Here is a 57,671-nt window from a genome sequence, read left to right as displayed (position 1 = left end):
CAGCCACAAGTAGATGAAAATTTAGAATCTGAACGAAAAAGCTGATTTCCACATACTGCACAATAGTATATACCTAACCCTTTAAAATCATTATATTTACCCGTAAACGGAACTTCCGTGTCACCTAAACGTGCAACTTTGTATAATTCAGGATTTAAAATCTTTTTCCATTGAGCATTACTTACATTAATTTGTTGGGTATCTGTTCTTGAAAAATATGGATTAATCCTATTTTCAGCTGTTTCAGAACCGGATTTGATAGCATGTTTTTTACTTCCTGTACATCCTGTAAACAAAAGGCAGAAAATAATAGTTCCGATAAATAATTTTAAATTAGTAATCATACCTTTAAGATTTATAATTAAAATTTAATTTAGTTATAACAAAAACTGAGCTATTTTATTACAAAAAAGCTGATATGGTAATTACTGATAAAAAAAATTAATTAAAAAATTATTTGCTGATTAATGAAAGCCAGGATATTAAAAAAAATACATCATTATTTTCAGATTCTATAGAAAAGTTAACCAGTAACTTATTTTCTTTCATATAATGAGTAATAATTTCCAAACGTTTCAAATTTTTCATATATGCTTTGTAATCTGAAAATTCCTTTTGAGTTCTCATTTTGTCAAAATTAACTTTCATATAAAAGATCACGTCAGAACTTATTTTAGGGGCAAATACAGCATTATTTACTGTGCTTAAAACCAAATAATCAGGCTCACTTTGAGCTTCTATTTTAAACAAAGGAAAAAACTCCCTACTTATTTCACCATTTTTCAGCAAAATATTTTCATGTGTCAGATACGTTTTTAAACCATAGGCATCTGATTTAATTTTAACATTAAATCCCGGAACAAAATTAATTTTTTCTTTGATTACTTCTACTTTTTCAAAGTTATCGTCATACTCATAAGAAATTTGCTGTTCTTTCTGCTGTACAGGCTCTTTAATCTCAACCTGAACTTCATTTTTAAAATAAGGTAAAATACTATCTGTATTTAATCTATATTCCCCAATTTTAAAAGACTTATGGGAAGCATAAGAACTTATATCGGCATTTAGCCATAAAGAAACAAAATTATCTTTACTAAATACAGGTGCTTTAATTGGTTTTGAAACACTAAATTTATGAGAATTTATTTTAATTTCTCCTTTTATAGCTGAATCTTTCCAATGAATGCTTCCTTCACTGCTTAAATTATAAAAAACTATTTCACCTTTTTTATTTAGTATATTTTTGAAAGGACTTTCTTTAATTTTTACTGTATTTTTTTTTAAAATTAACTCTTTTAAGATATCCGAAACTTTTTCCTTTGTAGCTGAATATGCAAATACAACGGTATTCTTGTTATATAATAATTTCCACTTTCTATCTTTACTTGAATATAATGATGATAAATCCTTATCATTTTCTAAGTCCAGATGTGTAGTCACATATTTGTGAAATAATTTATAATCTTTTATGTTGAGAGATCCGAATATGGTGGTTTCTTTTTTTCCATCCACTGTAAAAAGAAAAATATCCGCCGGTATGTCGACTGTTCCTATTAGTGAATTTACATTAGTAAGAGAATCAGGTAAATACCTCTGATTACTGATAAATTTTTTCACTAATCGATAAGTATCCAGCTTGATCAGAGTTTTTGTCTCGTTATAAACTAAAATATTCTGTGATTGTTTTTTCTGATACCAAAAATATCCACATAAAAGAATAATTAGTGAAAAGAAGGCTGTGCATATCAGGTAAATAATTTTTTTCATTTTTACATATCGGTTAACATTTCCGACAATTTTAAAAAGTATTTCAATGAATTTTTATCTTCCTCAGTAGTGCTGAAATTATATTCTCCTACAACTGAATTTCCTTTTACCCCTTCATCTTTACCATTAATTTCGCCCATAGCTCCGAATAGGTTTCTCATTTTTATGAATTCCTCAATATTATCAAATCCGCTTTTAGGTAATTTTCCAACTAGCCTGTAGGGTTTAAAATTGAAATTAAATTTATTAGAAGTAAGATTTATTTTATCCTTTTTATCAAGATTTGCTTTGAATGTATTTGTTTTGATTTTTAACAATTCATCTTTTGATGATCCAACAAATACAATATTTTCATTCTCTTTTATAAACATATAAAATGACACCGGCTCTATATTGGTATGGTGTATATGATAGATACCATCTTCTACATTAACTGTACCTTTTTTAATACCGTAATTTAATATCGAGTAAATAATCCGCGGATTATCTGATGAAGCCATAAATAAGAAATCCGGCACATTATATGTTTTTACTTTTTCCACTTCAGTTGCATTATAGTCTTCATCATAGTCATACGTTTTATACGAGTGTTCTTTAGCAGTAAAACCCTTTAATAAAAAGAGAGCATCACCTTTAATAACTTCAGCAACAGATTTTTCATCTAAAAACAAAGAAAATAATTCAGCAAAAAGATTTATTTCATCTTTATTTTCTTTAAAGACTTCTCCATAAATACGAGCCATAAATTTAGGATATAATTCTAATAGTTTCTGAGTATTTATTGCCGAACTCATATAACCAACCACTTCGTCAGAATCAATATATTTATAAAATTTTTTGTTTAGTTTATGGTTATAAAGTTGCTTGTACATTTCTACATCTTTATCGTAAAGCTCAAAATTATATTTTAACCGTATAGCATTTTTATCCATGTTTAATGAGCCTGAAACATTTTTACTTAAAACATTTGTAAGCAATGATATGTTATAATAATAATACAGCTTTGAGTAAATGAATTTATTAGATTGAAGAAGACTCCAAGGTCTTGACATATTCACAAAGTAAGTTACAGCCGCATCCTTATCAATACTTTTTCTATATTCTTCATTTTCCATGATTGAAGGTTGTGCTTTAGTCCTTCTAAAAATAGATTCCCCATAAGAATACATCCAATTCTTTAATATTTCATTTTTGATACTATCTTGAGATGCCTGATATTTATCATAAGCCTTTTCATCATAATATTCCCTTTCTTCATAATTATCATATTCAACAGGCGAATCTTCAAAATCATCATCATCAGTTTGTTCATCATACTCAGAGTGAACAGCTATAGTATCTACATCAGAATAGCGATCATAATTATCAGAGGAAACTATTGCTGAGTCTGCTGCAACCGCTATATCTGAAAAATCTTCGTTATAATCATATTTTTTTAAAACAATTGAATCTTCCGGATAATAAAAATCGTAGCTTGATTTTTCTGTCAATCCATAACGTTTAGCAATAATCGTATCTTTTCTTAAATACTCATCATTTAATTCACCATAAACTAACAAAAGCTTTTTGGTATCCCAAATTAAATACTGACCTGATTCATAAAATTCTTTAGATCCATTATTGAGTTTTATTTTTTTATTTATATCTTCTTTTTGCTGTATTAGCCGGTCAAATTTTAAAGCATTATCCAATGAAACCAGATAACAGTTAAAGATAATACTATCATTAATTTGTTGATAAAAATACATATCTGCAGAAAAGTCGATACCTGTATCTCTTATATCTTTATCTTCTTTCTCTTTTTTAAAAAATTGGTTGAGAAGCACGCCTCCCATACGGGTTTTATTAAAATCTTCCAGACTAATGTGTTCTAAAAATTTATTTCCTTTGGCATGAATGACTATAGAAGCATCTCTAGGTATTTTATAAACTAATTCTTCCTGTGCTGAAAGAACCATGAAAAACGATAGAATTAATGTTGTAAATATAAATTTCATCAGGGTACTAATTGTATTTGGTTTGAAATATTGGCCGTATTATTTATCAGATGCAAAATGGATGTTTTCTGCATTACTGATTTTTTACTCTTTGAAAGAGTAGATTTTGTGTTTTTTATTTGCTGTACAGTATAAGGAAATCTGTAAATACTTGTATATGTTGCATTTTTAAAAATTTCCTTATCATCTTTTTTTAATTTATTAAAAGCTGTTTTTGCACTTGCATTATTATATTCGTATTTAAATATTTTTTTTGACGTCTGATAACTGTATGCAGGAACCTCATCTACTTTTAATTTGTATGCTGTAAAAATTTCTTTACTTGCCTTGTTAAGAATTGAAACGTGATCAAAATTAAAACTTACAGTTGCAATAAACTGAGTATAATCCGTATGATAAGTAACTTTACTGATACCTTTGATTTTTTTTAGTTTTGCTGATAAATCTTCTAAATTTTTTTGTATATCTTTCTTTTTAGGAATTTTATGTCCGTTTATGCTATCAAGAAGCATAATTGAAGAAACTTTATTTTTACTCTGGCTCAAATTAATGGTTAAGGACATTTTTCCACTTCCGTCAGGATTCATATCTACCTCCTCCAAAATTTCAAAACACGAAGTTAACAAAGAACAAGTACTTAAAATAAAAATCACTTTTAAATATCTAAATTGGCCTGAAAAGAATAAAATCATGATATTTAATAATTAGAATCAACAAATATATTGAAATTAAACGATCTAATACTAATAAACGCTTTTTTCTACAAGGCCTAAGAATAATAATAAGATTTTTACGATGTTTTTACAATAATAAAAAAACTACAACAACTTATCTTCCCACTCCTCAGGCTTAAATCCTACTAAAACAAAAGAATCTGTAACTAGCAAAGGTCTCTTCACCAACATTCCATTACTTGCCAGTAAAGAATATAGTTCTTCATCTTTCGCCTCTTTTACTTTATCCTTCAGATTTAGTTCTTTATATACTTTTCCTGAAGTATTAAAGAATTTCGATAAAGGATAATTACTTTTTTCCTTCCAGCTTTTTAATTCACTTTCCGAAGGATTTTGAATTGCAATATTTCTTTCTTCAAATTCCAAATTATGTTCATCTAACCATTTTAATGCTTTTTTACAAGTACTGCAATTTGGATAACAAACTATATGTATTTTTGACATTTGTTTTATTTTTAAATTCCGTTAAATATACATATTAAAAACAAAATATTTTCATTTTTTAAATTACTGATTATAAGCAAACAATCATTCGTAAAAGGGTTAAATTAGTAAAAAACTCATTATTATTAGTATCTTGCAAATGAATTTATAATTACATATTTGATGGCTAAAGAAAAGTTGGTTGCACCATTTTTAAAATGGGTGGGAGGAAAAAGGCAAATTATGCCCTCTATCATCAGCTTAATGCCTGAGAACATAGACGATTACCAATATATAGAACCATTTATCGGCGGAGGAGCCGTTTTATTTCACCTTCAGCCCAATCAAGCAATTCTTAATGACTCCAACACCGAACTAATCAACGTATATAAAGTGGTAAAAAATCATTTTACTTCTTTGATAAAAGATTTAGCAAAACATGAAAACACTTCTGAATACTTTTATTCCATACGAAACCTAGATCGTACGGAGGAATACAAAAATTTAACCGATGTCCAAAGAGCTTCCCGTTTTATTTATTTGAATAAAACTTGCTATAACGGATTGTATAGAGTAAACAATGCAGGTAAGTTCAATACTCCCTTTGGGAAATATAAAAATCCTACTATAATAAATGAATCCGTTCTGAAAGCAGTCAGCCAATTTTTAAATGAAAATGAAATTTTATTAAAAAATTCAGATTATGAAAGCATATTAAAATCAGCAAGTCCAAAATCATTTATTTATTTAGATCCTCCTTATCATCCAATATCTGAAAGCTCAAATTTTACAGGCTACGTTCAGGGAGGATGGAATAAAACCGATCAGATAAGACTTAAAGAAGCTTGTGACGAACTAAATTCAAGACATATCAAGTTTTTGCTTTCCAACTCTTCTTCAGAATTTATAAAGGATTTATATAAAGATTATTTCCAATTTACGGTTAAAGCCAGTCGCTCAATCAATTCCAAAGGTGAAAAAAGAGGAGAAATTGATGAAGTTTTAATAAGAAATTATGAATGAATCGAAAAACGAAAGTGCCTGGATAAAAATATTTGAAAAATATAAAATTCTGGAGAGACTTTCAGAAGAAAGCTGTATTGAAATTTCATCACTTGAGATTAATGAATTTCGTGAAGCTCGGTTGATGACTAAGTTCGATCATCGCTCACAATTACCTAAATTATTTAAAAACAACAACTTATCTATCTTACCCATATCCAGAGGCAATTATATTATAGGCACATTTGAAACATTTCATCCGTTTGCCAAAAATCAAAAAATAATTACTGAAAATATTAAGTTCCCTCCATTGCTGGAAAGTTTAAATTACGAAAATATCACCAGTGAAGCCGCTGCTATTAATTGTGCCTATATATCTGGAATTCTTCAAGATTTTACAGAAGATGATAAACTTATGCCTACCGTTAGTGGCAGAATGAGTTCTTCTTGTTTTGATTTTATTATTGATCACAGTGCAGGCAAACTTCCGGTTCATGTAGATAATTCCCAGCTTGAAATTGATGGCGGTTATGAAGGTAGAAATAACTTGTATTTACTGGAGGCTAAAAATTACTTATCCGACGATTTTTTAATACGTCAGCTATATTATCCTTTCAGATTATGGCAAAAAAAAATATCAAAATCTATTGTGCCTTTATTCTTGACTTATAGTAACGGTTTTTTTCACTTACGTGAGTATTTTTTTAATGAGACTGAGCATTACAATTCTCTGGAATTAATCAGGGAAAAAAAATACACTCTTAAAAATAAACAAATAGACAGGGAAACCATTATTCTAATTGCTGAACAAATATCTTTAATTGAAGAACCAGAAATTCCTTTTCCTCAGGCCGACAATTTTGAAAGAATTATTAATTTAGGTGAGCTGTTAAAAGTTCGTGAATTTCTGACAAAAGAAGAGATTACAGAAAATTATGATTTCGATCCCAGGCAGACAGACTATTATATAAATGCCGGAAAATATCTGGGAATTTTACAGTACACTCAGCGTAAGGGGCAAAATGGTTGTACCCTTACTGAAAAAGGGAATAATGTTTACTCGCTTTCTTTGTATAATCGACAATTAGAATTCAGCAAACTGATACTTCGTCATAAAATTTTTAACCAGACAATTAAAAACTACTTTAAACACAAAACTCTGGACAGAAATTTAGTGATACTGCTTATGAAGGATTGTTTGTTATTCAATATCCGTTCAGAAAATACGTACCATCGAAGAGCCTCTACAATTATCAACTGGACCCAATGGATTATTGCTCTGACCGAATCTTCTTCCCAAACTTATACATTATTTGACATGGAATAAACCATTTTTTATCGCACGACTGAAAAAATCATTTCATCCAGATAACTATCATTTTTATAAATAGCCTTCTTCAGAGTTGCTTCGTATTGAAATCCTGCTTTAACCAATACTTTCTGAGATTGTTCATTTATACTAAAAGGCTTTGCAAACACTCTGCTGATATCCCAGGTAGAAAAACTATAGTTTACCATCTCTTTTAAAACTTCCGGCATAATACCTTTTCCCCAGTATGATTCAGAAAGCCAATAGCCGATCTCAACACTTTTCCTGTATATATCAGGTTGAAGAGTTACTCCTACAGCCCCTACAGCTTTTCCATCTATGTGTATGGCAAACTCTTTAACCGGATTTTCATAGAGATTTAATGAAATAAACGTTTGTCCGTCTTTTTCTGTATACGGAAAAGGAAAGGAATCTCTTAAATAACGAAATATGTTATAATTGTTGGCATGTTTTACCAGACTCATAACATCCGACTCTTCCCATTTTTTCAATTCGAAGTTCATAAAATCATATATTTTAATTTTGATTGAAAATATTTGCTGACATTATAATATATGAACTCTTATTTCAACTTAATATAATCAGCCATATCATAACAAAAATAGAAAATAAAAAAATATAATGCATAAATAAGTATCAAAAACTATATTTGCCAACACAAAATAAATATATAATATCTAAAATCACAAATTAATGGAATTTTTAAACGGAATTAATGCTCTGACACTTGTATTTGTCTCAGTGCTGATTTTTGCCATAGCGTATCGTTTCTATGGTATATTTATAGCTAAAAAGGTTTTACGCCTGAATTCAAAAAATGTCACGCCTGCAATTGAATTTGCTGACGGTCATGACTATGTAGCCACCAACAAAAATGTTCTTTTTGGACATCATTTTGCAGCTATTGCCGCTGCAGGACCATTGGTAGGTCCTGTACTGGCTGCCCAGTTCGGTTATTTGCCCGGAGCTTTATGGATACTTATAGGCTGCGTATTGGGTGGAGGTGTACACGATATGGTAGTACTATTTGCTTCCGTTCGACACAAAGGACAGAGCTTGGCCACTATAGCTTCGAAAGAAATTGGTCCAGTTACAGGAACCATAGCCGGTTTTGCCATTTTATTTATCCTTATACTGACACTGGCAGGACTATCACTAGCTTGTATAAGTGCTATGCACGAAGCTTCATGGTCTTTATTTACAGTGATTATCACTATGCCCATTGCCGTTTTGATGGGCTTAATTATGAGATACAGAAAAGACAGCGTAACACTGGCCAGTATTGTCGGAGTTGTCTTATTAGTCACCGGCATCATCTCTGGGCACCACCTGATGCAGAATGAAACCTTAAATGACATGTTTCACTGGAATATTAAGACTATTTCCATAGCCATTCCTATTTATGGCTTTCTTGCATCTGTTTTACCCGTATGGCTGTTATTGGTTCCAAGAGACTATCTTTCCACTTATCTTAAAATCGGAACTATTTTGATGCTTGCTATTGGTATTATATTTGTTCACCCTACTATTGAAATGCCTGCAATCACTTCATTTGTGAACGGAGGAGGACCCGTGATCGGAGGACCGGTTTTACCCTTCATATTCATTGTTATTGCTTGTGGAGCTATCTCCGGATTTCATGCAATTATTGCAACAGGTACCACACCGAAAATGATTTCTGATGAAAAAGAAATATTATTTGTTGGTTATGGGGCAATGTTAGTAGAGGGCTTTGTTGCCCTGATGGCCTTAATTGCAGCCTGTACGTTGATGCCGGGAGATTATTTTGCTATCAATACACCAGTGGATGCTTACCAGAGCTTCCTGGCAGCACATCCGGATTTGCATAGTGTCGATCTTCAGTATTTTATAGACCATATTGGTATTGATCTTCACGGACGTACCGGTGGTGCGGTTTCCCTGGCAGTAGGTATGGCACATATTTTCAATAATATTCCTTATATGGATGAATTAATGGCTTACTGGTACAATTTTGCCATTATGTTTGAAGCTGTATTTATTCTTACTGCTATTGATGCCGGAACTCGTGTAGGACGGTTTTTCCTACAGGAAATGCTGGGAGGAGTAATTCCTAAATTTAACGATAAAAACTGGGTTCCTGGCATAATAATCAGCAGCATCCTGTTCACCTTTGCCTGGGGATATCTCGTGTACACAGGTAATGTGAGTAGCATCTGGCCTCTGTTCGGAATCAGCAACCAATTATTAGCCGCCTGCGGTCTCATTGTATGTACAACCATGCTGATTCGTATGAATCGAAAAAAATACGCTTTATGTTCTGCCATTCCGGGAGTCTTTATGGCTATTATCACTTTTTGGGCAGGATATATTCAAGTGGTGGATATATACCTTCCTAAAGAACAATACCTTCTTGCTTCCCTGGCTGTAATAGCTATGCTTTTAATGCTTTTTGTCTTTGTGGGAGCCTTTAGACGATGGGCGGAATTAATGAAAATTCATACAACAGTAGTTGACAAGTACGGAGATACCGTTAAAGAAATTGTTGAGCCCTGATTCAACTGAAAATAAATTTTGAAAAGGCAGGATCACCTGCCTTTTTTTATTTAAAATAACTTAATTTGCATCATTATAATCATTCAAATAATGAAATATATAATTTTCACACTTACACTGCTTTTCAGCTTGTTATGCCATTCGCAAACTTTCGACCTGATACCTCTGGGTATATACGGAGGTTTAGATGAAGACAATCTTTCCGCATATATAATCAGTGAAAAAGACAAAAATGAATTTTTATGTTTGGATGCCGGAACTATACGGACCGGAATAAAAAAAGCTATTGAAAAGCAATCTTTAGCTGGAAGTCCGGATAGCTTATTGAAAAATAATATTAAAGGTTATTTTATTTCCCATGGACATCTGGATCATGTTTCAGGAATGATTATTAATTCTCCGGACGATTCACCTAAAAACATTTATGCCCTTTCTCCGGTTATCGAAATTTTAAAAAAATATTATTTCACAGAGGGACCCTGGATCAATTTTGCCAATGAAGGTAATTTTCCCCAATTAAATAAATATTATTACCGGTCTTTTAACGCTTTTGATACATTTGCTATTGACAACACACAACTTACCGGACAAATTTTTGAATTAAGCCATGGAACTCCTTATAAAAGTTCTGCCCTTTTGGTGAAATCTGAAAATCAATATATTCTTTATTTAGGAGATACGGGAGCAGACCGGATAGAAAAGTCTACACAGTTGAAACTACTTTGGAAAACTATTGCTCCTTTAATCAATCAAGGTTCTTTGAAAGCCATACTTATTGAAGTATCTTTTCCTAATTCCCAGCCTGAAAATTTATTATTTGGTCATCTGACACCTGCCCTCCTTTATGAAGAACTCACTCATTTATCATCCTACTGCAAAAGCGGCAAACTTAAAAATCTACCCGTGATCATAACGCATCTAAAACCATCAGGTACGGCTATAGAAACTATAAAAAAAGAACTGATTACCCATAATGTTTTAGAAGTTTCGCTTATTTTTCCTGAACAAGGTAAAAAAATCTCTCTTTGAGGCTTAGTTTAATTTAGCTGATTAAAAAAAATATTCATAATCAATTATTTATAGATATAAAAAAGCATACAAAGAAAAAATCCTGTTTTTTTTTATTGTAAATCAAAAAAAAGTTGTAAAATTGCATCATAATTAAGCGGAAGTAGCTCAGTTGGTAGAGCGTCAGCCTTCCAAGCTGAATGTCGCGAGTTCGACCCTCGTCTTCCGCTCAAAAAAAGAGTATCTTTGTTAAGATACTCTTTTTTATTTTGATTATTAAACGTTTACTTTTCAGTGATTTTTTAATTTTTTCACCAATTTCTTTTCCGATAATTCCCATATACCTTTTTGTGTAAAAAAATAAATCTGTTTTCCGTCGCTTTCTGCGAAAAGAACTGGTTCTGAGTGAAGAGAAGACGGTGCTCCTAAAAATTCATTGGTTAATTGAAAAGCATTGGTATCGTGCCCGCTGAAAACCTCATCATTGTGACTATGTTCTTTTAATGAACCTGATGGTAAAAGCATGATACCCTGCTGAGTGATAAACAAATAAGACTGATCTTTTATTCCGACTATTTTATATAATTTATTTTCTTTGTTACCTACATAAGAAAAGGTTGGAATTTCTCCTAAGTAATTATCACTTTTCTTAAATGCTATATTATCGGGCATAACTATCCAAACATTGGAATCATTATCAGAATAGAGTGATTCTACAATATTATCCGGTAGCCCGTTACCACTATGTGCCTCTTCTGCATATCTTATAAAACCAGATTTTTTCAAAGAAAGATTGTACATACCCAGATTGGTTCCCACATATATGTTTCCATCGGGTGTTGCTGTTATACAATAATTGGTGATAACATCCAGCATTTTTTCAAAGACATGGGCCATATTTTGTCTGTAAACTCCCTTAAAAAGGCTGACCAACCATATTTCACCTTCTGCATCCAATGTAAGATCCACAATTTTATCTGAAATAAATTCTTCTTTTAACTTTGTCAGGGTATGTATATCAAACACCTGAGCTCCACTATCAGTACCTAACCATAAATGATCTTGTACAAGCAAAGCTTTATAAACCTTATCAGGGAATTTAATCAATGATTTTAATTCCCCTTTTTTGTCAATTTCGAAAATTTCACTTTCATATACTACATACTTTTTGCTTTTACCAAACAGAAAACTTGTTTGTACTTCTTGTGCTGATAAAGCAATCATTGCTGTGAAAATAAAAATTAAACTCAGAATCAGTTTTTTCATTATTTATAAAATTTTTACAAATGAAGTGTAAAAAAAAATAGTATAAAAACAGCAGCTTCGATTTAACCATAATATAAACATTTTGTAACCGTATCTTAACTGAACGATACCATTTCTTGATTTTTTGTTAACCAAAAATTAATATTAAAAACAGACTTTTGCCTCAACTATCAGATAAAATAATTAATGAAAAAAATTTTCTTATTTTTAACAGCTTCCTTAGGATGGACAGGAGTATATGCACAGAATGAACTCCCAAAACAAATGATTATGTTCATTGGTGACGGATTTGGAACTTCGGCCAAAGTAGCTGCAAGAATGTCTTTGGGACAAGGAACAGAAGGAAAAAGATTTACTAAAGATGCCGGATATCAGATTCTGGCTCTAGATAAATTAAAGTTTCAAGGTTCATTAACTACCCATAGCTTAAATTCATGGATTACCGATTCCGGACCGGGAGCTTCAGCATATTCCGCAGGAGAATCCGGAAAACTGGATAATGAAGCCATTTCTTATAATGTAGGCAAAGGAGAATCGGTGGAAACCATTTTGGAAAAGGCTAAAAAGGAAGGCTACGCAGTAGGGCTTATAACTACTACACGTATAACGCATGCCACACCGGCCACTTTTGGTTCGCATATTTGGTTTCGGGATCTTGAAGACTACATAGCCGCACAATTTATTTCTTCAACTAAACAACAATATGAAGAAATATTTAATAATCCGGCTTCCGTTATTGCTCCCTACGATCCTGCCAGAGACTGGACTTTACCGGATCCTAAAATAGGAGTTGAAATTGACGTATTATTAGGTGGAGGTGCAAGGCATTTCTTACCGAATAATTATGCAGAAGATGTTCTGGATTCTCAAGGAAATACAATTTCATATAATGGAAAAACTGTAACCATTAAAGGAAAACGTGCTGATAATGTAAATCTTGTAGAAATTGCCAAACAAAGGGGATTTGTACACGTAAACAGCCGAGATGCATTATTGAATATAGATATCTCTCAGTTTACACCAGATAACAACACTAAATTAATCGGTTTGTTTAATGCTTCGCATGACAATTATGAGCAGGACCGGCAGATGAATGCTCCATGGGAGCCTTCATTACCTGAAATGACCGAAATGGCTATTAAAATATTAAAAGCCAAAGGGGGGGAAAAAGGATTTTTTTTAATGGTTGAAGGTGGTAGAATTGATCACCTGGAACATGCAAACAGCGGAGGTATTACTGTAATTTCAGGAAATGGAAAGAACACCTATTCCGTAGACTCTGATCAGCCCGCATACGTAGGTGGTGGAGATGCTATTTACAGTGCCCTGCCTACCACCGAACGTCACACCAATGTTTACGGTTCCGATTACCTGATTAAGGAGGTTTTATCTTTGGATTACTCAGTCGCCCAAGCTCGAAAACTTCTGAAAGAAACCCATACACAAACATTAATATTTTCTGCTTCTGATCATGAATGTGGAGGAACAGCTATTGTGGGTCTACACGATGCAAATGACGCACAATCTAAAGGAACCTATGTAAGAACGTATGCTTTAGGACCCCGACAAAACGGGTCAAATGCATCTTCCAGCGGTTCTGCTACTGTTACTACTGTAGCTAATCCGGCCGGAGTGAAAAGAGGTGATGTAGATTTTGGAACAAATAACCCGAACGGATGGTACCCTAACTACTCTACTTATGTCTTTCAGGACAGAAGTGAAGAGCTGTGGCCGACAGTTGAAAATAACGGACGAAGAATCGTTGTTGCCTATGCCTCTAATCCTCTTACCAATGGAAATGGGGATGTTGCCGGCGGAACTCCGGGTAACCATACGCCCATGGATGTTTTTGTAGGCGCTGAAGACAACATAAATGGTAAATATGCGGGAAAAATTTCAGGAATCGGTCAGATAGATAACACCTTTTTAACTCACATCATGGAAGAATTTCTGCTTCAGGGAAAAACAGCCGGAACAGAGGACATAAAAACTAAATCCATAGGCTTTTTAACGGTATATCCTAATCCTTCTCATGGTAATGTAAACCTGGATATATCTTTAAAAAACGATTCATATATTTCCGTATCAATAAACGACTTATCTGGAAAACTGGTTAAACAATTCCGTAAAGATGAGCGTGCAAAAAAACATACGATAGATTTTGATACTTATCCTTTAACTCAAGGGGTATATGTAGTTTCGGTTGATACCAGCCACGGAAAATTATCTAAAAAATTAATTATTAATCAGTAATATAAATTAATATACATACACACAAAATGCCTGTAAACAGGCATTTTGTGCTTTATCTTACTGGTTTATTGCTTATTTCCTTCAGTTGATTTTTTCATTTTCTTTTTCGATATCTGCATACAAATAAGGTTTGGAATCCACATGATAGATATATTTACCATCATTAATTGCTCTTGATTTAAATTCTTCCGGTATTTTATATCCTAACACTTCTGCCATAATATAAATGGTGTTTGAACTATTAAGCAGCAAAGCTTCTTTATCGATATATTGAGGAATTATTTCATTAATCTTTTCAAACTCTCTGTTTATTGTTATATAGGGAATTTCAAACTGATGAGAGCCACGTCCTAAAAAACCATGTCCTTCGCCTATTCTTTCCCCATGATCAGGAAAATACATCATTAGATATTTTTTTTCTTTATCTGCAATTTGAAAAACTTCCCTCAGAACTCTATCCGTATGATGAATGGATCTATCATACAGCAGCTCAAAACCCCATTCACCATTAATTTTACTTTTATCAATTTCATCCGACTTGTCTCCATACCACATATGGCTTCCCATCAAATGTATAACAATAAACTGTTTCCTGCCCTGCGTAGATTTTTCCTTTAAAATATCTATCAGCTGCAAATCGTCTTTGGTTTTATTATCTCCGCGAACTTCAGTAAAGTAACTATCATCTGCACCGGAAGCTATAAAACCGATATAACTATCAAACATTCCTATTTTTGCCTGATTTGAAATCCAAACAGTTTCATATCCTGCATCTTTCGCCAGTTCTATAATATTTTTTTGATTGAAAAATGACTGACTCTGAAATGGGGTAGAAAAGCTTAGTATAATTTTTAAAGCTTCGCGGGTGATCGGAGACGGACTTACAGCGTTATAATATTTGAGGTTGTGACCTGCTGTGGACAAACTGTCTAAAAATGGTGTTGTTTGAACTGAATTACCGTAAAGTGAGTACCGGCTTCGCCAGGAACTTTCACCAATGACCATAAAAATTTTTTCCGGAGAATTTTCAGAATTTAAAAAAGTAATTTTTTCAGGCAACTTCCTGTCTATACTACTAAACTGTTTAAACCTTCTCATTTCATTTTTGTAAGCCACTATGGTTATCAGATCATTATAAACCACCGGTAAACATATTGAAGAAACCTTCTGAACTGTTAAAACAGGATTTTCTTTGTATTCCAAATTTAACCTTTCGGTCTGATTGATAATCATTAGCAGACTGAAAGGAACAAATACACCTAAATAAATACTTAGGAAAATAATTGATTTTTTCTTTGAAATACCTGATGTTTTTAATTCTTTACGAGACAGTAAGACGATAGCAATACAACCTGCAATTGCAAGTAACCCGGGCACTAAAGCCTGCCTCATAGCTCCCCAGGCTTCTTGTGTGTTAGTTTCAAATATAGAAGCCATTCCTCCCAAAGAGACCGGATTTTTAAAAATAATTGCAAAATAGGCATCTAAAGCTATAATCAATGATAATATCAGAGTAAAGAACAATGAATATCTGATTTTTGCTAACCAATTAATAAGAAGTACTAAACTTAAAACACCGGGAATGGAAAGCAAAAATGCATAATAGAGCCCCTGTTTAGCGTATAAGAAGCAGAGCAGTGTAAGAAAACCAATAAGAACTACAGTAAATTTATAGTTATAAAAGAACTTGAAAACTTTAATCATGAGCAGCGTTTAAAAACTGCAAATATACTTATAAATATACATTTTTTTATACGGATTTTTTTTTGAATTATAAAGATTTGATTCGCTGTAATAAATAGTATCCGTATAATTTCAATCTAAAGTTAATATTCTTTTTTTCAAATATTTACACACACATACAAGCATGCCAAAGAAGTTTAAAAAAGAACATCATGTTCTCAAAAAAATGCAGAAACCTATATATCAATAAAATATAAATAAAAAAAACATGCAAATATTTTCAAACTGAATTATAACGTTTTAAGGCAGTATTTTTGAAACTTATTATAAAAACAATAGAATAACATATCGTATAAAAACAAATTTTAAATAAATATTTAATTTATGAAAACAAAAGAAACAGAAGTTTTAATCATTGGTGCCGGATTTGCCGGATTGTCTGCTGCATTAAAATTAAAAGAAAACGGGATTTCCAGTCTGATACTGGAAGCCCGGAACCGTGTAGGCGGGAGAACAAAAACCAGATACCTGGAGAGCGGACTCCAGATAGATTTGGGAGGACAATGGATTGGTCCTACGCAGGATCGTATGTATGAACTGGTAAATAAATATCAGATTGATTTATTTCCTACTCAGCTATTCGGAGCAGCACAATACATGGTAAACGGTTTACCAATAGAAGATGTACCGGCTGAGGCCTATGCCATAATGAATGAAATAGATCGGTTGATTGAGTCGATTAACCTGGAAAATCCTATGTTGAGTCCTAACGCTGAGGAATATGATAAAATCACTTTTTTAGAATGGATTCGTTCTCATACCTCTGATGATGTAATTGTAGAATTTATCAATAGGATTATTACCGGAGCTTTATTGACTGTGGACTCCTGTGAAATATCTCTCTTACAGGGACTTTACTATGTTGCCAGCGGACAGGGGGTAAAAATACTGACTTCTGCTGAAGGCGGAGCGCAGCAGGATCGCCTGGTCGGAGGACCGCAGGAACTGGCCTCCCGAATGGCTGATGATCTGGGAAGAGAACATATATTTTTTAATGCAGAAGTAGTAAGAATTGATCATTGCGATACTTGTGTTACCGTTCATACTTCTGATCATCGTATATTTAAAGCTAAGAAAGTTATTATCTGCACCCCTCCGGTAGTTACCAATAGTTACATTCGTTTTTTCCCTCCGCTTCCGGTTAAAAAGCAACGAACTATACAAAATCAGCTTCCTGGCAGAGCGTTAAAGTATCACGCTGTTTATTCACGACCTTTCTGGCGGGATAAAGGACTTTCTGGGCAAACTCTAACTACCGATGGTTATATCACTGAAACCATAGACAATTCGGTTCCTGGGCATCCGGAGGGAATTATCACCTTTTTCGTTTATGGGTTTAGTACGGATATAGTGCAGGCAGATAAAGAGGTAAGAAAAGAAATTCTTTTGAAGGAGCTTGCTGTCATGTATGGTGACGAAGCTTTAGATGCTCTTGACCTGATAGAGTATAACTGGCAGGACAAAGCTTACACTCAAGGCTGTTTTGCCGCGCACTTTCCTACCGGTGGATTTATTCTTTATTCCGATCAGGTTCGTAAACCTGTAGGCAGCATTCACTGGGCAGGAACAGAAACAGCTACGGTATGGAACGGATATTTTGAAGGAGCTGTCAGATCCGGAGAAAGAGAAGCTTTGCTTATCACTGAGGCTCTGAAATCTGATACTCCAAGTATTTAAAATTGTACTACGCTTAAAAAAAACCAAAAAAAGTATAGTAAAAAAACAATTCTTTAAAATAGTGGGAAAACTTATAGTTCTAACCACCTATGTTTAATTAAAACTACCGCCCGGAAGACACATCTAATCACAGATTTTTTCTTCCGGGCTTTTGTTAGGATATATTAAATCTAGTCTGGGCTATTTCTCTACGAAATTATTTGAAAAATCTGTACAGGTACTTATTCTTCTTTTTTAATTACGTCTCTGGCTATTTCAATTTTATATTTTTTGCCTTTCATTTTCTCTCCTTTAATATTTTCCAGTAAAGAACGAACCGCTGATTTGCGTACTGCAGCAAAGGAAATAAAGTCTTTTACTTCAATAATTCCTAAATCATTTTTCCCTAGTTTTCCTTTTTGTAAAAAGAATCCTACTATATCTCCTTTATTAAGCTTATTTTTTTTACCTCCGCTAATATAAATAGTTTTGTATTCCGGATCTTTAGGCAAAGGACTACCACTTTTTAACGGAAGAACTTCTAAATGATCAGGAATATAATCAGCTAATGCATCTCCTTCAAAATGTATAATATAAGCCGTTCCTTCTGCCTGCATACGCGCAGTACGACCGTTACGATGAATAAACTCGCTTTCTTTTCCCGGCAAATGATAATGGATCACATGATTCATTTCCGGAATATCCAATCCACGAGCAGCTAAATCGGTAGTTACCAAATAATTTAAACTCCCGTTTCGGAATTGTATCAAAACCCGTTCCCGATCTTCCTGGTCCATTCCTCCGTGATAATACCCGGCCAATATTCCTTTGTTATTTAATAAATCGCTCACCCGCTCGGTTACTTCTCTGTGATTACAGAAAATCAATGCAGGTTCAGAGTCTAAGGAGCATAAAAGATCTGCCAATGTATTTATTTTATCTTTCTCCGGAGATATAACTTTCTTAAGAGAAAGAGCTTCACTCTTTTCCTCTTCCAGATAAGAGAGAAATACGGGAGATTCCATTCCTACAAAATCGGGAATTTCCACATCGGAGGTTGCAGAAAGAAGAATTCTCTTTTCCAGATTAGGCAGTTTTTCAATAATTGTATTCATTTCCTCCTGAAACCCTAGCTGAAGACATTTATCAAATTCATCCAGCACCAGAGTTTTAATAAAGGAAGTATCAAAAGATTTTCTTTCCAGATGATCCGTTAATCTACCAGGTGTTCCAATAAGCAAAGCCGGAGGACTACTTAAATTTTTCAATTCGGTATCCAAAGAATGACCGCCATAACACACATTAACCTTGAAAGAAGTACCCATCTTTTTCCAAACCTGCTCTATCTGCAAAGCTAATTCCCGCGAGGGAACTATGACTAATGTCTGTACTTTTGAAATATTTTCGTCCAACAATTGTAGAACAGGCAGTAAGAATGCTAAGGTTTTCCCTGAACCGGTAGGAGATAATAATACGACTTCGGAATCTTTTACTATGGCATCTTGCGCTGCCAGCTGCATAGGATTTAGACTTTCAATTCCGATATTGGATAATATATTTTTGTCAGGATTTTCTTCTTTCATACTACAAAGATACACTATTATATTATGGGTGTATACGGGTCTTTTATTTCACTTATTTTAAAGTAATAAGATTAGGGTAATTTATAAAAAGATCTTCTGTTTAAATATATACTACTTGCTTCCTTTATAAACGGAAAAACCATAATATTTCCAAATGACATCGATATCCTTAAATCCGGATTTTTCCAACATTGCAAGATGATTCATCAATGAGATGGGTCTATCTTCGGCATAATAATTAGGCAACCATTTTTCTTCGATTTCTCTTATATCCACAGAACGTTTCATATAGTTAACCCATTCCTCTATAAAAGTTTCCTGTAATTGTTCTGTTTGAGCTTTGACCACATCTCCATTAATAAAAATTCCATCTTTTTTTAAGGCTTTATAAATTTTATTGTAGAAAAGTTGTTTATCTGCATCTGTTTCTAAATGATGTAGAGCCAGAGAAGAGATAATTACATCATGCTGTTTATCGAAATTGAAATCGTTAAAGTCTGCATGTATACTTTGAGTGGTTATTCCTAATTTTTGTTGAGCTATCCTAATCATATTTTCTGCAATATCCACCATTGTAAATTTAGCTAAGGAATATTTTTCGCGAACGGCCAAACTAATGGTACCCGTGCCGCACCCCAGATCCATAACATCAATCTCTTTGTTAGAGCTAAATGGGATAGCAGCCACAATAGCATGAATCATTTCTTTATAATAAGGAATCAGTTTTATAATTATTTCATCATATTCTTGTGCTTCATTTTCAAAATGATTTTTAACTCTATTTCCCATATTTTATCTTATATTATTTTAACCCTATCAATAAACCACCTAATATACAAAATCTTTTTATAAGATAAAACATCTTATCGATTTGTTTAAATTTAGTTTATTAATAGAAAAAGCATTATTATTCTCCATTATTTATTCAAAAAAACACAACTATATTAGAAAATAGCTGTGTTTTTTTCAATTTATGTATGAATGCGAATAATGAGATTAAAACCTGTCTGATATTTTAAAATTCAAACTCTCCTATTAAAATACCTTCATTTCCTCTGTCAGGATTATTATTTTGAAAAGTAATCATTTTCTTAGTCTGTTTTCCTGAGCTATACATAAGGAATATTTCTACGGAAATGGTGGTAGGTCCGGTAATACTCATTTGTCTCTCAGCAAAAAAATTGGTTTGTATTTTATATTTGCCCGGAATTGCTTTTTTCAGCATAAATTGTTCGGGGCCAAATCCCTGAGTAACATCTTCACTGTTTCGTCCTCCAATTGCTGTAGAACGATGACCATAATAGCACTTTTCCCCATTAGGATCTGTTACCCATAAATCAATATCTGTCATATCTTTATTCCAATTCATGACTACACGTATATCTACCGGAATATCTACAAGGATTTTTGAGTCTATTTTTGAAAGATTTAATTCTTTAGGATATAGTGAAACCAGATTATTAATTTCCGGTACTATAATTTCTGTGATATCTCGGTCTCTGTTGGCTATTTCTACGGAATAGTCGTTAGTCAGCACTTTATATAAATGTTCTAATGCCTGCTGGTATTGTTTATTATCCTGCAAAGCCAATGCATAGTCACGGTAACTTTGAGCATCAAAAGGTCTCCAATCCAGAACTTTTTTTGTAATAAACAATTCTGCGGGGTATTCTTCAATTTCTTTTAGCTTATAAGCCAGCATTTTATACAATTCTGCATTTTCTAAGCCTAAATCTGCCAATGAACTTAAAATTTTTAATCCTGTTTCCTTATCTTTTTTCTGAAAGAAATAGGTAGCTACATCAAAATAAAATGAGGGTGTTTCCATATACTCTTTTCTAAGTTCCAGATAAGTATCATACGGAGTTTTTGAAGCCTCTATCAATTTTATATATTCTTTATCTGATTTTACATCCATAATTTTGATTTCGGGAATTTCACCAGCTTTTTCTTCCTTTATCATTTTACCTACTACCCGTTTATTGGAAGAAAAGGATTTCTGTTGATTTTCATCTAAAACAATACTACTGACTGACATATATTGTTGTTCGTGCATATCTGGCGGAGGTACCGGGTGTACATTTCTCATTTGGGCTACCTCTTCCCAATTGGCTATAACAGTATCTTTAACCGGCTGAGGGTATTTGGGTTTGACAGGCTTAAAATCTTTTTTCCACCAATCTTGTAACTCCCTGGCTTTGGCAATGGCTATTTGTAACAGATTAGATTTACGGGTCTCTTTTTGTGTCCAGCCTTGCTTTACTAATCGATTATACTCTTTCTGAAGTTCTGCGGGCGGATTGATTTGATATTTCACATAATCGGATACATTTTCCAGTACTATAAAACTGGTATGGGCTGTAACTATTGAAAATTGTTTTCCTATCTGCTCTATTTCCTCTTTATTTTTCTCAGCATTCATTTCCAGGAAATCTATTTTATGCTGCGCCCAAATTTTACTTATTTCTAAATTTTGCGAAGAGTTTTCTAAATCAATTTCTTTTTGAATTTCTACTTTTCCGTTTCTTCCTAATAAAATGATCAGCTTTGAATTCTTACTTTTAGAAATTCCCGAAACTGAAAAACCCTGATACACTTCCGTCCCCAACATAGGGTAAACTTCAGAAACCGTTTCATTCTTAATTCCTAAAAACTGAAGCGTATTTCTGTTTAATTTAGTAAAAGCATCATCAACCGACTCTTCATTAAGATTTATAAATTTACCTCTGGTTTTTTGAGCAATATATTTAAGTACTCCTAAATTAGAGGTTGATGCGGAAGAAATGGTATACACAGGCTTGTTCAAATAAAGCTCATTAGAACCAAAAGATGAAATACCGTCTGAAAACATCAGGTATTCATCGGCTTTTAAGCTCAAACTATTTATTTTTGAATAATTGGTTCCTCCGTCATAGGTTACCGTTTGCAAATATTGTTTGAGCTCTGACCAGTCTCCATTCTTTATTTTAAATAGCTTACTTTTTTCCAGATTAATATTTACTAAGGAAACTTCTATATTTAACTCTTTTTCCTGTGATACGATTTTATCAATAAGCTGCAATTCTTTTTCATGGTCTCTTTTTAATCCACTCAAAGAATTATCCCAGATAATTCCAATATTTTTAGACCACACTTTGGGGGTAGATGGAATTTCCTGCAATAAAGGTGCATAAAAATACACAGATCCATCTACGTTATTCTGGGTAAATGATTCTATTTTATTTTTTACCTGAGGCAATCTGATAATTAATGATTTCGTAGGAAGAAAGTCTGCTTTTGATAGACTGGCTTCGTAAACATGGTTATTTTGAGAGAAATTAAAAGAGCCATCCGGCGATTCTACCAAAATAGGTTTGTAACCTGTCTGATATACTTTTGTTGTAAGGATAAACTGTGAAATTTTTTTACCGGAATTCAGCGGTAAATGGTACTGATAACTAAATTTATCTGACTTTAGGGTCTGGTAATAGGATATTTGCACTGTTCTTGATCCTTGGGCCGGTATGGGGGATATTCGGGTTCTGAAATTATTTCCTTCCACTTTTTCCAGAATTCCGGGATCTACATTTTGCTTCTGTATACTTTCTAATACCTCAACTGCCCGAGCTTTAGCAACGGGAACCGCATTCCTCAATTTTCCGTTGATGTCTATCGCATACCCGCTGACCGATGCCGTTTCGGGTAAGGGAAAGACTAAATTTCCTTCGAGGTTGCTGTGAGAAGAATTGGTAAATACCAGCGTAGTAGTAGTTTTGGCCAGATTACCGAAAATTTCTACCTGTATATCCATAGATTTTAGTTGTATGGAATTTTCATCCGGACGGGAACCGTCAATGAGTATTCTTGGCATAACGGTTTTAGTTTCTTGTCCTGTTAAAGGGACAAAGGCAAACCATCCGAATAATGCGAGAATCATGAAAAATATGTTTTTCATACGTATTTGTTTTAATGAGTTACTTATTTTTATTATTAGATGCAACTCATCCTAATTTTCCATATATTTTTTGAAAAATTTAATCGTACTCATTAAATTCCCGTGCTATGGGATGTATAAAAACTACCCGCTGATCCTAAAGAAAAAAAACCGAGTTTCCCATTGGGCAATAAAGAGTAAGTGAAATGCAGATGCGGTTATCTCCTCATATTTACCTAGTAAATACTTAGCTATATTTAGATGTATCTGTAGTGTCCGTAATGATGTTTAAACTTTTGGTAACCTCTTCCCTTTTTGCATCGCTTTTAATACGTTGTTTTTGATGCTCAATATGGCTGGACTTTGATGCCCTTCTATCATCTCAAGCGTTGTTTTAAGCTCATTGGTTAATTCCGGAAAAGGAAAGCACAATTCATAGGCTATCTTTATACACAACGATTTTACTCCGGGAAGTTCTTCGACAGAACTCATTCTTTCCAAACAGAAATCAAGAAAATCTACCCTAATCTCTTTGACGAAGGGTTGTTTGTAAAGTAAATTCAGTATAAGCCTTCGCTTACCTTTATGTTTACAAGTCAACACCTCGTCTATTAATTCATTTTGTTTAGGGTATAACCATGGATTCTCTTGAGAGGTTAAATGGGTAAAAACCCAGGCGGCATAATACCCTACCGTTTCATCTGCCCCTCTAACCAGGGTATATAATTCTTCTTTTCGCCCCTCATTATCACGAATCAGACAAAGTATTTCTTTGACATCCTCCATTCCGATGCGAGCAGAAAGTTTAGTAATAAAGTTCATTTTCAGGCTTATTTTTTATCGGCTTGACATAATATATTATTCTCTTCAGTTAGTCAATAATTATATGAGAAAGAAGATTGTATTTTACATCTTTAAAAATTGTTGCCATGGTTTCAGTAGTTTTCTATTCTTAATTCAAAATCTTTTGAAAGTTTTATGATGGTATTCTTTAATAAGTGCTTGTGTACAGTCAATACTTTATCTAAATCTCTCGCTACTGCACTACTGTCTAAATTATTGGTCACTCTGCCTCCAGAATAATTAATCCTAAATGAATATGATTGTCGACTTCCAGCTTCACTAAAAAGAATTGGATTTAATTGTAAAGAATTTATAGGTTTTGAACTTAATAAAGCATTGATAATATGATCTAAATAGAATTGCCAGATAGATAAATATTTTCCTGTAGTAATAAAATTTATTTTCTCATCACCTTTCTTCATTATTAAATCAATCTTGGACCAATTATTTTTGAAATTCAAATTATTTTTAATTCGGTTGTAATTAAGATAAGTTCTCTTTTCACCTTGTTTCGGACTATTTATAAATTGTTCAAGAATTTCAGTAGCTGTTAGAACAAAAAACTCAGGCTTTTTATCAATTTGATCTGCATGCAAATTTACTAACACATACAGAATATTTGATTTTACTTTTGTCTTATCCAAATTCCAGCAGATAGATTTTGTACGTTGGATACCTTTAACTTGTATAGCAATTGTAAAGTCATTCTTTTCTAATAAAAGATCGATACTTTTTGTATTCCCAAAAGTTATAGAAACATTGTAACCTAATCGAGAAAGTTCACCTGCTACATAATATTCACATGCGATTCCTCTTTGCTGCTTTTCTAATATTGCCATATTATTATTTTACATATTTTTAGTTTATGTTCATTTTTAATTTAAAATCTTATTTATTACAGAACAATCTTTATAAAAAAATATTCCCTAATTTATAATTGAAGAAGCTTTTATTAGCTTTTCTTCTATATTTCATTTACCACTTTTACAGATTTAATTTCTCCTTCTTTAGTAAAGCGCACTTCATAAAGCATATATTTCCGTTCTATTTCTTCATTATTTTTTATGCGAGTATATAAAACAGGAATTATCTCATAAGGTACTCCATCGGGTAAATTCGAAAGGTATAAGTAGAGATTTATCCAATTATCTAATGGTCTATACACTCTTATAAATGTGTAAGTATCCATGTAACCACCAGAAGTATATTCCCGAAAATATCTATATGCTATTTCTCTCTGCTCATTATCTCTTATATATTTTTCATAATTTCCTTCTTCTAATATATAATAATTATTGGAAAACTTTTTTTTCAAGTTAGGTATAGATATAGTATCCACATTCTCCTTCAATGTGAGTAAGGGCATAAAGTGGTTAGGGTCGATATCTAAGTCAACAGTTTGTATACTGATTAATTGTAATCTATTTTCATCTTTCACTTCTTTTGATAATAAAAGCGACTTATAAATTTCTGCTTTCGTTGAATCTATTAATTTTCTGTTTAAACATTTGTTATAACAATTTTGCCCTTGTAAAATTAAACTGAATAATAACAGACTAAATAAAATCGTATATATTCTCATTATATTTGTATTTTATTAAAATAGCATAATTTGTTTGCGCTATTTTTAAAACATTTTCTAAATTTATTAAAGCTTTACCTTCCGTATTTGGGCATTTAGAGGCTGGTTCAGGTGCTCCTGGCCATCTGTAAGAATCTTCAATATTTTCATTACACTTTTCATGAAAACCAAATGTAGTTACAAAGACTTGTTCTTTTGTACTTGTCTCTATAATATTAGATTGTTTTCTCTCAGCAATTCCTATCTCAGCCCGTATAATATTACCTAATAATTTTTCTATTTCTATAGCTTTAACGCTATCCAAAGGAGGAAGATCAAAATAATTTAATATAACATGTCCTAAAAATTTATTCCAAGTTTTTAGTTATTCTAATTGCACAACTTTAACGGATTTTACTTTAGTGCTTCCTTTATACAATTCTATCTTATACAAAAGATATTTAGGTTTATCTATAAAAGATTCATAAATAACCGGAATTATCACACTTGCTTTATTTAATAAAATGTTTGCTTCGTAAACTTTAGCCCAACTATCTAAGGGTGCTTGTATTTTTATTATATCATAGCTATTTTCACATATATCTTCGTATAAAAATTTTTCGACATACAACGTATCTTGACTTTTTTCTCTTTCTATGTTATTTAGGTAACGTAAATATTCCTGACTTTCAATTGAATTAGCTAAATCATCATTTATAGAATAAATTGAATAAGATTCAGGCATTTTTTTTCGTAAATTTTTAACAGAAGTAGTATCTTCAACTTCTTTAGTTTTATAAAATCCATAATTTTGAACATAAGAAGTATGTAATGCCCTAGGTTTAATCGTGACTATATGACATTTCCTGTCATTTTTTATTTCTTTAGAAAAAAGAATAGACTCATAAATATTTAATTTAACTGTATCTATTTTAGGATAACATAAATTTCCATAATAAATATTAGTACAATCAGTTTGTCCACATATAAATATTAATTGAAAAAATAACAGACTAAGAAAAAGTAAACCCTTTACGTTGTACATCGTATTTAATTTATCATATTTACAGATTCAATCTTTCCCTCTTTTGAGAAAGTTACTTTATATAGCAAATATTTTTTTTCTATTTCTTCATAACCTTTCATTTTAACATAGAATACTGGAATTATTTCATAAGGCGCTCCATTTTCTAAATAAGATAACCATAAATATAAATTTGCCCAGCTATCTAGAGGTTTAAATATTCTTATATAAGTATAGTCAGGATTATGTTTTAGAGCAGTTGCTTTAAATCTGTTGTATGCCAATTCCGTTTGTCGCCTTTGTTCATTGTACTTCTCCAAACAAGGCTCATCATAAATATGATAAACATTAGCAGGGAATTTTTGCTTAATTTTTTTTACAGAAAGAGTATCTAACTTTTCTGTTATATTATTTATAAAGAAATAAGTTCCCGTAAAAAAATCTATATCCAAATCGTTAGACTGAATATCTACTAAAAATAAGGTGTTTTCATTCTTTAACTCCTTAGCCTGAAGTAAATGTGTATAAATATTTATCTTAGTTGAATCTATTGATGCTCTATACAAACAAGGTTTATAACAATCCTGTCCATAAACTACTGATACATTTAACAACAAAAAACTAAATAAAATCAAATATTTTTTCATTATATTTATAATTGAGAGTTATGATATAAAAACTTTGAAAATTTTTCATTTCAATACCCAAATTGAATAAAATACAAGTATCTATATATACTTATTTTTACTAGTTTTTTGTTGATTTATTTCTTAATTTCAAATTTTGTTTATTCCAGCTTTACAGATTTTATATCTGTACCATTTTCATACAATTCTACTTTATATAAAAAATATTTTTCCTTAATATTGAAGCGTTCAACGTGTTCATATTTTACAGGAATTACTATTTTAATAACATTACTATTAAAATAAAGATCAGCCCATTTATCAAAGGGTTCATAAATTTTTATAATGTCAAATTCATCATTACAATGATAATAATAAAATCCTTTATCACTAGTGAATAATTTCCGTTCTCTGTTTTCTAAAAGTTTATTATGAGCATAAATGGAGTCCGAATCAATATAATAATCTATTAAATCACTTCCCTTATTAATATATTCGAATTCATTATCTTTCTGATATACCCAATAATTGGGAGGCAAAACATTCCTTATTATATTTAATGTAAGAGAATCCTTTTTTTTATATGGTTCTAAATATTCATATTTTTTCTTAACCCCCAATGAAAGAGATGGAATTACTATCATTTTACATTGAGTATCATTCTCTAATTCTTTGGATAGAATTATATTCTGAAATATTTTGGATTTGATAGTAGTAAAATCTACTAAGTCATTATTTTTCAAAGAATCTGATTGCCCCTGCAAAAGAATACTAAAAAAGAATAAATTAACTAAAATTAAAGGTTTCATTAGCTCCATCAAATTCAATTTTAATAACATAATTTACTTTTTCTAAAATAATATAATCTTTTTCCTTTATAATAGCTTCTCCTTCAAGTGTAGGATATTTGGGAGGAGGACCAAAGAAAGCAAAATCTGAATTTCTATCTACTCCTTCATAGTCAGCATCAGGGTGAGGAATTCTATTGTTCCCATTCATATATCCAAATCTAATATTACTTGCATCATCATCCTTGCTATTCATTTTATAACCTCTTGTATAATTTAACCTATCAGGCAAATCTAATTCTCTTCTTATCACATTTCCTAATTCCCCTTCAACTGGATTAGGACCTAAAGTATTTTTTTGCACTGAATTCCATTCATATGGATCATCTGTTAACTTCATTATGACGTGACCAATAAACTCATGTTCTAAAACTCTTGGAAGCCCTGAATATCTATTAGTAAATTCAGGTGGTTTCAATTTAAATACCTGATAACGCTCTTTTTCAATATTTAAATTATAAGAAACTCCTTTATCTACTAAATAATCGTTAAAATCACCTAAATCAATACATGCAATATTTCCTATCATATCCCAGATTTTATTTCCTATAGAACCATCTTTATATTGATAATTCTTTATAACTTTCCTATACCCTGGAACTGTTCCTTTATCTATATTTTTTTGTTTAATGTGAAAATCTTTTAATAAATTTTCATTTTTATCATAAGTATTTCCATCTTTATCTTTACTTTCAGAATAAGCTTCATACCCAAAATTATATCCGAACAATAGTTTACCTTTAGATATAGTTTCCGGGTTCAGTTCCCTTTTCCAATGTTCTATAGCAGTAGGAGACACCTTTTCATACGCCGGGTCACAGTCACCTTCATGATATAGCATTTCATTTTCTTTATCATAGGCAATCTTTATACCGTACTCTTCATTAAAAGCTTTATGCAGCTTGGGGGGTATTTCATAGATCTGCTGTCCCTGCTCATCATAAAACCGGGTATGGATTCCTCCTGCCTTAGCTTTCAGCACAGCTTCGGCTTTGCCTTCTTCTTCGGGAGTACTAATATATGCATAAATCGTGATTTTACCCGAACTTTCGTTTCCGGATATATCTACTGTCACTTCCTGCTTACCTTTAACGCCTGTTACCTGTTGGATAGTTCCTTCATCACATTGTAATGCCCAGCAAACCTGCCGGGGTTCGGACGGCATTTTTATTTCACGGGTAAACCGGACAATCCGGAACTTATAGGATTTCCCTTTTTCTACGACTGAAACCTGTTCTCCCTGTTCATCCAGGGGGCCTTCTATTTGAGCCACCTGTAAAGGTAAAGGCGGCCGATAATCATTCAGGTATTGTACACCTCCATTTCTGCCTATCATATTGACCTGCCTGGCATTAAAAGTAAGATCTCCTTCTGTAGCTGTAAGGGTTATAGATTCTTTAGCTCTCTTTACACTTTTGCCTCCTATAATCCGGACTATTTTTCCTCCCTTCATCGATTTACAAAATACAATAATACACATTTATTTATCGCAAATATAATAAATTAAATTATGAATATTAATTTAAATCATAAATTTTAAATATAAATTATCTCATTATGTTTTATTGTTTAAACATTTTATACAAATACTCATTAAAAATATCGCTGGGTATTCTTTTTTAAAATTGATGGTTTAAAGAACATCCAATACCTATGAGAAAAACGATACAACGATTCAATTCATTAGTTTTTCAGATTGATATACGTTTACCCTAAAAATAAGATTACAGGAATATACTGACGGATACAGCCCCTAACTACCAGCGCATCCAATGAATAAACTGATCAAATTTTTCAATTCCCTGTTCTCCCGGATAGGTTCTTGAAAAACGAGTGAGTGAAAAGGGAGCAAAATAATAAACAAAAGACCATAGATCTTCCTTAGGATAATAACGTATATGCAAGGCTTTTTTTTGCGGGCCTATAGGATGGTTTACACTGAGTATTAGCGTATTTATTGAGGTAATTCCAACTATGCGGTCTTTAAGTTCTGAAGCCTGAATTTCTAATATAAGCTCAAACATTCGAAGATACTCGTCTCCAAAGGAATCAAGAAAAAATTGGCCAATATCCTCCCAATGGACAGGCTTAATATTGTCGTATTTATAGTTATGACGATTCATATCTCTTAAATTCGATAGGTATAATTAGTAAAGTTTACAATTTTTTCAATCCTACTTCATCATCTAAGAAATTATTTTCCGATACAGAAATCAACTCTACACATAAACAGTAGATTATTTTGAAAATAGTAGCACATTTCGTAAAAAAATTTATTATTTTAATAATTTATTATAATTAAATTTACAAATTAGATATAACCTTTAAATCAATATTTCCTTCTTTTTTTAAATGATTTGCTGTAACACCCAATTGATATAATATCGGTTGAGAAACATCTCTTTTTGAAATACTTGGTTGTACTATATAAATATCGAATTTCACTGGTTTTATTTTTGATATACTATAAAATTTCTCTAAATCTTCAATTGTACCTTTCCTCAAACGCGTTTCTCCTTTTTTATTTTTTTTATTTTCTCTTTTTAATAATCTATCAAAAAATTCTTCATTTCTCTCTTTATGCCTCCATATTAATGATTTCTGAGTTTGACCACACACTTCATATAAATTTTTTATTTCATTTGAAACCTTTCCTTTCAAAGCATATTTAAGATGATATAAATTAATTCTAATAATATCATTTTCATTTTTAATTGCTATTATATCTGCTATCTCCCCACTATTATCATCATTAAATATAATATCATAATCTTCTAAAATAAATTTCTCAATACAAAAGTATTGTATTGAATCCTGTTTTAATGTCGCAAAACCTTCTGATTCATCTTTTATAGATACACCACTCCAATCCCAATCAATTAATTCTTCTTTTGGGAAATTAACAATCTCTTCTCTGAAAACTACATAATCATTCCCATATAAATATGCTCCATTATTGAACCATATAATTGGAGGATACTCAGTAAAAAATTCTTCTAATTCAATTGTTTTAGATCCTATTATAACTTGAGTGCTAATTGTTTTATCAATCTTTTCTACTTCAAATAAATATTCATCCTCTGTCCCTATCTCTCTTTTTGATAATTTTATTTCAAAAGGAATTGTTTTACCCTCTATACTGAATATAAACTCTAATTTATCTGAATTTTCATCAATAACCATATTCAACTCTGTATTAGATAAATCATATTGGCTACTACCATCAATATCAAAATACAAACTATTTTCTATCCTGTAAACGTCTGGATTCCAATCTGCAGTAATTGCAACTGCATCAGGTTTCTCTGAAATTTTTTTTGGCTTTATTGTATTTTTTAATAAAATTTCATCCCCATCTATATCTTTATTGGATATTTTTCCTCCAACTTTATTACACCAATGTATAAAATTATTTATTGTCCCTCTGGAATGTGACCATATCCTACCTTTTCTTGATACTCCAATAGAAGAAACCTCTCCATTTTCAAACCCATAACCAGATAAATTATTATTTATTCCTGCTTTTTCTTCTGATAATGATAACCCTTCTTGAACTCCTCGTCCATAATATGATTGAAATGTGATATTCTTTCCAAGTCCTTTTCTCAATCCTAAATTAGAAATTTTTAAACGATCAATTTGGTAAAGTGATTTAAAAACATTTTTATCTCTTATCAATAGAGCATCATCAATAATACTATCTGCCAAGCTTTCATGCAAACTTCCTTTATCTGAAGAATGAATAAATAATAAATTGTTTTTCGAATCCCAATAAACAATATAAATATCCCAATCAACAGCATAAACATCTTTAGATTTACTCCAATCAACAGGTTTTTTGCTTCCTAAAAGAGCTATTATAATCTTCTTTTTACGATTTATATCATTAAATTTATAATCATAATTTTCATATCCTCTGATTCCCTCTTTAAAATTACCTGGATTCCAAGAATCAGTATTATTTTTATATATAACAGTACTAAAAGCGGGCCTGATTTCTGACAGAGGTATAATAAACTCTTCTAAGTTATCAAACCCTTCCAAAATTTCTTTTAAATCAATCTGTTCCTGTGTAGCTTGTAAACTCAAATTAGGTAAAATAGTATTCCAGTTAGATTCCCTAGTATATAAAACGCTTATGATATCATCAATTTTTGGTTGATACATATTTGCAATAAAACTAGCATTTCCTAAATTATTATCTTTATTAGTTCGAGTAAATCTACCTGCAAACTGTAAGGTAATAGGCAAACTCTTTCTCACATCATGAAATGCAGCAATTTTTAATTCTGGTAAATCAAATCCTTCTCCCAACATATCTACACAAACAATAATCCGATATTTTTTATCAATAATGTTTTGTTTAACTTGATTTAGATTTTCAACATCAGAGTGAATTACTACAGGTGATAGATCTGAATATTGTTCATAATATTTTTTAAAAACGTTATCTGCTCTCTGATGATTATCACATCTTACCATTAATATATGATCGTATCCTTTATTTAAATCTTCTCTCAATCTTGCAATGGCTACTTCTGAAATTTTTTTATCAGCTTCTTCCGGTTCATACTCTCTAACAGGAATGAAGTCAATTTGTTTAAAATATCCCTGTTCTTGAGCCTCTTTTAATGTAAAATTATAAACAATTTTCCCATCTAGCATTTGTCCATCATTCCTATATGGTGTAGCTGTAAACTGTACTACTTTTCTTTTTTCGAATGAACCAATAAAATTATTCCAATTATTTGCTTTTGAATGATGAGCTTCATCAACAAACAAATGTGTAAACATCCCAGAAATTAACTCTATTTCTTCACTACTTCTACTAGATAATAAATTCATTGTTGAAATTACAACATTACATTTACTCAAAAAATGTGTTAGTTCCTCAATAGTTTTAAATCCAGAATTTATAATACCTACAATTGGGTACATTGCTTCGTTATCTAAAATACTAAAATTATTTTTATCTTTTTTCTTTAACCAACCAAAATCGATAAATTTATTTGCTAATTGACTCCTTAATGCATCTGAAGGAACTGCAACTAAAAGTTTTTCACATTTATTTGCTACTAAAACAGATAACATTGTTTCAGTCTTTCCAGTTCCTGTAGGCAAAACAACATTAGCAATATCAGTAGCATTTGTTAAATGACCTAAAACAGAATATATTGCTCCAATTTGTGGTGTTCTTAACCCTAAAATACCATTACTAATATCTTCCTGCTTGAAATTAAATTTCCCTTCCCATGTTCTTATAACATCTTGTGATGTATACTCTCTATTTAAAGGGTGTTTTATCCACTTTATAACTTGAATTGTAGAATTATCAATATCTCTTTGAGTAAAACTTTTTACCAATAGAATATACTCATAATCTTGTGAATTATAATTTTTATCAGTTGTAAAAAAATATTCAATATTATTTTTATCTTTTAGAACTAATTTATTTCTATTCCTTAAAACAAAAATAAAATCTTTAGTTATTTCTTCTGAGATTAAATGACTAATTAAATTTTTTTTCGAAAGACCATCAAATTTAAATTCTTTGATAAGAGAAGGTAAGGTAATATTCATAAAAACAGGTTTTATACAAATGTACAAAAACTATTTATCTCATAACTATATTCATCTCTATATCAACGAAAATGTCATACAAATTAAACAAAAATCTAAACTCAACCAGCCTCCAAAAACTGTAGAGAAGAAGTTACCATATATCCTATTATTTTATCTCCATTTTTATTATGATAAATTACTTTTACCATATCTTCTGGTATTTCATTCCAATCTATAATAACATCAACTCTTTCTCCTTCTGTAAGTTTATAAATTTGGTATTTTTTAAATTATTCATTATTAAATAATTTAGAATACAGCTTTTACTTAATGTCTTTTATAATGAAAAAACTACTTTAGTAAAATATTTTCTAAAATATGAATGTGCCAAAATCTAAACCATTTGAAATATTAAAATCACTTCCTACGTACGGTCCTATGTATATTCCTATTTCCCAAAATGGAAAACCTTTTTACTATGAAGGCTTGCCTGTTCGTTTTTATAAATCAGACGGAAGCAGTTAGGTGGCCAATTTTGAAACAGGAATAACCGATTTTAATACTATTTTTGAACTAGAAACACCTTATATTTTAGTTATTTCAAGTGGCAAATGTTTTATAATAAATCCAGATAAAACACAACCTATTGAAATTTTTGGAGGAGACTATATTAATTACCTTACATCTAACGACGGAAGAATTATTCTATATAATGATACTCGCTTAACTGTTATAGATTCTAAAGGAAATCACTGGGATTCTGAAAAAATTTCATTTTACGGTTTAGTAGAAATGAAAATATCAGAGAATAATATAATTACTGGTCTTTTTTATGAACCTACGCCTACTGATGATTTATGGATTCCTTTTGAATATAATATTGACACAAAGAGTTTCCTATATGATAAAAGTATTATAAGACCTTGTTATAAAAAATTTAATGATTCTTTCGTAGAAAATAAAAAACCGTGGTGGAAATTTTGGTAATATTTTTCTTAAAACTTTATTTTTAACTAAATATAATTACCTGTTATTATCAAAAGTCTTTTACAAATTAATACCAACAAAAATTGATTCCAAGCCTCTTATTGCAAATCACTTCAACTACAATAATTTAGGCTTTAAAATTGTAAATTATTTTCCGATACAAAACTTACCAAAAATATTTCCGAGCAATTCATCGTTGGAAACCTGTCCCACAATTTCACCTAAGGCTTCCAATGCCCGGCGCAGATCAATAGCTACCAGCTCACTACTCAGTCCGTTTTGCAAGCCTTCTTTACACAAGACCAAAGATTCTTTCGCACGAACCAACGCGTTTAAATGTCGTGCATTATTTACTATGGTTTGTGAGGTTGTTTTTTGCTGTTCTATATAGGCATACATTTTTTCCTTAAGCTCGGTGAGATCCGGATTGGTTTTCACCGATAAGATAAGTACCGGGTAAGTTTGCAGTATCTCTTCCGGTATTGCTGAATTATCAAAATGGGATATTTTATCCTGCTTGGTCAGGCAGATCATCAAATACAAATTATCTCTGTGAAATTTATTTAAATCTGTACGAACTTCCTCCCAATCCAAAGATTCCATATCAGCCAGATATAAAATAATGGAAGCTTCTTTGGCTTTTTCCATTGCTTTGGCTACTCCAATCGCTTCAATCGTGTCTTCCGTTTCCCTGAGTCCGGCCGTATCAATAAAACGGAACTGAACCCCGTGAATAATTAAGGATTCTTCAATCGTATCCCGGGTAGTTCCGGCAATATCACTGACAATGGCACGATCTTCCTGTAACAGAGCATTCAATAGCGTTGATTTTCCGGCATTCGGTTTTCCTAATATGGTTACAGGCACTCCGTTTTTGAGAGCATTTCCATAGGAAAAAGAATCAATAAGCGGCTGAACGGTAGTAAGAATCTGATCCATCAGCCCGATAAGCTGGGAACGGTCGGCAAATTCCACATCTTCTTCCGAAAAATCAAGTTCCAGCTCCAGCAAAGAAGCCAAATCCAGCAATTCTATCCGCAGTTCCTTTAAAAGCGAAGAAAAACCACCCCGCATCTGGGAAAGAGCCATATCGTGGCTGGCTTTATTTTCAGCAGCAATCAGATCCGCCACTGCCTCCGCCTGGCTTAAATCGATTCGTCCATGAAGAAAAGCCCGCTGGGTAAATTCACCCGCCTGTGCCAGACGACAGCCTTGGGTTAATAAAAGAGAAAGTATTTTTTGTTCTATATAATGAGAACCATGACAGGTTATTTCCACCAGATTTTCCGCAGTAAAGGTTTTCGGGGCACAAAATACGGAAACCATTACCTCATCTATAATTTCTTCTCCGTCCCTGATATATCCGTATACGACAGTATGGGAAGAAGCCTGTTCCAGGTTTTTTCCTTTAAACACAGAATTAACTATAGATATAGATTCGTTTCCCGAAACCCTTATAATTCCTAAGGCTCCGATACCCTGCGGAGTCGCTAATGCACAAATTGTATCCTGAAACATTTTAATTTCTTAATATTTGACAAAGATAGATCTAAGATCTTTTTTACTCTCGTTTTTTTATTATTAGTTTGTAATATTTCTCCTTACCTTCTTCATAGCCTACTTCATAAACTTTTTCAGAAAAATAAAAAACATGATCATTTTCCCAAAAATATCGATGAATATTACACACATTCGAAGTTTCACTAAATATATTTCCCATTTTATGTAGCCTTTCTCCTTGATTAGCTCTCTGAATTATATAGGTTGAACATTCCTGACCTCCATAAATCCCACTGATTCTATATAAACGTTGAGGAGAAAGCATCTGAGTTGCCGGATTCCCAGCTTCATAAATAGACTCTCCGGTAGTTAAATCATAACCTTCATCACTGGAATGACCTCCCTCCATTAGTAAAAAATTATATTCCGGATAATAGGCCAGCAAAAGTCCTTCTTCCGTGTAGGGAAGGAATACCTTTTCTTTACCATTTAAAGCCTTAAAACTATGAACTAAAATAGTTTCATACTCATTTTTTTCCAGTTCAATTTCTCCTTTTACCAGAGTACGTATACTATCAATATCTGTCACGTAAAAAGGAGCAGGTTCATGAGTTTTAAATTTATCATATAGCCGATTAAATAATACGGAATCCTTGATTTTATAAAGAGTAAAAGAATATAGACTATCAGGAGAATATAAGCAGTCTATTTTACTGAAATGATTCATCTCTGAATTTTGTATTGCTTCAGGTACGTTCAGCGGATTTGTTGAGTTATTACTTTCCTTAGATGTAAAGGTGCAGGATGCATAAAGCCAACAGAACGTAATAAAGAAAAGAAAATGTTTATTCATCACATTTTCGATCTATATAAAGTTTCCCGTTAATATGGTCAAACTCATGCTGAAATATAATTCCGGTATAATCCTCGGCACGGCTACCGCCATTAAAACGATTTCTAACCTTTTCTCCATTCTGGTTTATATATTCCACTTCCACCCAGGCATACCTTCGGGAGTTTCCGTATTCATCCGGAACGGATAAACATCCATCGTTCCGAAAGCAAAACAATTCCTCTGAATGAGAAACAATTCTGGGATTAATTGCCACCTCCACACTTTTTTCCGGAAGATCTAAACGATAAAATAAAAAAATATTCCTGTTAATTCCGATTTGAGGCGCTGCAATACCTACCCCGTTTTCAGCCAGCATAGTCAGGTATAGCTTTTTTACCAGCTGAGGCAGGTCTTTATTCTTTCGGCTGTTTTTTATATCTACCGATCGATGCCTTAAAATAAGGGCATCGGAAGGATTTTTCAGCGTAATGAGGCGCGCCGGAGATTCCGGATTTTGATAAATCAAGGTCTTTTCAGACTCCGTAAATACCGATGCACAGCCTGTAAAAAGAAATAATATTAAAAGAGGTAACCAAAGTTTCATCAGAACAAAAATACTAAATTCTGACGGCTTATTATAAAAAATACCCCTGAGTCTGTACAACTTCAGGGGCATTCCATAAAATATAAGCAAAAAATTATAGTAAACTGTAAAGAATTCGGAGACTGGAAATAATAACCAGTATAGCCACAGCAAGCACAGCTGCCCGCTGAGGTAATTTACCTGCCAGACGGGCCGCAATAGGAGCCGCAATCGTTCCGCCGATAATAAGTCCGGCCACTATGTACCAGTGGGTTACTCCTAAGTATATAAAAAATGTAATCGAAGCCGACAGTGTAATAAAAAATTCTGCCATACTTACCGTTCCCACCACATATCTGGATTTTCTACCCTTAGATAAAAGAGTGGATGTAACAATAGGCCCCCAGCCCCCTCCTCCGAAAGCATCAAAAAAACCTCCGGCAAAACCCAGAACTCCGGTATGCTTGATTTTCTTTTTTTCAATTTTCTTACGAAAAGCAATAACAATCAACCGTATACCTATAATCATCGTATACGTGGCCAGTACGGCATAGGCAATGGTCTCATACTTGTCGCCTACATAAATAAGGAGCAAAGAGCCTATAATAGCACCAATACTTCCGGGTATAGCCAGCCAGAAAAGGAGTTTTTTGTTTACATTGCCGAATTTGTAGTGTGAAAATCCACTGATTCCGCTGGAAAACATTTCGGCAATATGCACACTCCCGCTGATGGCCGGAAGTTTTATTCCGAAAAGCATCATACTGGTCGTAGAGGTCACTCCATAGCCCAGCCCTATGGCACCGTCCACCATTTGTGCGAGGAAGCCCACTCCTATCATGGCATAAAAAATGGTAGGCACATCACTCATATACGTTTGCAGTTCCTGAACTGAAATTAAGGAAGACAAACCATACCCTATAAAGACAGCCATGAATATCATGGAAATATCAAAAGCCAGGCGCTTATATTTTTTCCCTTCCTTTTTATTCAGCTCTTTTTTGCCTAACATTTCCGTAACTTCATTTAGAGCTTCGAGCTTGGTTTTAAGGTCTCCCTGATGTTGGTTTCTGAACCGATTCAGGTTTTCAATGCTTTCATGAATATTTTCCGGAATAGATGCTTCCAGATATTCGCGAAGCCTTCTGGCCAGAACCGGAGATTTCCCGTTTGTGGAAATAGCGATTTTCAGATGCCCTTTATTCACAATGGAACCTAAATAAAAATCGCACAGGTCGGGCTGATCTGCCGCATTTACCAATATGCCTTTCTGGTTAGCTTTTTCTTTGATTTGTCTGTTAAAATCGGAATCGTCAGTAGCTGCAATCAGAAAATCAATCTCTGAAAAATCCGCATCTTCCAGCGTTCGTTCTTCCCATTCGATATGAGGGTGTTCCTTCAGAACTACTTTCAGCTCACGGCTGATTTCTTTGGCTATAAGGCGGATAGCTACCTTAGGGTTTTGCCGCAAAAGTGTTTCGGTCTTTTCCAGCCCTATGTTGCCTCCTCCCACGATAAGAAACCGGTGAGTATCTGTTTTAAGAAATATAGGAAATAAAGTATTGTCCATGGTTTGATTTATTTTGAATTCCTCCGCTATTTCAGAGGATGGAAAGTAATTCGTGTATTGGGCTTTATCAAATCCCTCAGGCAGAAAAGCTGATTCTGTGGGTAAAGTCTCCGAATGTTTCATTGGGTAATTGTTCTTGAGTATATTGGGTAAAAAGTGTATCTAATTCCGAAAGAATTTCCGACTCATCCAGCTGTTTTTTGTACAGCTGATTCAGGCGCGTTCCCAGACGGTCTCCGCCCAGCATCAGATTATACTGTCCCGGACCGGTTCCTACAAACCCGATTTCTGCTACATAGGGTCGACCGCAGCCATTAGGACATCCGGTCATCCGGATACTTATTTCTTCTTTATCCAACCCATGCTTTTCCAGCAATGGCTCAATTTTAGTCACCAGTTCCGGCAGATAACGCTGTCCTTCTGCCAATGCAAGCGGACACGTAGGTAAAGCCACACAAGCCATGGAACTTTTACGCAGGGTACTATCTTTTTCCTCTATTCCGTATTTAGTAATCAGCTGTACCACCTTTTCTTTATCCTCTTCCGATATGAAACCCAGAATGAGATTCTGGTTACAGGTAAAACGGAAATCAGAAATATCAAGCAGTGAAAGCTCATGCAAAAATTCTTTTTGATAAGGTTTTACTACCCCGTGCTCTACAAAAAGAGTATAAAACCACAAATTCTGATGATTTTTCAGCCAGCCGTATCGATCGTTTCTTTCGGTAAATTCATAGTCCTCTGGAGGTAACAGAGAAAACCCCGTTCTTTTTTCCAGCTCAGCAACAAAGTTTTCAACGCCCATTCGATCCAGCGTATATTTCAGCCTGGACAATTTCCGATCGCTCCGGTTTCCGAAGTCTCTCTGGATGGTTATTACCTCATATAAAGCTTTCAGGATCTTCTCTTCCGTATCTGCAAAACCTATCAGGGTTCCCAATCTGGGGTATGTATCCGGATTTCCATGGGTGGCACCCATTCCTCCGCCTATAGCAATATTAAATCCCCTGAATTTCCCCTCTTTAATTATGGCAATTAACCCTAAATCGTTGGCAAAGACATCCACATCATTGGAAGGAGGAATGGCTATGGCTATTTTAAATTTACGGGGCAGATAACGATGCTGATATAAAGGATCTGCTTCTGCCGAACGTTCGTATATTTTTTCTCCGTCTATCCATACTTCATAATACGATTGCGTTTTAGGAAGGAGCAGACGGGAGATTTTATCTGCATAGGCATGTATTTCTTCAAATAGAGGGGATACCTGGGGATGCGCACTGCTGATTACGTTCCGGTTTACATCGCCGCAAGCAGCTATGGAATCCAGCTTAGCCAGAAGAAATCCCTGGATGGTCGGACGCAACTGATGTTTCAACAATCCGTGAAGCTGAATGGTTTGACGTGTGGTAATTTTCAGCGTTCCTGTACCGTATTTTTGGGAAATTTCATGAATGGACTGCCATTGTCCGGAGGAAATTACTCCTCCCGGAATTCGAAGACGAAGCATAAATGAATACAGCCTTTCCAGCTTTTTTTCGGCTCGTTCATTTCTCCGGTCTCTGTCATCCTGAACATACATTCCGTGAAATTTAATCAGGGCCTCATCATCCGGGCGAATAGTGCCTGTATAGTTATCCGTGAGACTTGCACTCAGGCTGCCTCTCAGCCCGTCACTTTTCTCTTTAATTATTTCTATAGGTGATAATTTTTCGTTATTCATTGCATTTTTAAGGTTGGGTTATTTAATAAACGTCTTTCTGGAAACGACCTTCAAGCTCTAAAGCTTCTAAAATCGAATGAGCTTCTTCCCTGCTCATCTTACCTTCTTCCGCGATGATAGCGGCCAGCGTATTTTCTACTTCTATGCTCATCGGATGTTTTTGTCCGCAGATATACAAATAGGCTCCTCCTGAGATCCAGTCGTACAATTCACGAGATTTTTCTTTTAATCGATCCTGCACATATATCTTTTCATCCTGATCCCGGGAAAATGCGGTGTCCAGACGGGTAAGTACCCCATTAGACAACCATTCCTGTATTTCTGTCTGAAAATAAAAGTCTGAAACAAAGTGCTGCTCTCCGAAAAACAGCCAGTTGCGTCCTTCTGCCCCGGTAGCATCGCGATGGGCAAGAAAACTTCGGAACGGAGCAATTCCTGTTCCGGGACCAATCATAATAATATCCTTATCTTCTGCCGGAAGTTTAAAGTTCCGGTTTTTATGAATATAAAAGGGAAGTATCTCATCTTTTGGATAATCGGCCAGGTATTGCGAGCACCATCCGGTTCTGGGTAGATTATCCACTGTAAAAGTATCTAGAGTAACCGCCAGATGGACTTCTCCGTCATGTGCTTCTGAAGAGGAAGTTACGGAATAAAGCCGGGGAGAAATAGCATAAAGATGATCAAGGATTTCATCGAATGAAAGATTTCCTTCAGGAGAATACTTTTTTAATACATCCAAAAGATCCAGTTTTTCTTCTTCTATTTCCAACCCTTTAAAGGCTGGAATTCTAGTCAGACTTTTCCGGGTCAGCCCCCTGATATTTTTTTCCAGTAATTCTTCAAAACGTTCCTCTGCCTGAAGCAAACGTGCGATTTCTTTTACTTCAGATAAATTATTTGCAGGATAAATTCCTACGGCATCCCCCGGTTCATAGGCTACTTCTTCCTGTGGAACTATTTCTATATGATAGGTTTCTTTGTTTGAACCTTTATCATTCAGCACTATCTTATGTTTCAAAGTTCCCAGGTAATTTTTTTTAATTGAAGATTCCCCTCCTTTCGTCAATTTATTTTCCGGAGCCGGAATTTTTCCGGAACTCTTTAGTAAAGGAAGCAGTTCCGCAAACCAGGCTTCAGCCACCGGCACATAATCTACATCTGCTTTTTGCAGTTCTTTCGCAGGCTGTGCTCCCAAACGGGCAAGCAACAATTCTATTTCCTCAGCCGCCTTACAAAAGAGCGGATAGGAAGAATCTCCCAGCCCAAAAACGGCAAAGCGGGTTTGGGACAGAATAACAGTGGAGTTTGCCAGCATATCGAAAAATTTGAGGGCATTCTGCGGAGGTTCACCTTCGCCCTGTGTGCTCATAATTATAAGCAGAAATTCTTCCTTTTCAATTTTATCTACCGGATATTGAAAGGTATCATAGACTTTGGACTGAATTTTATTTTTTTTCAGCAAACTTTGTAACTGCAAAGCCAGCTTTTTAGAATTCCCTGTCTCTGTACCGTATATAATGGTTGGTTTTACCGGCGGAGCTTCTTTTATATCTTCTTTAAATTCCGGATCTGAAGCTGGCTGATTTTGAAAATTCTCAATAATTCCTGCCAGATACCCGCTGGTCCAGATCAGCTCTTCTCTGGAATATTTCTGAACCAGTCCTTTAAGTTCTATAAGTTTTTCGTTAGCTAGCATACTGCAGGTTAATTAAATGGTTATCAAAATAAGATTTTGTGTTTTGAGTTTCTGCATACCAGGCATATTGCTGGTGAAGATTCACAACGTTGCCTATCATAATCAGCGTAGGAACGTATTCAAAATCGGGCAGGTTTTGCTGTTTCAGTTCCCCGAATGAAAAAACCTTCGTTTTCTGATTCGGAGTGGTAGCCTGCTGGATTACCGCCAGTCCTTTGGTCGATTCTATTTTAAATTCTATGAGCAAATCGGCCAGCTGATTTAACTTTTTACCGCTCATGTAAAAAACCAGCGTATCTTCGGTAGAAGCCCAATCTTCCCATTGTGTGCCCGATACGGAACCTAAGTCAAAAAGTGTTAAAAAACGTACCCCTCTGGAATGTTCTCTGGCTGTCAAAGGAATTCCGGTGTATGCAGCTGCTCCGAAAGCTGCCGAAATTCCGGGAATTATTTCATACTGAATCTGATGGTTCTTTAGGGTTTCCAGTTCATCCAGTATATTGGAAAATAAAGAGGCATCTCCTCCTTTTAACCGTAAAACCAGCTTATTCTGCATTGCAAATTCCACCATCAGTGCATTAATATCTTCCTGAGGCGTATGAATTCCACGGGAACATTGCTTGCCCACATAAATAACAACGGCATCTTTACGCGCATAATTCACAATAATTTCCGGGGACACCAGCCGGTCGGTTAAAATAACGTCGGCTATTTGTACATATTTCAGTGCCTTCACACTGATCAAGTCCGGATCTCCTGGACCTGCACCGGCTAAAACAACTTTTCCTTTAGTTACAGATATCATAGGTTTTCTTCGGTTTTTACTATTAAAACAATCCATCTACAGAAAGATATCTTTCTCCGGTATCATAATTAAAGGTCACAATAGTGGCTTCGTCCGGTAATTGTGATATTTTTTTAGCAACAGCCGCCAGGGAGGCTCCGGTGGAAATTCCTACTAAAATTCCTTCTTTACGGGCAATGTCACGGGCATAGCTAAAAGCTTCGTCTTTTCCTACCTGTATTACTTCGTCAATTAAATCTTTCTGCACAATTTCCGGTATAAACCCGGCTCCTAAACCCTGTAACGGGTGTGGTCCCGGCTGACCTCCGCTTAAAACCGGTGATAATTCAGGTTCTACGGCAATAATCTTCACATTGGGAAACTTATTTTTCAATACTTTAGCCACTCCGGTGATATGTCCTCCGGTACCTACTCCGGTAATCAGGTAATCTACTCCTTCCGGAAAATCGTTGATTATTTCCTGAGCAGTCGTTTTTTCGTGTACTTCTACGTTTGCCTGATTATTGAATTGTTGCGGAGACCATGCATTCGGAATTTCTTTTACTAATTCCGCTGCTTTTTCAATAGCTCCTTTCATTCCTTTTTCACGGGGTGTCAATTCGAATTCCGCACCGTAGATTTCCATAAGTTTTCTTCTCTCTATACTCATAGATTCAGGCATAACCAAAATCACCCGATAGCCTTTTACTGCTCCTACCAATGCCAGACCGATTCCTGTATTTCCCGAAGTTGGTTCCACAATAACACTGTCAGGCTTTAAGAGTCCTTTATTTTCAGCATCTTCTATCATTGCCAGTGCAATACGATCTTTTATACTGTTTCCGGGGTTATTTCTTTCGAGTTTAATCCAGACGTTTTTTGATTTTCCGAATAAATTTTCAAGTTTTACAACCGGTGTTTTTCCTATGGTTTCTAATATGTTTTTTGCTTTCATTTTATGTTTTTTATAAATTGGTTTTTTATTTCTACTTTTATTTTTTAAAGGAACATTAAGGCTCCTACTGTATTATATGTGGTTTCATCAATTAAAATGGCATTCCCGTTTTTAGGATTATCTTCAAAAGAATCGTAAAAAATCGGCTGATTGGAACGCAGGGAGATCTGACCGATATCGTTTAACTTAATTTCGTTTGTCTGATTAAACTCCCATTGATTGATATCCCATTTTTGATCGATTGACTGAATTTTAACTCTTGCAGTTTTAAACCGATGCTGAAGAATATAGGTTTTTCCGGTTTGAAGAGGTGTAGTATCCAACCAGCATATCCAGCTTTTTAGTTCATTGGAAGAATGGGGAAGTTCCGTAGTTTTTACCAGAGTATCTCCTCTGCTGATGTCAATGTCGTTAGCTAGATGAATCACCACATTTTCTCCGGCTCTGGCTTCTTCCGTTTCCTTTTGATGCCGTTCAATTTTCTCAATGGAGGTTTCTATACCTGAAGGCAAAACTTTCACCTTATCTCCTACCTTGTAATTCCCGCTCAGCACTTGTCCGGCATATCCTCTGTAATCGTGATGCTCTTCATCTTTGGGACGTATCACCCACTGTACCTGAAAACGGGAAGCCTGAAGATCTCTGGCAGGTGTTTCAATATGTTCCAGTGTGGTTAGTAAGGCATCCCCCTCAAACCAAGGAGTTCTTTCCGATTTAGTGACAATGTTGTCTCCATTTAATGCACTGATAGGAATATAGGCGATTTCATCGTACCCCAGATTTCCTTTAATTTTTTCAAAATCCGATTTTATTTTAGTAAAAACTTCCTCTGAATAATCTTCCAAGTCTATTTTGTTAACCGCAATAATTGCTTTTTTAATACCCATCAGAGACCCTACACTGGCATGTCTTTTTGTTTGTACGGTCACTCCTTTACGTGCATCAACCAAAATAATAATTAGGTCTGAATTTGAGGCTCCCGTTATCATATTACGGGTATATTGTTCGTGCCCAGGCGCATCGGCAATGATAAACTTACGTTTGCCTGTTGAAAAATATTTGTACGCAACGTCTATGGTAATTCCTTGTTCTCTTTCGGCGCGAAGCCCATCGGTAATTAAAGACAGATCGATGTCTACTCCTTCTTGTTTTGTTTGTTTTTGAAGAACCCCGAGCTGATCGGTGTGTATACTGTCTGAATCGTAAAGTAACCTCCCTATGAGGGTACTCTTCCCATCGTCTACATTTCCTGCGGTTATGAATTTAAGTGTGTTCATTTTTTACTTTTTAAATCTGCTTAGATGAATTGAATGTGTTAAAAATACCCTTGTTTTTTCCTGTCCTCCATAGCTGCTTCAGAAAGCTGATCATCCAGTCGGGTCTGCCCTCTTTCACTAATTCTTGTGACAATAATCTCATCTATAATTTCCTGAACCGTGGAGGCGGTTGAGGGAACTGCCGCTGTACAAGTCATATCTCCCACTGTACGATACCTCACTTTTTCCACCGTTACTGTATCTTCTGGTAAAGGCTGGATAAATTTAGAGGTAGCAACCAGTTTATCCTGATGTACGATACATTCTCTATCATGAGAAAAGTAAAGTCCCGGTAATTCTATCTCATTCTGCAGTATATAATTCCATACATCTAACTCTGTCCAGTTGCTGATTGGAAAAACCCTAACATTGTGTCCTTTTTGAATTTTACCGTTTAATATATCCCAAAGCTCCGGCCTTTGTAATTTAGGATCCCATTGTCCAAAGTCATCGCGAACCGAAAATATTCTTTCTTTTGCACGTGCTTTTTCCTCATCTCTTCGGGCACCTCCTATACAGGTATCAAATTCATTTTCCTGTATTGTATCAAGTAGCGTATAAGTCTGCAAAGAATTTCGGGAGGGAAATCTACCCTGGGTTTCTTTCAGGTTATATTTCTTTATACTTTCTTCGACTGACCCCACAATGAGTTTTTCTCCTATTTTGTTTACCAGATAGTCTCTGAATTCAATAGCTTCCGGAAAATTATGACCGGTATCTATATGTACCAGTGGAAAAGGAAATTTTCCGGGACGAAAAGCTTTCAGGGCCAGATGTACTAAAACAATGGAGTCTTTTCCTCCGGAAAACAGGAGCGCCGGCTTTTCAAACTGGGCGGCTGTTTCACGAAGTATATAAATGGCTTCGTCTTCCAGCTGATTAAGGTAATTTTTTGATCTGTTCATGCTTATATTTTATTTTTTTTAGAGTATGTTTAGCTATGCAATCCGCATTCTTTTTTAGAGGCATCCTCCCACCACCATCTTCCTGCGCGAAAGTCTTCACCTTCAGCTACTGCTCTTGTACAGGGAGCGCAACCGATACTGATAAACCCTTTATCGTGTAAAAGATTATAGGGTATGTTTTTATTTTTTATATATTGATCTACTTCATCTGTGGTCCAATGAAGCAGTGGATTATACTTATATAATTGATAGTGGTCATCCCACTGGACAATATCCAGGTTGTTTCTGTTTGCGGAATGTTCGGCTCGTAATCCGGTGATCCATATTTTTGCATTTTTAAGTGCTCGTTGTAAAGGCTCTACCTTTCTGATGTGACAGCACTGCTTTCTAAGCTCAATACTTTCATAAAAAGGATTTATTCCGTTATTATTGACAAATTCTTCTATTTGAAGGGTATTTGGATAGAAAGTCTTAATATTTTTCCTGTATTTTAATAGTGTTTTACTCCAAACCGAATACGTTTCCTGAAAAAATCTACCGGTATCCAGAGTGAAAATTTCAATATTATTAAAATCCTGAGTGAATATGGCATCGGTAATTAATTGATCTTCTTTACTGAAACTTGTAGAGAATACAATTTGTCCCTCAGTATATTCACTTAAAAATTTTAAATTTTCTTCCAGATTTTTATCTTGTTTCAAGACATTTATTATTTCCTGTTTCATTATCATGATATATGGTTTCTTAAAAATAAAAAAAGCCACTTAGACTAAGAGGCTTTATATATTAATGTACACTATTTTATTTTATCTGAATCTTTAATACGCATACCCTGGATAGCCTCCTGTAAAATTTCTTTTACAACAACAATTGCTCATTATTCTCTGTGTAAATAAAGGCTTATTAACTGATATTTCGTTTGTTAAATTCATACTAATCCAATAGGTTTTGTAAATATTAAATTTTTGATAAAAAAAACTCCTCAAATGGAATCTGAGGAGTTTTTATATATTATAAATGTTTTATGACATTAAACAATAGTGATAATCCTCCTCATTTACTGAGCAGCAAGTACACATTGTTAAACATAAAACCTGATTTGTCATTTTTAAATCTTTTACAATTACAAATTTATTTTATTTTTCAATACCACCAACTTTTTTTCTTATTTTTTTTTAAAAAAATTGTTCCCATAAAAACTAGTTCACTGAATAACAATACATTAATCATTCCCATGAAGATATACCACCTCCTCTTCATCTTTTTTAACTGCTAATAATTGTTTTTTTTTATTCATCAGCCAATAACTGATAAACAAAACTACAACCAACAATATACCTATCAGAAGAGAAATTCTTGTTTCTTCGAAATAACCTAATACTCCAATAACAAAAAACATAAAAAGTATGGTTAATATGGGAGTTACAGGCCAGAAAGGCATCCTGAATTTTAATTTTTGTTTTTCTTCTAGAGTCATTTTCTTTCTCATGAAAAATTCGGCAAATAAAATTATTAACCATACCCAAATGGTTACAAAGGTTGCTATAGCAGCTATCATGAAAAATAATATATCGTGATAAAAATAATTTAATACAACTCCGATAAGTAAAAAGGCTATCATTGCAGATATTCCTGCAATAGGAACAGAATGAGAAGTAAGCTTGGTAAGGATGCTTGGGGCTTGTTTTTGTTTTGCCAGACCATACATCATACGTACAGCTCCATATACATCACTGTTAATTGCTGAAATTGCTGCTACGATAACCACTACATTGAGTACATGTGCAGCAAATTCTATATGCAGATTTTCAAAGATAACTACAAACGGACTTCCTTCAGTACCTATCCTGTTCCAGGGAAATAAACACAAAATTACGCCCAACACCAAAACATAGAAAAACAAAATACGAAAAGGAACCGAGTTTATAGCTCTTGGAATATCTTTATCCGGATTTTTGGTTTCACCTGCCGCTAAACCAATGATTTCTATGCCTCCGAAGGCAAACATAACAATAGCAAAGCTCGAAATGAATCCTGAAATGCCATTAGGCATAAATCCACCGTTGATCCACAAATTGTTTATATTAGAACTTTCAAATCCTTCAAAATTTCCAAACAACAAAACACAACCTCCGGCGATCATTAAAAAAATCGCTATAATCTTGAGTAGTGTGAGAAAAAACTCAACTTCTGCAAAAATTTTAACTGAAAACAGGTTTATAGCACCAATTATCAAAGTAATTCCTAAAGACCAAATCCAGGGCGAAACACCGGGATACCAGAATTTCATATAAATTGAAAAGGCCGTAACGTCTGCTAAACAAACCAATATCATTTCAATGACATACATCCATCCCGTAATAAAACCGAAAACAGGACTAAGATAATTGGATGCATATCCAGCAAAAGAATCGGAAATAGGTTTATATAAAACCATTTCTCCGAGTGCCCGCATTACCATAAATATGACAATTCCTCCGATAAAATAAGCCAGTAACACCGACGGGCCTGCCAGTTTAATACCTTCTGCAGCCCCATAAAACAAACCGGTACCTATAGCAGATCCCAACGCTATAAAAAATATGTGCCTTGAAGTTAATTTCTTTTTCAGCTCTTGTTCTTCCATAATTTTTTTGGGTTTTAGTTTTTGATTTGCGGGCTAATATAAAAAGTTAAAAATAGAAATAATTAACATAAATTGAACAATAAATTATTTTATTTATATAAATTAATTTTATTCAAATATCTTATCTTATCATAAAAAATCAATGATTTTCAGTAATTAAATTTTCTATATTTACCCCAATCAAAAACACTAAGGATGGCCTATCTGGAAAAATACATCCTTAAATCCAATACATAATTAGTACAATTTATAAATTTTAAAAACTATGCCACATAGAATTGACAAAAGTCGTAGTATCCAATCCCCAAGGGGAAATCAGTTAACTTGCAAAAGCTGGCAGACAGAAGCTGTTTACAGAATGATTCAGAACAATCTGGATGCAGAAGTAGCCGAACATCCGGAAAGCCTGGTTGTGTATGGCGGAATCGGCCGGGCTGCAAGAACCTGGGAATGCTTTGACAAAATACTTGAAGTTCTTAAACGTTTAGATGATGAACATACCTTGTTAGTTCAGTCGGGAAAGCCCGTAGGAGTATTTCCTACTCATAAAGATGCTCCCAGAGTGCTTATAGCTAATTCTAATATTGTTCCTAACTGGGCAACCTGGGATAAGTTTCATGAGCTGGATAAATTAGGGCTTATGATGTATGGACAGATGACTGCAGGTTCGTGGATTTATATTGGTTCTCAGGGAATTGTGCAAGGTACATATGAGACGTTTTGTGCTGTTGCTAAGAAACATTTTAATGGAAAATCACAAGGAAAATGGATTCTTACCGCCGGTTTGGGTGGTATGGGAGGAGCTCAGCCACTGGCAGCAACTATGGCAGGCTTTAGTATGTTAGCGATTGAATGCGACGAATCCCGTATTGATTTCCGTCTGAAAACCCGCTATGTAGATAAAAAAGCAAAGAATCTGGAAGAAGCACTTTCTATGATTGAAGAGTCTCATGGACAAGGCAAAGCTGTTTCTGTAGGACTTTTAGGAAATGCAGCTGATATTTTTGAAGAGCTGGCTCAAAAAAATATTGTTCCAGACGTAGTTACTGATCAAACCAGTGCTCACGATCCTATCAACGGATATTTGCCTTCCGGCTGGACCATGGAACAGTGGAAAGAAAAAAGGGAAACCAGCCCGAAAGAGGTGGAGTCTGCTTCACGTAAAAGTATGGCCAAACAGGTAAAAGCTATATTGAATTTACAAGAAAAGGGATCGATAGCTTTAGATTATGGCAACAACATACGACAAATGGCATGGGAAGAAGGAGTTCAAAATGCTTTTAATTTCCCAGGCTTTGTTCCTGCTTACATAAGGCCTCTATTTTGTGAAGGTATAGGTCCATTCCGATGGGTTGCCCTTTCCGGTGATCCGGAAGATATCTATAAAACAGATCAAAAAGTCAAAGAGCTGATTCCAGATGATCCTCACTTACATAATTGGCTGGATATGGCAAAAGACAGAATTGAATTTCAAGGGCTTCCGGCCCGAATCTGTTGGGTAGGACTAAAAAACAGAAAGCGTCTGGGCCTTGCTTTCAATGAAATGGTAAGAAACGGAGAACTGAAAGCGCCTATTGTAATTGGAAGAGATCATCTGGACTCCGGATCCGTAGCTAGCCCTAATCGGGAAACCGAGGCTATGAAAGACGGTTCTGATGCTGTATCTGACTGGCCTTTGCTTAATGCCCTTTTGAATACTGCAGGAGGAGCTACCTGGGTAAGTATTCACCATGGCGGAGGTGTTGGTATTGGTTTCTCCCAGCATTCGGGAGTCGTTATTTTATGCGATGGTAGTGAAGATGCGGATCGAAGGCTAGCCAGAGTGTTATTTAATGATCCGGCCACCGGAGTTATGCGTCATGCAGATGCCGGATATGAAATTGCCATTGATTGTGCTAAAGAAAACGGACTTGACCTTCCTATGATAAGTTAAATTAATTGAGTAAATTTTATTTTATCACATGGAACATTTATAAATATTCCATGTGATTTTTTTAAAGTTCAACCCACCATAAATATCTATTATGTTTAAAATAAAAAAAGGGGATATAGTTTGGCAAAATGCCAGAATTGTTACTCTTGATGATTCTGTTGAAACAGAATATAATATACTTCAAAATTTTGATTTAATTGTTAGGGATAACAAAATAGAGGCTTTAGTTGAAGAAGGCCAGGTTGATTATCCTGAATATATAAATAAAATAGATGCTGAAAACGGATTATTGATTCCGGGTTTTATTGATTGTCATACTCATCTGGTTTTTGGAGGTGACAGAGCAAAGGAATGGGAAATGAGATTAAATGGAGTTCCTTACGTTGAAATTGCACAAAAAGGAGGAGGTATTAACTCTACGGTTAAAGCTACCCGAATCTCAGATGAAAACACTTTGTATAAACTAGCTGAAGAAAGATTAAATGCTTTGATTCTGGAAGGAGTTACCACACTTGAGTCTAAATCAGGTTATGGACTGGATCTAATCAATGAGCGTAAGCAATTGAAAGTATCAAAAAAATTAGGTTTGAATCATCCGGTTGAAATAGTAAATACACTGCTTTCCGCTCATACAGTTCCTCCTGAATATAAGGATAAATCTGACGAGTATATGGAACTTATCTGCTCTGTAATACTTCCTACTTTATGGAAAGAAGGATTATTTGAAGCTGTGGATGTATTTTGTGAAAATGTTGGCTTTACTTATGCTCAAACGAAAAAGCTTTTTGAATGTGCAACCACTATGGATATTCCGGTAAAAGGACATGTGGATCAACTCTCTAATTTAGGCGGTAGCGGATTGGTTGCTGAATTTAACGGTCTGTCAGTAGACCACATTGAATATCTGGATGAAGAAAATATTAAAAAATTAAGCAGATCCAGAACTGTAGCAACAGTATTACCTTTAGCCTATTATTTTCTCAGGGAAAAACAGAAGCCTCCCATTGATTTACTTAGGAAATATAAAATCCCAATTGCCGTTTCTACCGATCTTAATCCTGGAACGAGTCCCTTCGCTTCGCTTCGGCTGGCAATGAATGCTGCCTGTGTACAATTCGGATTAACACCTAAAGAAGCTCTTTTAGGGGTAACCAAGAATGCTGCAAAAGCTTTGAAAAGAGAAAATACTCACGGACAAATAAAAAAAGGATATATGGCTGATTTTTGTATCTGGAACGTTAAAAATCCGGTGGAAATCTTTTATGAATTAGGTAGAAATCCCTTGAAATACAGAATATTTCAGGGGAATATTACACATAAATTCTGATATTATGAAAACATTCTGGGAAAAAACACCTGCTGAAGTCTGGCAGGGCAGAAATGATTTAGAAGAAAGCGCTACTGCTTTACGAGTATTCCAATCAATCATTAAAGAAGAGAGCTTTAATCCTGAAAAATATCCGGAACAAATAGCTTTGTTAGGATTTTGCTGTGACGAGGGAGTACGAATTAATAAAGGAATCACAGGAGCAAAAAAAAGTCCGGACATCCTTAAAAAAGCTTTGGCAAATTTTGCTTACCATCCGCATCCTCTTTCATTGATTGATATGGGAAATATTATTTGTAATGGTCTTCTTTCCGAAGGTCAGCAACTTCTTACAAAATATGTTGAACAATGTCATTCCCAAAGTATGAAAACTCTAGTTATCGGAGGAGGACATGAAACTGCTTTTGCTCATGGTATGGGTTTATATAATTCATATCCTGATGCAACTATAGGAATTATTAATCTGGATGCTCATTTAGATATCCGATCGAATAATAAATATTCTTCGGGAACCCCTTTTCTTCAATTATTTGAATATTGCAAATCAAATAACCGAAACTTTAATTATCTCTGCATAGGTGCGAGTAAAGCTGCTAACACCCAAGCCCTGCTTGAGACTGCTGAGAATTTAAACGTTCGTATTATATGGGACACTGAGTGCCAATATTTACATTTAGATCACATTAATCAGCAAATACTAGATTTTATTGCAACAACTGACATTATTTATTTGACTATTGATTTGGATGTTTTACCTCCTTCTTCAATGTTTGCAGTGTCTGCACCCAGCTCATTGGGAGTGGATGCTACTCTTTTACATCAATTACTTCCCGTTATTTCCGGTACTAACAAATTAGCCGGAGCTGATGTAGTAGAATTTAATCCTCTGCTGGATCGTGATTCTCTATGTGCAAGAGTAGCCGCCAGATTTGTATGGGAACTTTTTTATCATTGGAAATAAACTAAACAACAAAATTATAATGAAAAACCTATTATTAGACGGAAATCATCTGACTTTAGAGGATGTCGTTGCTGTCTCAAGACATCATTGTAAAGTAAATTTAACTGAGGATGCAATATCAAAAATTAACCAATCAAGAGAATACGTAGACCAACTCGTAGAGTCCGGTGAAATTGTATATGGGATTACCACTGGCTTTGGAGATTTCAGTTCTGTGCATATTTCTAAGGATCAAGCAGTAGAACTTCAAAGAAATCTTATTATCAGCCATGCCTGTGGAGTTGGAAATCATTTTTCCGAAGAAGTTACCCGGGCTATCATTTTATTACGCCTGAACAATCTTGCAAAAGGTTTCTCGGGAATACGACTCAGCACTATGCAGGTTTTGGTGGACATGCTTAACAAAGGATTATATCCTGCAATTCCGGAAAAGGGATCTTTAGGTGCCAGTGGTGATCTTGCTCCTCTGGCTCATATGGTTCTACCTATGATAGGTGAAGGTGAGGCTTATTACAAAGGAAAACTTCTTCCGGGTGCTGAAGCTATGAAAGAAGCCGGAATTCAAATCATTGAGCTGGTTTCCAAAGAAGGTCTGGCATTAATTAACGGTACACAAGTTATGACTGCCGCCGGAGCTTTAACATGTTATGACTCTATCAATTTGATGAAACTGGCAGACATTTCGGCTTCTTTGTCTATAGAAGCTCTTCAGGGAATTACCGATCCATTTATTCCTGAACTCCATGCCTTACGACCTCATCAAGGACAAATAAACAGTGCTAAAAATTTACTTTCTTTGCTAAACGGGAGTGAAAGGACTACCCGACAGGGTGAAATCCGTGTTCAAGATGCTTATTCATTGCGATGCGTACCTCAGGTACATGGAGCCAGTTGGGATACTTTTAACTATGTGAAAAATAAAATTGAAATAGAAATAAATTCTGTTACAGATAATCCTATTATATTTCCAGAAAAAAAATTAGCAATTTCCGGAGGTCATTTTCATGGTCAACCCATGGCTTTACCTTTTGATTTTTTAGGGATAGCTATTGCTGAAATAGCTAATATTTCTGAACGTAGAATTGAACGATTAGTAAATCCTTCCCTCAATAATGATTTACCTGCATTTTTAACTCAACAGGGGGGATTGCATTCCGGTTTTATGATTACGCAGTATGTAGCTGCAGCCTTAGTTTCAGAAAATAAAGTTCTGGCGCATCCGGCAAGTGTAGACTCAATACCTTCTTCTGCAAATCAGGAAGATCATGTAAGTATGGGCACAATTGCAGCAAGAAAAGCTCAAAATATTTATCAAAATACAAAAAATGTAATTGCCATTGAGTTGCTTGCGGCTACTCAAGCGATTGATCTTGCAACTGATTCTTCAAATAAAAAATTAGGAAAAGGAACCCAAATCGCCTATAATATTATCAGGGATCAAATTGAACCATTTTCCAAAGATAGAGTTATGTATCCGGAAATTAATAAAGCTGCCAATATAATTGACAGTGAAAGTATTGTTAATTCAGTCGAAAAAGAAATCGGACAGCTTTTATAAAATAGTTATAGATAAGAAAAGCGCATAAATTTTAAGCGCTTTCCTTATCTTAATTTTTCAATAAAACTTTTTATTTCACAATTTTGTTATTTTTTGGGTTTGTAAATAAAGCTATGCAATAACTGAAATATTACAAATTACTACCTAATATCTTTTTTGATATTATATTAATTATTAACTTGCCTATGCTTATATTATTCTATTACTTATGAACAGAAGAGATTTACTAAAATTATCCGGAACGGCTTTTGCCGGATTACTTTTTACAGGAATAACCCGTGCAGGTTCTACAGTGCTTACAGAAGAGTTCGAAAGCCTATCGAATAAAAATGACTCTCCTTTATTACTTAATTTTAATGAAAATAGTCTTGGAATTTCTTCAATGGCTGAAACAGCCATAAAAAAAAGTTTAAAAAATTCATTTAGATACCCGGATGCTGAAGCTTCCAATTTAAGGAAACAACTGGCGGATAAATTTAACGTAACTCCTTCCCATATTAGTCTGGGTTCTGGCTCTTCAGATATTATACGAGCTATCACTCATTTCTGCATTTTTAAAAGTCTACAGGAAAATAAAAAATTACAAATTATATTACCAGACCCGACTTTTGATTTAATTGCAGATTATGCAGAAAATTTAGGTGTTACCATTTCCCGAATTCCTCTTGATAGTAATTTTCGCATGGATATAACTGCAATGAAAAAAGCTGCAGAAGAATTTAACGGCGTATCTCTATGTTATTTATGCAATCCCAATAACCCTACTGCTACTTTAACTTCTTCCGATAGTATTGAAAAATGGATAGCAGATGCTAATCCAGAAAATACATTTTTTTTAATGGATGAAGCATATGCCGAATATGTTACTGATTTAAAATTCCAAAGTGGTATAAATCATATTTTGAATTTAAGAAATAATGTACTGGTAACTAAAACATTTTCAAAAGTTTATGCTATGGCAGGATACAGGATAGGTTATGGAATTGCAACTCCTGAAACAAGTAAAAAAATAAATGCATTCCTGTCCGTTGACAATCTCAATATTTCCGGTCTGGTAGCAGCATCTGCTTCTTTAAAGGATTCAGCCTTTTTAACCCGAAGCTTATCTTCTACAAATTCTTCAAGAAAAATAACTGAGACGGCTATGAATGAGTTGGGAATCCGATTTTTACCCTCTCAGGCAAATTTCATTTTTTATCATATTCCCGGAGATTTGAAATTATACATCCAGCGTCTTAATTCTGAAGGAATAAAAGTTGGGAGAATATTTATTCCTCTCACTCAATGGAACAGAGTAACACTAGGAACTCCGGAAGAAATGAAAATTTTTGTAAAGACCTTATATGAATTTAGAAAAAAAAGGTGGATTTAAATCCACCCTATATACTGTATAATTATTATTTTTTATATAAATTTTATTATCTAATTAGTTTTAAAGAAACTATCAACAAACTCATATTTGTTAAAAGGCTGTAGATCGTCCATTCCTTCACCAACACCAATATATTTAACTGGAATTTTAAATTGATCAGATATACCTATAACCACACCCCCTTTAGCAGTTCCATCGAGTTTGGTTATAGCCAGAGCAGTAACTTCCGTAGCTGCGGTAAATTGTTTAGCCTGTTCAAAAGCATTCTGACCGGTTGAACCATCTAATACCAATAGCACTTCATGGGGAGCATCAGGAATTACCTTTTGCATAACTCTTTTAATTTTTGAAAGCTCATTCATCAGGTTCACTTTATTGTGCAGACGTCCCGCAGTATCAATAAGAACTACATCAGCATCCTGCGCTTTGGCTGACTGTACGGTATCAAAAGCAACGGAGGCCGGATCAGAACCCATCTCCTGCTTAACTATAGGCACACCTACTCTTTCTGACCATATAACAAGCTGATCAACAGCTGCAGCTCTAAAGGTATCAGCTGCTCCCAAAACAACTTTTTTACCCTGCTGCTTAAATTGATGAGCCAACTTCCCAATAGTTGTCGTTTTTCCTACTCCATTTACGCCTACCACCATAATTACATATGGCTTTTTATCTTTAGGAATTTCAAATTCAGAATCGGAGTCTTTATTTTCAGCCAAAAGATTCATGATCTCTTCTCTTAAAATCTGATCTAATTCAGAAGTATTCATGAATTTATCTCTGGCTACCCTTTCTTCAATTTTTTTGATTACTTTGACAGTGGTCTCTACTCCTACATCAGAAGAAATAAGGACTTCTTCCAACTCATCCAGTACCTCATCATCCACTTTGCTTTTTCCTGCAATCGCTCTTCCTACTTTATCAAAAAATGATTTATTGGATTTCTCTAATCCTTTATCAAGTGTTTCTTTTGTCTCTTTCCCGAAAATTTTCTTAAACCAGCTCATAAACTATTATATAAACACAAAAATAAAAAAAATCATTCACATAAAAGTGAATGATTTTTTAAAACCTTAAAAACCTATGTTATGAAAACTATTTCTGTTTTAAAAATGCATCAACGCTGTCTGCATTTACAACTTTTTCATCAAATACGTAAGCACCTGTTTTAGGAGACTTAACCATTTTGATTACTTTAGTCATTTTTTTAGATTCTGTACGTAATGTAGCTACAACCTTCTTTGCCATGACTTAATTATTTAATTTCTTTATGAGTTGTGTATTTCTTTAATACCGGATTGAATTTTTTCAATTCAATTCTTTCCGGAGTATTTTTTTTATTTTTAGTCGTAATGTAACGAGA

Annotated in this window: 49 protein-coding genes and 1 tRNA gene (2 of these 50 only partly in view); 14 read left to right on the top strand and 36 right to left on the bottom strand. The window is 34.0% G+C overall.

Annotated elements, in window-relative coordinates; translation table 11 throughout:
• The 5 genes from msrB to EOV51_RS06995 form a co-directional block, all read right to left on the bottom strand.
• On the bottom strand, positions 1 to 344 hold the 5' portion of the coding sequence (msrB, locus tag EOV51_RS07015) for a peptide-methionine (R)-S-oxide reductase MsrB (protein ID WP_128151267.1). Its footprint begins 193 nt before the window's first position; the window shows 344 of its 537 coding nt (coding positions 1-344); the start codon lies at positions 342 to 344; its stop codon lies off the left edge, out of view.
• A gap of 109 nt (positions 345 to 453) precedes the next feature.
• Positions 454 to 1,767 carry a hypothetical protein gene (locus EOV51_RS07010; RefSeq protein ID WP_128151265.1) on the bottom strand — a complete coding sequence of 438 codons (1,314 nt, stop codon included), beginning with the start codon at positions 1,765 to 1,767 and terminating at the stop codon, positions 454 to 456.
• A 2-nt stretch (positions 1,768 to 1,769) separates the two neighbouring features.
• On the bottom strand, positions 1,770 to 3,764 hold the full coding sequence (locus tag EOV51_RS07005) for a hypothetical protein (RefSeq protein WP_128151263.1): 1,995 nt from the start codon (positions 3,762 to 3,764) through the stop codon (positions 1,770 to 1,772).
• Entirely contained in the window at positions 3,764 to 4,417 is a 654-nt protein-coding gene (locus EOV51_RS07000; protein WP_228427758.1) for a hypothetical protein, read from the bottom strand. Before EOV51_RS07000 ends, EOV51_RS07005 begins: the two co-directional genes overlap by 1 nt.
• Before the next feature lie 165 nt (positions 4,418 to 4,582).
• Positions 4,583 to 4,942, bottom strand: coding sequence for an arsenate reductase family protein (locus EOV51_RS06995; RefSeq protein ID WP_128151259.1), 360 nt, complete (start codon positions 4,940 to 4,942; stop codon positions 4,583 to 4,585).
• 162 nt (positions 4,943 to 5,104) lie between these two features.
• On the opposite strand from EOV51_RS06995, the gene EOV51_RS06990 reads away from it, so the two are divergent.
• On the top strand, positions 5,105 to 5,944 hold the full coding sequence (locus tag EOV51_RS06990) for a DNA adenine methylase (protein WP_128151257.1): 840 nt from the start codon (positions 5,105 to 5,107) through the stop codon (positions 5,942 to 5,944).
• A complete protein-coding gene (locus EOV51_RS06985; RefSeq protein ID WP_128151254.1) occupies positions 5,937 to 7,250 on the top strand; it encodes a type II restriction enzyme in 1,314 nt (437 codons plus the stop codon). The genes EOV51_RS06990 and EOV51_RS06985 overlap by 8 nt, the downstream gene beginning before the upstream one ends.
• A gap of 8 nt (positions 7,251 to 7,258) precedes the next feature.
• Here the strand turns inward: EOV51_RS06985 and EOV51_RS06980 are convergent, their stop codons facing one another.
• Complete coding sequence (locus tag EOV51_RS06980) at positions 7,259 to 7,756, bottom strand: GNAT family N-acetyltransferase (RefSeq protein ID WP_128151252.1); 498 nt, start codon at positions 7,754 to 7,756, stop codon at positions 7,259 to 7,261.
• 190 nt (positions 7,757 to 7,946) lie between these two features.
• Between EOV51_RS06980 and EOV51_RS06975 the strand changes: the two genes are divergently transcribed.
• The 3 genes from EOV51_RS06975 to EOV51_RS06965 all read left to right on the top strand — a co-directional run bounded on the left by EOV51_RS06975 (position 7,947) and on the right by EOV51_RS06965 (position 11,026).
• Positions 7,947 to 9,788: a carbon starvation CstA family protein gene (locus EOV51_RS06975; protein ID WP_181951015.1), complete on the top strand. Its 1,842-nt coding sequence runs from the start codon at positions 7,947 to 7,949 to the stop codon at positions 9,786 to 9,788.
• A gap of 90 nt (positions 9,789 to 9,878) precedes the next feature.
• On the top strand, positions 9,879 to 10,817 hold the full coding sequence (locus EOV51_RS06970; protein ID WP_128151250.1) for an MBL fold metallo-hydrolase: 939 nt from the start codon (positions 9,879 to 9,881) through the stop codon (positions 10,815 to 10,817).
• Between the two features lie 136 nt (positions 10,818 to 10,953).
• Positions 10,954 to 11,026: transfer RNA gene (locus EOV51_RS06965), tRNA-Gly, on the top strand.
• 61 nt (positions 11,027 to 11,087) lie between these two features.
• Here EOV51_RS06965 and EOV51_RS06960 read toward each other — a convergent pair.
• On the bottom strand, positions 11,088 to 12,062 hold the full coding sequence (locus EOV51_RS06960) for a hypothetical protein (RefSeq protein ID WP_128151248.1): 975 nt from the start codon (positions 12,060 to 12,062) through the stop codon (positions 11,088 to 11,090).
• A 186-nt stretch (positions 12,063 to 12,248) separates the two neighbouring features.
• On the opposite strand from EOV51_RS06960, the gene EOV51_RS06955 reads away from it, so the two are divergent.
• On the top strand, positions 12,249 to 14,315 hold the full coding sequence (locus EOV51_RS06955) for an alkaline phosphatase (RefSeq protein WP_128151246.1): 2,067 nt from the start codon (positions 12,249 to 12,251) through the stop codon (positions 14,313 to 14,315).
• Between the two features lie 81 nt (positions 14,316 to 14,396).
• On the opposite strand, the gene EOV51_RS06950 is transcribed toward EOV51_RS06955, so the two are convergent.
• A complete protein-coding gene (locus tag EOV51_RS06950) occupies positions 14,397 to 16,019 on the bottom strand; it encodes a phosphoethanolamine transferase (RefSeq protein WP_128151244.1) in 1,623 nt (540 codons plus the stop codon).
• Positions 16,020 to 16,382: 363 nt separating this feature from the next.
• On the opposite strand from EOV51_RS06950, the gene EOV51_RS06945 reads away from it, so the two are divergent.
• Entirely contained in the window at positions 16,383 to 17,735 is a 1,353-nt protein-coding gene (locus EOV51_RS06945) for a flavin monoamine oxidase family protein (protein ID WP_128151242.1), read from the top strand.
• Between the two features lie 221 nt (positions 17,736 to 17,956).
• Here EOV51_RS06945 and EOV51_RS06940 read toward each other — a convergent pair whose 3' ends face one another.
• From EOV51_RS06940 to EOV51_RS06880, 13 genes are all read right to left on the bottom strand, one after another.
• Positions 17,957 to 19,297, bottom strand: coding sequence for a DEAD/DEAH box helicase (locus EOV51_RS06940; protein WP_128151240.1), 1,341 nt, complete (start codon positions 19,295 to 19,297; stop codon positions 17,957 to 17,959).
• 111 nt (positions 19,298 to 19,408) lie between these two features.
• The gene (locus EOV51_RS06935; protein WP_128151238.1) at positions 19,409 to 20,086 is read right to left on the bottom strand and encodes a class I SAM-dependent DNA methyltransferase; all 678 of its coding nucleotides are present in this window, start codon (positions 20,084 to 20,086) and stop codon (positions 19,409 to 19,411) included.
• A 226-nt stretch (positions 20,087 to 20,312) separates the two neighbouring features.
• Positions 20,313 to 23,231: a VIT domain-containing protein gene (locus EOV51_RS06930; RefSeq protein ID WP_128151236.1), complete on the bottom strand. Its 2,919-nt coding sequence runs from the start codon at positions 23,229 to 23,231 to the stop codon at positions 20,313 to 20,315.
• Positions 23,232 to 23,498: 267 nt separating this feature from the next.
• On the bottom strand, positions 23,499 to 24,032 hold the full coding sequence (locus tag EOV51_RS06925; protein WP_128151234.1) for a hypothetical protein: 534 nt from the start codon (positions 24,030 to 24,032) through the stop codon (positions 23,499 to 23,501).
• 113 nt (positions 24,033 to 24,145) lie between these two features.
• On the bottom strand, positions 24,146 to 24,892 hold the full coding sequence (locus EOV51_RS06920) for a PDDEXK-like family protein (RefSeq protein WP_128151232.1): 747 nt from the start codon (positions 24,890 to 24,892) through the stop codon (positions 24,146 to 24,148).
• 125 nt (positions 24,893 to 25,017) lie between these two features.
• Entirely contained in the window at positions 25,018 to 25,635 is a 618-nt protein-coding gene (locus EOV51_RS06915) for a hypothetical protein (RefSeq protein WP_128151230.1), read from the bottom strand.
• Positions 25,610 to 25,939 (bottom strand): hypothetical protein, encoded by a 330-nt coding sequence (locus EOV51_RS06910; RefSeq protein WP_128151228.1) that lies wholly within the window; start codon positions 25,937 to 25,939, stop codon positions 25,610 to 25,612. The genes EOV51_RS06915 and EOV51_RS06910 overlap by 26 nt, the downstream gene beginning before the upstream one ends.
• Positions 25,940 to 25,999: 60 nt before the next feature.
• Complete coding sequence (locus tag EOV51_RS06905) at positions 26,000 to 26,659, bottom strand: hypothetical protein (RefSeq protein ID WP_128151226.1); 660 nt, start codon at positions 26,657 to 26,659, stop codon at positions 26,000 to 26,002.
• A gap of 5 nt (positions 26,660 to 26,664) precedes the next feature.
• A complete protein-coding gene (locus EOV51_RS06900) occupies positions 26,665 to 27,285 on the bottom strand; it encodes a hypothetical protein (protein WP_128151224.1) in 621 nt (206 codons plus the stop codon).
• A 140-nt stretch (positions 27,286 to 27,425) separates the two neighbouring features.
• The gene (locus EOV51_RS06895; RefSeq protein WP_228427756.1) at positions 27,426 to 28,073 is read right to left on the bottom strand and encodes a hypothetical protein; all 648 of its coding nucleotides are present in this window, start codon (positions 28,071 to 28,073) and stop codon (positions 27,426 to 27,428) included.
• A complete protein-coding gene (locus EOV51_RS06890) occupies positions 28,051 to 29,565 on the bottom strand; it encodes a hypothetical protein (RefSeq protein ID WP_128151220.1) in 1,515 nt (504 codons plus the stop codon). Before EOV51_RS06890 ends, EOV51_RS06895 begins: the two co-directional genes overlap by 23 nt.
• A 304-nt stretch (positions 29,566 to 29,869) precedes the next feature.
• A complete protein-coding gene (locus EOV51_RS06885; protein ID WP_128151218.1) occupies positions 29,870 to 30,235 on the bottom strand; it encodes a hypothetical protein in 366 nt (121 codons plus the stop codon).
• A 181-nt stretch (positions 30,236 to 30,416) separates the two neighbouring features.
• Entirely contained in the window at positions 30,417 to 33,692 is a 3,276-nt protein-coding gene (locus EOV51_RS06880; protein WP_128151216.1) for a DEAD/DEAH box helicase, read from the bottom strand.
• A 360-nt stretch (positions 33,693 to 34,052) separates the two neighbouring features.
• On the opposite strand from EOV51_RS06880, the gene EOV51_RS14645 reads away from it, so the two are divergent.
• Together EOV51_RS14645 and EOV51_RS06875 are read left to right on the top strand one after the other, a co-directional pair.
• Positions 34,053 to 34,199 carry a hypothetical protein gene (locus EOV51_RS14645; RefSeq protein ID WP_164875257.1) on the top strand — a complete coding sequence of 49 codons (147 nt, stop codon included), beginning with the start codon at positions 34,053 to 34,055 and terminating at the stop codon, positions 34,197 to 34,199.
• On the top strand, positions 34,200 to 34,661 hold the full coding sequence (locus tag EOV51_RS06875) for a hypothetical protein (protein ID WP_128151214.1): 462 nt from the start codon (positions 34,200 to 34,202) through the stop codon (positions 34,659 to 34,661).
• A 147-nt stretch (positions 34,662 to 34,808) separates the two neighbouring features.
• Here the strand turns inward: EOV51_RS06875 and mnmE are convergent, their stop codons facing one another.
• The 12 genes from mnmE to EOV51_RS06815 all read right to left on the bottom strand — a co-directional run bounded on the left by mnmE (position 34,809) and on the right by EOV51_RS06815 (position 49,157).
• On the bottom strand, positions 34,809 to 36,179 hold the full coding sequence (mnmE, locus tag EOV51_RS06870) for a tRNA uridine-5-carboxymethylaminomethyl(34) synthesis GTPase MnmE (protein ID WP_128151212.1): 1,371 nt from the start codon (positions 36,177 to 36,179) through the stop codon (positions 34,809 to 34,811).
• Positions 36,180 to 36,222: 43 nt separating this feature from the next.
• Entirely contained in the window at positions 36,223 to 37,014 is a 792-nt protein-coding gene (locus tag EOV51_RS06865) for a hypothetical protein (RefSeq protein WP_128151210.1), read from the bottom strand.
• Positions 37,007 to 37,600 (bottom strand): peptide deformylase, encoded by a 594-nt coding sequence (def, locus tag EOV51_RS06860; protein WP_128151208.1) that lies wholly within the window; start codon positions 37,598 to 37,600, stop codon positions 37,007 to 37,009. The genes EOV51_RS06865 and def overlap by 8 nt, the downstream gene beginning before the upstream one ends.
• Positions 37,601 to 37,694: 94 nt before the next feature.
• A complete protein-coding gene (locus EOV51_RS06855) occupies positions 37,695 to 39,149 on the bottom strand; it encodes a TSUP family transporter (RefSeq protein ID WP_128153311.1) in 1,455 nt (484 codons plus the stop codon).
• A gap of 76 nt (positions 39,150 to 39,225) precedes the next feature.
• Positions 39,226 to 40,872: an NADPH-dependent assimilatory sulfite reductase hemoprotein subunit gene (locus EOV51_RS06850; RefSeq protein ID WP_128151206.1), complete on the bottom strand. Its 1,647-nt coding sequence runs from the start codon at positions 40,870 to 40,872 to the stop codon at positions 39,226 to 39,228.
• A gap of 22 nt (positions 40,873 to 40,894) precedes the next feature.
• Complete coding sequence (locus EOV51_RS06845; RefSeq protein WP_128151204.1) at positions 40,895 to 42,571, bottom strand: diflavin oxidoreductase; 1,677 nt, start codon at positions 42,569 to 42,571, stop codon at positions 40,895 to 40,897.
• The gene (gene cobA, locus EOV51_RS06840; RefSeq protein WP_228427752.1) at positions 42,561 to 43,412 is read right to left on the bottom strand and encodes a uroporphyrinogen-III C-methyltransferase; all 852 of its coding nucleotides are present in this window, start codon (positions 43,410 to 43,412) and stop codon (positions 42,561 to 42,563) included. Before cobA ends, EOV51_RS06845 begins: the two co-directional genes overlap by 11 nt.
• Complete coding sequence (cysK, locus tag EOV51_RS06835) at positions 43,399 to 44,310, bottom strand: cysteine synthase A (protein ID WP_128151202.1); 912 nt, start codon at positions 44,308 to 44,310, stop codon at positions 43,399 to 43,401. The genes cobA and cysK overlap by 14 nt, the downstream gene beginning before the upstream one ends.
• Positions 44,311 to 44,354: 44 nt before the next feature.
• Positions 44,355 to 45,587 carry a sulfate adenylyltransferase subunit 1 gene (locus tag EOV51_RS06830; protein WP_128151200.1) on the bottom strand — a complete coding sequence of 411 codons (1,233 nt, stop codon included), beginning with the start codon at positions 45,585 to 45,587 and terminating at the stop codon, positions 44,355 to 44,357.
• Positions 45,588 to 45,625: 38 nt separating this feature from the next.
• Positions 45,626 to 46,531 (bottom strand): sulfate adenylyltransferase subunit CysD, encoded by a 906-nt coding sequence (gene cysD / locus EOV51_RS06825; protein ID WP_128151198.1) that lies wholly within the window; start codon positions 46,529 to 46,531, stop codon positions 45,626 to 45,628.
• Positions 46,532 to 46,560: 29 nt separating this feature from the next.
• Positions 46,561 to 47,262 (bottom strand): phosphoadenylyl-sulfate reductase, encoded by a 702-nt coding sequence (locus tag EOV51_RS06820; protein ID WP_128151196.1) that lies wholly within the window; start codon positions 47,260 to 47,262, stop codon positions 46,561 to 46,563.
• A 491-nt stretch (positions 47,263 to 47,753) separates the two neighbouring features.
• Positions 47,754 to 49,157, bottom strand: coding sequence for an amino acid permease (locus EOV51_RS06815; protein WP_128151194.1), 1,404 nt, complete (start codon positions 49,155 to 49,157; stop codon positions 47,754 to 47,756).
• A gap of 265 nt (positions 49,158 to 49,422) precedes the next feature.
• Here EOV51_RS06815 and hutU point away from each other — a divergent pair, with 265 nt between their 5' ends.
• The 5 genes from hutU (at position 49,423) to EOV51_RS06790 (ending at position 56,308) form a co-directional block, all read left to right on the top strand.
• Positions 49,423 to 51,090 (top strand): urocanate hydratase, encoded by a 1,668-nt coding sequence (hutU, locus tag EOV51_RS06810; protein WP_128151192.1) that lies wholly within the window; start codon positions 49,423 to 49,425, stop codon positions 51,088 to 51,090.
• 91 nt (positions 51,091 to 51,181) lie between these two features.
• Positions 51,182 to 52,417: an imidazolonepropionase gene (gene hutI / locus EOV51_RS06805; RefSeq protein WP_128151190.1), complete on the top strand. Its 1,236-nt coding sequence runs from the start codon at positions 51,182 to 51,184 to the stop codon at positions 52,415 to 52,417.
• A gap of 4 nt (positions 52,418 to 52,421) precedes the next feature.
• On the top strand, positions 52,422 to 53,378 hold the full coding sequence (hutG, locus tag EOV51_RS06800) for a formimidoylglutamase (RefSeq protein WP_128151188.1): 957 nt from the start codon (positions 52,422 to 52,424) through the stop codon (positions 53,376 to 53,378).
• A gap of 19 nt (positions 53,379 to 53,397) precedes the next feature.
• On the top strand, positions 53,398 to 54,936 hold the full coding sequence (gene hutH / locus EOV51_RS06795; protein WP_128151186.1) for a histidine ammonia-lyase: 1,539 nt from the start codon (positions 53,398 to 53,400) through the stop codon (positions 54,934 to 54,936).
• Positions 54,937 to 55,144: 208 nt separating this feature from the next.
• On the top strand, positions 55,145 to 56,308 hold the full coding sequence (locus tag EOV51_RS06790) for a pyridoxal phosphate-dependent aminotransferase (protein ID WP_128151184.1): 1,164 nt from the start codon (positions 55,145 to 55,147) through the stop codon (positions 56,306 to 56,308).
• Positions 56,309 to 56,358: 50 nt separating this feature from the next.
• Here the strand turns inward: EOV51_RS06790 and ftsY are convergent, their stop codons facing one another.
• The 3 genes from ftsY to rpmG form a co-directional block, all read right to left on the bottom strand.
• Complete coding sequence (gene ftsY, locus EOV51_RS06785) at positions 56,359 to 57,315, bottom strand: signal recognition particle-docking protein FtsY (RefSeq protein WP_128151182.1); 957 nt, start codon at positions 57,313 to 57,315, stop codon at positions 56,359 to 56,361.
• Between the two features lie 88 nt (positions 57,316 to 57,403).
• On the bottom strand, positions 57,404 to 57,556 hold the full coding sequence (locus tag EOV51_RS06780) for a DUF4295 domain-containing protein (RefSeq protein ID WP_128151180.1): 153 nt from the start codon (positions 57,554 to 57,556) through the stop codon (positions 57,404 to 57,406).
• Positions 57,557 to 57,563: 7 nt separating this feature from the next.
• Positions 57,564 to 57,671 carry the 3' portion of a 50S ribosomal protein L33 gene (rpmG, locus tag EOV51_RS06775; RefSeq protein WP_128151178.1) on the bottom strand. 75 nt of this gene lie beyond the right edge of the window, so 108 of the gene's 183 nt are visible here — the last part of the coding sequence; the start codon falls outside the window, past its right edge — the gene reads right to left on this strand; it ends in the stop codon at positions 57,564 to 57,566.

Origin of the sequence: Apibacter raozihei, assembly GCF_004014855.1 — a bacterium.
In the GTDB taxonomy this organism is placed as follows: domain Bacteria; phylum Bacteroidota; class Bacteroidia; order Flavobacteriales; family Weeksellaceae; genus Apibacter; species Apibacter raozihei.
This window is presented reverse-complemented; position numbering and strand designations above follow the sequence as displayed.

Excerpts from the sequence above, each read along its gene's own strand:
- EOV51_RS07010 (WP_128151265.1), bottom strand. The coding sequence starts at position 1,767 with ATGAAAAAAATTATTTACCTGATATGCACAGCCTTCTTTTCACTAATT.
- EOV51_RS07005 (WP_128151263.1), bottom strand. The coding sequence starts at position 3,764 with ATGAAATTTATATTTACAACATTAATTCTATCGTTTTTCATGGTTCTT.
- EOV51_RS06995 (WP_128151259.1), bottom strand. The coding sequence starts at position 4,942 with ATGTCAAAAATACATATAGTTTGTTATCCAAATTGCAGTACTTGTAAA.
- EOV51_RS06990 (WP_128151257.1), top strand. The coding sequence starts at position 5,105 with ATGGCTAAAGAAAAGTTGGTTGCACCATTTTTAAAATGGGTGGGAGGA.
- EOV51_RS06985 (WP_128151254.1), top strand. The coding sequence starts at position 5,937 with ATGAATGAATCGAAAAACGAAAGTGCCTGGATAAAAATATTTGAAAAA.
- EOV51_RS06980 (WP_128151252.1), bottom strand. The coding sequence starts at position 7,756 with ATGAACTTCGAATTGAAAAAATGGGAAGAGTCGGATGTTATGAGTCTG.
- EOV51_RS06975 (WP_181951015.1), top strand. The coding sequence starts at position 7,947 with ATGGAATTTTTAAACGGAATTAATGCTCTGACACTTGTATTTGTCTCA.
- EOV51_RS06970 (WP_128151250.1), top strand. The coding sequence starts at position 9,879 with ATGAAATATATAATTTTCACACTTACACTGCTTTTCAGCTTGTTATGC.
- EOV51_RS06960 (WP_128151248.1), bottom strand. The coding sequence starts at position 12,062 with ATGAAAAAACTGATTCTGAGTTTAATTTTTATTTTCACAGCAATGATT.
- EOV51_RS06955 (WP_128151246.1), top strand. The coding sequence starts at position 12,249 with ATGAAAAAAATTTTCTTATTTTTAACAGCTTCCTTAGGATGGACAGGA.
- EOV51_RS06950 (WP_128151244.1), bottom strand. The coding sequence starts at position 16,019 with ATGATTAAAGTTTTCAAGTTCTTTTATAACTATAAATTTACTGTAGTT.
- EOV51_RS06945 (WP_128151242.1), top strand. The coding sequence starts at position 16,383 with ATGAAAACAAAAGAAACAGAAGTTTTAATCATTGGTGCCGGATTTGCC.
- EOV51_RS06940 (WP_128151240.1), bottom strand. The coding sequence starts at position 19,297 with ATGAAAGAAGAAAATCCTGACAAAAATATATTATCCAATATCGGAATT.
- EOV51_RS06935 (WP_128151238.1), bottom strand. The coding sequence starts at position 20,086 with ATGGGAAATAGAGTTAAAAATCATTTTGAAAATGAAGCACAAGAATAT.
- EOV51_RS06930 (WP_128151236.1), bottom strand. The coding sequence starts at position 23,231 with ATGAAAAACATATTTTTCATGATTCTCGCATTATTCGGATGGTTTGCC.
- EOV51_RS06925 (WP_128151234.1), bottom strand. The coding sequence starts at position 24,032 with ATGAACTTTATTACTAAACTTTCTGCTCGCATCGGAATGGAGGATGTC.
- EOV51_RS06920 (WP_128151232.1), bottom strand. The coding sequence starts at position 24,892 with ATGGCAATATTAGAAAAGCAGCAAAGAGGAATCGCATGTGAATATTAT.
- EOV51_RS06915 (WP_128151230.1), bottom strand. The coding sequence starts at position 25,635 with ATGAGAATATATACGATTTTATTTAGTCTGTTATTATTCAGTTTAATT.
- EOV51_RS06905 (WP_128151226.1), bottom strand. The coding sequence starts at position 26,659 with ATGTACAACGTAAAGGGTTTACTTTTTCTTAGTCTGTTATTTTTTCAA.
- EOV51_RS06900 (WP_128151224.1), bottom strand. The coding sequence starts at position 27,285 with ATGAAAAAATATTTGATTTTATTTAGTTTTTTGTTGTTAAATGTATCA.
- EOV51_RS06895 (WP_228427756.1), bottom strand. The coding sequence starts at position 28,073 with ATGAAACCTTTAATTTTAGTTAATTTATTCTTTTTTAGTATTCTTTTG.
- EOV51_RS06890 (WP_128151220.1), bottom strand. The coding sequence starts at position 29,565 with ATGAAGGGAGGAAAAATAGTCCGGATTATAGGAGGCAAAAGTGTAAAG.
- EOV51_RS06885 (WP_128151218.1), bottom strand. The coding sequence starts at position 30,235 with ATGAATCGTCATAACTATAAATACGACAATATTAAGCCTGTCCATTGG.
- EOV51_RS06880 (WP_128151216.1), bottom strand. The coding sequence starts at position 33,692 with ATGAATATTACCTTACCTTCTCTTATCAAAGAATTTAAATTTGATGGT.
- EOV51_RS14645 (WP_164875257.1), top strand. The coding sequence starts at position 34,053 with ATGAATGTGCCAAAATCTAAACCATTTGAAATATTAAAATCACTTCCT.
- mnmE (WP_128151212.1), bottom strand. The coding sequence starts at position 36,179 with ATGTTTCAGGATACAATTTGTGCATTAGCGACTCCGCAGGGTATCGGA.
- EOV51_RS06865 (WP_128151210.1), bottom strand. The coding sequence starts at position 37,014 with ATGAATAAACATTTTCTTTTCTTTATTACGTTCTGTTGGCTTTATGCA.
- def (WP_128151208.1), bottom strand. The coding sequence starts at position 37,600 with ATGAAACTTTGGTTACCTCTTTTAATATTATTTCTTTTTACAGGCTGT.
- EOV51_RS06855 (WP_128153311.1), bottom strand. The coding sequence starts at position 39,149 with ATGGACAATACTTTATTTCCTATATTTCTTAAAACAGATACTCACCGG.
- EOV51_RS06850 (WP_128151206.1), bottom strand. The coding sequence starts at position 40,872 with ATGAATAACGAAAAATTATCACCTATAGAAATAATTAAAGAGAAAAGT.
- EOV51_RS06845 (WP_128151204.1), bottom strand. The coding sequence starts at position 42,571 with ATGCTAGCTAACGAAAAACTTATAGAACTTAAAGGACTGGTTCAGAAA.
- cobA (WP_228427752.1), bottom strand. The coding sequence starts at position 43,412 with ATGGATTGTTTTAATAGTAAAAACCGAAGAAAACCTATGATATCTGTA.
- cysK (WP_128151202.1), bottom strand. The coding sequence starts at position 44,310 with ATGAAAGCAAAAAACATATTAGAAACCATAGGAAAAACACCGGTTGTA.
- EOV51_RS06830 (WP_128151200.1), bottom strand. The coding sequence starts at position 45,587 with ATGAACACACTTAAATTCATAACCGCAGGAAATGTAGACGATGGGAAG.
- cysD (WP_128151198.1), bottom strand. The coding sequence starts at position 46,531 with ATGAACAGATCAAAAAATTACCTTAATCAGCTGGAAGACGAAGCCATT.
- EOV51_RS06820 (WP_128151196.1), bottom strand. The coding sequence starts at position 47,262 with ATGATAATGAAACAGGAAATAATAAATGTCTTGAAACAAGATAAAAAT.
- EOV51_RS06815 (WP_128151194.1), bottom strand. The coding sequence starts at position 49,157 with ATGGAAGAACAAGAGCTGAAAAAGAAATTAACTTCAAGGCACATATTT.
- hutU (WP_128151192.1), top strand. The coding sequence starts at position 49,423 with ATGCCACATAGAATTGACAAAAGTCGTAGTATCCAATCCCCAAGGGGA.
- hutI (WP_128151190.1), top strand. The coding sequence starts at position 51,182 with ATGTTTAAAATAAAAAAAGGGGATATAGTTTGGCAAAATGCCAGAATT.
- hutG (WP_128151188.1), top strand. The coding sequence starts at position 52,422 with ATGAAAACATTCTGGGAAAAAACACCTGCTGAAGTCTGGCAGGGCAGA.
- hutH (WP_128151186.1), top strand. The coding sequence starts at position 53,398 with ATGAAAAACCTATTATTAGACGGAAATCATCTGACTTTAGAGGATGTC.
- EOV51_RS06790 (WP_128151184.1), top strand. The coding sequence starts at position 55,145 with ATGAACAGAAGAGATTTACTAAAATTATCCGGAACGGCTTTTGCCGGA.
- ftsY (WP_128151182.1), bottom strand. The coding sequence starts at position 57,315 with ATGAGCTGGTTTAAGAAAATTTTCGGGAAAGAGACAAAAGAAACACTT.
- EOV51_RS06780 (WP_128151180.1), bottom strand. The coding sequence starts at position 57,556 with ATGGCAAAGAAGGTTGTAGCTACATTACGTACAGAATCTAAAAAAATG.